A 57,671-nucleotide genomic window follows, 5' to 3' on the forward strand; every position below is an offset into this window, starting at 1 on the left:
TCTACGACCACCTCACGGGCACCGGCCGCGGCCCCGCGCGCGCCAGACGGCGGTTCCCCTGGTTCTCGTTCCTCCTGGTGCTCGGCGTCATCGGCGGCTCGGTCTCCGCCCTGATCGAGACCTACGGCTGGTTCCCCGTGGTCATCATCGGGCTCGGCGGCATCGGAGTCCTCGGCTATTTCGTGCAGATCGTGGTGACCCTGGCCAACGGCCTGAGCAGCGTACGGAGGAGGAAATGAGCATCCCCTCACGCCGGGACGGCCGGTCCCGCCGAGGCAGCCGGGTGCGCGCCGCGCTCGGCCAGTTGCGGCACCCGCCCGAGTTCCGCGTCCCGCCGCCGTTCCTCGACACCGGCCAGGCCGCCTGGGTCGCGGACGTACTCGCCGACGTCGAGCCGGCCACGGAAGGGCCCGCTACCGGAAGCCCGGACGCCGGCACGCTGCTCGCCGCCGCCACCGGCATCTGGCGCGCCCAGCGCAAGCTGAACCAGCGCGCCGGCGAACTGTCGGCCGCGGACCTCAGGCAGGTGCGCCGCTACGTCCAGGCCGGCCGGCAGGCACTCGCCGACGGCGGACTGGAGATCCAGGAGCACGACGGCGCGCCCTTCGACCCGGGCCAGTCCCTCGAAGTCCTCGCCTTCCAGGACGAACCCGGCCTGACCCACGAGGTGGTGCTGGAGACCCTCCGGCCCAGCGTCTACTACCGCGGCGAGCGGATCCAGATGGGGCAGGTCGTCGTCGGCCGGCCCGCGCCCGGCCCCACCCACGGCATGTGAACGACCAAGGAGACGACCGCAATGCGCGAGACCATCGACTTCGGCATCGACCTCGGCACCACCAACAGCGCCATCGCGGTGGCGGACGACGACGGCGTACGCGTCATCAAGAACAACGACGGCTGGGACTGCACCCCGTCCGCCGTGTGGATGCCCAAGCCGGACGTGATCCACGTGGGCCGCCGCGCCCGCGAGCGCACCGACACCCAGCCCGACGACGCCCACGCCGAGTTCAAGCTGGAGATGGGCGTGGCCGGATACCACCGGCGGTTCGGCCGCGCGGGGCTGTCCCTCACCCCCGAACAGCTCTCCGCCGAAGTCCTCAAGTCCCTGCGCCAGGACGCCGCGCACGACACCGGCAGTGCCCCGGAGGCGGCCGTGATCACCGTGCCCGCCTCCTTCGCGCTGCACCAGAACAGCGCCACGTCCGCCGCCGCGGCCCTCGCCGGGCTGGGCGAGCACTGCCCGCTGGTCCAGGAACCGACCGCCGCGGCCATCGCGTACGGCGTGCAGGACGCCTCCGAGTCCACCCACTGGATGGTGTTCGACCTGGGCGGCGGCACCTTCGACGCGGCCGTGATGAGCAAGCGCGACGGTGAACTGCAACTGCTCCAGCACGCCGGTGACCCGCGGCTGGGCGGCAAACTCATCGACTGGGCCATCGTGGAGGATCTGCTCGTCCCCGCCGTCCGGCGCGACCTCGGGCTGCCGGACTTCGCCCGGCGCAACCCGCGCTGGCGGGCAAATTTCGCCAAGCTCAAACTGGCCGCGGAGGACGCCAAGATCGAGCTGTCCCGGCGCGGCTCCTACGACATCGTCCTCGACCTCGCCGACGGCGAGGGCGGCACCGCCCCCTTCGAGTACACCCTCACCCGGGGCGCCCTCGACGACCTCGCCCAGCCCTTCTACGCCCGCGCGATCAAGCTCTGCCGGGACGCCCTCGCGGAGAGCTCCCTGCGGCCCGACCACATCGACCGGCTGCTGCTCGTCGGCGGGGCGACCCTCGCCCCCGGGCTGCGCGACCTGCTGGCCGACCCCGTGGAAGGCCTGGGCATCCAGCTCGACCACACCCAGGACCCGACCACCGTGGTGGCGCGCGGGGCCGCCGTCTTCGCCCGTACCGTGCGGATGCCGAGCAAGCCGCGCACGGCGGCGCCGGGGGAGTTCACGGTGGAACTCCACTACGAGCCCCAGTCGTTGGAGACCACCGGCATCCCCGTCTCCGGCCGGATCAGCGGCGGCACCGCCGTGCCCGACTGGACCCGGTACACCGTCACCCTCACCAACCCCGACGGCCACCCGCCCTTCCGGGGACCGCAGACCACCCTCACCCCCGACGGCGCCTTCTACACCGAGGTGACCATCGACTCCGGCACCCGGTCCCGGTTCACCGTGGAGCTCTCCGACGGCACCGGCACCCGGCAACGGCTCGCTCCCGACACCCTGTCCATCACCCACGCCCAGGTGCTGCCCGGCGACGCCGTGCTCACCAGCACGCTCGGCATCGGCAAGGCCGACGGCTCCTTCGCACCGATGCTGCGCAAGGGCACCGCCCTGCCGACCTCGATCACGAAGACCTTCGAGACCTCCATCCCGCTGCGCCGCTCCCAGCCGGACGCCGTCATCCGCATCCCGCTGCTGGAGGGCGAACGCCGGCGCGCCGACCGCAACACCCGTGTCGGACTGCTGGAGATCCGGCCCCGGGACGTCCGCTTCGACCTGCCCGGGCAGACGCCCGTCGAGGTGACCTTCGAGATCAGCGCCTCGAACCGGGAAGTCACCGTCACCGCCGACATCCCCGTCGCCGACGCCCAGTTCGAGGCGACCATCGACCGCTCCCAGCTGGTGGCGCCCACCCACGACGAACTCGTCGACCGGCTGCACGACCTGGAGCAGCGCACGCACGCCCTGCGGGAACGCGCCGAGGACGTGCACTCCGAGCAGGCCCTGTCCCGGCTCGACGACCTGTCCGACGAGAAGGCCTTCGCCCATCTGCGCAAGGAGGTCGACGCGGCGGCCGTCGACACCGGGGCGGCCGGTACGAGCGACCGGCGCATCCGCGACCTGGAGGCCCAGCTCGACGACGTCGAGGAGGCCATCGACATCCCCGCCCTCCAGCACGAGCTGTGGGACCTCCTCAACAACTGCGAGGACCTCATCGAACAGACCGGCGGCGGGCCGGCCGAACGCCGCGAACTGGAGAACCTCCGCACCCGCGCGACCAGCGCCGGGGAGGACGGCAGCCCGGCCGGACTGCGCCGGCTCGCCGACCGGGTGCGCGACTTCCAGGTGGACCTCCTGCGCCGCAGCGACCAGTGGGACTTCCTCGTCTTCCACTCCCTCGTCGAACTGCGCGACGAGATGACCTCCCGTGCCCAGGCGGACGCCGCGATCGCGGACGGCCGCCGTGCCGTCGCCGCGGGCGACCGCACGGCCCTGTCCGCCGTCAACCAGCGCCTGCGCCGCCTGCTGCCTCCGGGGGTCTCGGAGGAGCGCCGGATCGGCGGGGTGCAGGAGAGCCGATGAGCCTCATGAGCGACCGGACCGGCGCGGAAGGAGACGCCCCCCTCGACGTCGTACTGCTCGTGTCGCGGGCCCGGGGGCTCGCCCGGGCCGGGGAACTGGGCGGCGCCCTGCGGCTGTTGCGGGAGGCCGAGGCCACGGAACTCGGCGGGCACCGGGACGTGCTCGACCTGCGGGCACGGGTGCACGCGCAGCGCGGGGAGACGGCCGAGGCGGCGGAGTGCTGGCGACGGGTCCTGGCGCGGCACCCGGACGACCCGGCGGCCGGAGCAGGACTCGCCCGGCTCGGCCGCAGGGGGCCGATGGCGGTACTCGGCCGTCACCGCACCCGTACGGCCCTGGTCGCGGCGGCGTGCGTGATCACCGCGGTCGTGGCCGGCACGGTCACCACCCTGGACGGCCCCCACACGGCCCGAGCGGACACCGACCGGGCGGCGGGCGGCCGGCAGAGCCCCGGCACGAGCGCCACCGCCGGAGCCGGCCAGGAGGCGCCCGGCTCGGGTACCGGGCAGGAGAAGGACGCCGCGGCCGCCACCCGTAGAGCCGCCGCGCTCGCCGAGGACCTGCGCGCCCCCGGTCTGCGCGTCACCGTGCACGGCGATTCCGTCGAAGTCGCCTTCACCCAGGGGCTGTTCTCCGCAGGCGCTCAGCTCACCCCGGCGGGAGCCCGACAGCTGGCCCTGCTCGGTGAACGGCTGGGCGGGCGGCACCCGGACGTCACCGTGCACGGCCACGCCGCCACCGTCCCCGGCGCGCCACGCAGCGGCGGTTCCGTCGTGGCGCTGTGGCGCGCCCTGGTCGCCGCCCGCGAACTCAGCGCCGCGAGCGGCGAACCCCTCACGGCGTTCACCACGGACACCGCGGACCAGCGCGACGCCCCGTACCCGGACCCGGCCCGCAACCGCACGGTCACCCTCGTGATCTCACCCGAGTGACGGTCCTAGCCACCGGAGACCACCACGACCAGCCCGATGATCAGCAGCACCACGACCCACGTCCACACCTTGGCCGCGACGGGGGACGTCCCGTAGTAGATCTCCTCCAGGTGTGTCCGCAAGCTCTTGCGCGGCGGGCGCCGTACGCCGTACGACAGGGGCGTCCGGCGCCCGTCGTAGGAGACGTCGTAGGGCAGCCCCACGTCCCGCGCCCGGTCGAGCAGCAGCCGGTTGGCGGTGATGCGCACCCGGGTCTCCTGGGTCGTGCAGAACTCCTCGGCGAGCTCCAGCAGCCGCAGGCCGTGACCACCGCCGCCGGGCGCCAGGGCGATCGCACAGTTGTTGAACAGGATCGCGGCGGAGTCGCTGAGCCGGTCGACGGCCTCCGGGATGTCGGGGAGCCCGGCGAGCGCGCCCCGGCGCAGGCGGCGCAGCTCGTGCAGCAGCGGCGTGGCGGCCTCCAGGGTGCCGGCCGCACCACGCGCGTCGTTCCGGTCGAGTTGCCTCGCGGCCGTCTCCAGAGCCGTCACGACCGGATCGAAGGCCGGCTTGGCCTTGTCGAACCAGACACCGGCCTCGGCCAGCCGCGCGCGGTTCTGCTCGATCGTCCGCCGCGTCCCCTCGTTCGGCTTCAGCCGCAGCGCCAGGTCCAGCAGGTCGAAGCTCTCCCGGACGGGCGGGGCCGTGTCCGGGGCGGGAGACAGGGCGACGGCGCAGTTGTTGAGCAACAGGGCGGTGGTGTCGGAGAGTTGGCCCACGCCGAGCGACATCCCGAAACCGGCGAAGGCGCCGAGCCGCTCCACGGCCGGGACGACCCGGGCCCGCAGCGACCCGGCCGCGGCGGTCGCGGCCGTCCTCCGGTCACGCTCGGAGAAGGCGCCGGCGAGTTGCTCCCCCGTCTCGCGCAGCTCGCGCTCCACCGACTCGTACAAGGGTGTCAACTGCCCCTCCAGCACCTCCCCGAGGAGGCCCCGCCCGGTCCAGGTCCACTGCGTGCAGTACCGGGCCAGCCGGGCCGGGTCCGGCGTACGCGCGGCCAGACCGGCGACGGCCGAGACCAGGACGCGGCGCACCTCGGCCTCGAGTACCGTCACCGCGGTCTCGTCCAGCCGCTTGTCGTCGAGCGTGGCGACGCGGTGCCGCAGATGCGCCCAGACCGCGCGCTGCCCGAGCAGCCTGCGCCACAGCCACGCCGCGGTCTGCCAGTCCCCGTCCTCCGGGCGGCCGGTGTCGCGCCGCGGTCCGCCGCGGCCCTTCTTCTTTCCGGCGGGGCGTTTCGGCCCACCCGCGCCCCGGCGCCGTGGCGCCGCACGGTGCCCCGACTCCGCGTCGAGGGCCCGGGCATGGGCCCGGACCGCCTCGTCGTGCTGCCGGTGCAGCTCCGGCCCGCACGGGCAGGAGGCGTCCGGCGCGTCCCAGAACCAGAACAGCTCGTCGACGATCCGGCGCTGCGGATGGTCGAGCACGTCGAAGGCCGCACGGAGTTCCTCCGGCCCGGCTCCGTCGGGCAGCGGCAACTCACCGGCGGGACCGACGGCGACCCCGGCCTTCGCGGCCGTGGCGAGCTGCTGCCGGCGCCGGACGATCGTACGGCGGGCCGCGCAGGTGCTCGCCCCGGTCACGCGGAAGGCGTTGCGGCGGTAGAGTTCCGGGCCGCTCAGCTCCCGCAGCCGTTCCCGGACGACAGGCGCGTCACCGCCCATGGCTACGGCTGCCCCGCGGGCGACCCGTCCTGGAGTCCGGGCATGTTGGGGTCGCCGGGCGTGTCGTCCATCAGGTTGAGGTCCGGCGGGACCAGCGTCGTCGACTCGACCAGGCCCTTGAGCAGGTTGTGCAGCAGGGTGTTGTCGTAGGGCCGCCGCTCCTCCGTCTTGTCGTGCACCAGCGGGTACTTGAAGCCGGTGCCGTGCAGACGGTGGCGGACCACCTCGATGCGGTGCTCGATCCGGCGTTCCGTCCAGTTGCCGTCCGGACGCAGATGGACGAGCTGCCGGGCGGCCATGGAGTACGTCAGGGGCCGCGGGTCCTCCTCGTACAGCAGGTACCGCTGGCCGAGGACGACCAGCAGCAGCCGCTCGTCGTCGTCGAGCGCCCAGGTCTCCGGCCGCAGGGTCTCGGCCCGGCGGCGTGACACCGGCCCCTGGTCGTCGTGGTCGGCCACGTACAGCTCGATCAGGTGCTCGCGGTAGCCGGAGCCCCTCACGAACAGCGGGGTGTAGCCGGTGGTGAGGGGGACCGGCTCGGTGGTGGTGTGCATCATCCGGCCGCGCGGCAGCCGCACCAGCTGCTTCCCGGTGTTGCGCAGCCACCACTGCCCCTGCCGGTACGTCAGCTCCCCGTGCCGGCGGCTCACCCGCAGGTCGTCCACGCCGACCTCCAGGTCCACGTCCGGCCGCTCGCCCCGACCGAAGCGGACGGTCAGCCCCGTGCGCGGCGGGGCGCACAGGTCGCCGGTGACCGTGCGCGCGTGCAGGGTTCCGGGTGCGGTGGGCGCGACACCGCGCGCGAGGCTGGCGGAGAAGGACATCGCTGGTCTCCTCGGTGCGTGGGCTTGCGACTCGTACGGAATCGGCACGGTGCGGCCCCGGCGCGGGCGGGCCCCGCCGGACGTACACGTCAGCATGAGCCGACCGGCCCGGGACCCCTCCCCGCGGCCCCGGGAGTCCTCACATGTCCGGCTGCCTGCGGATGCGCCGGGTGTCAGCGGGCACGCAGTTCCGCGGCCGCCGAGGCGGCGAGCTCGGTGGCCAGATGGCACAGTTCGCCGCTGGACCGCCGCCCGCCGACGTGCAGCCGCAGCATCTCGACGGCCGTCTCGGCGTCCCGGCCGCCGTACTCCCGGTACGGGATGAACACCGTGCAGGTGCCGTCGCCGTTGCCCTCCGGCTCGACAACGGCGTCGTAACCGCTGAGCCGGACGGTGCGGCCGTCCCGCGCGGATTTGCGCTCGTCGCGGAAGAAGGCGATCTCCGCCTCCAGGTCGTCGACGTCGCTGAACCACTCGCAGTCCCAGTCCGCGACACCGGCCTCCGGCACGTCGGCCTTGATGCCGGGGACGACGGACAGCGCCTCGGCGTCGAGCAGCGCGCAGGCGCTCGTCCAGGCCAGCGAGGCGGCCGGGTAGGGCGGGGAACGGCGGGGGAGCGGGCCGCGGTTCAGGACCTCGGCCGCGCTGCGGGCGGCGGTGTCGGCGACCGCGCACAGCGCCGCGGCACCGCCCGCCACCGTGCCGTGCCCCACGTCGACACGGACCCCTACGAACATGTCGCCGTCGGCGCTGCCACTGCCGCGGCCGGTGCTGCCGGTGCTGTCGCTGCCGCCGGCCGCGTCGTCCCGGGACAGCAGCAGCCCGCACTCGCCCTTCTTCGGCGGCGCCTCCCGTACGGCGATGCCGCCGATGGTCCTGACGGGGTCCGACGCCTCGGGCGGCGAGCCCGGGCGCAGCTGGACCGACACGTCGATACGGGACCTGTCGTCCGGGTGGACGAGCACGTCGCAGCGGTCGAAGTTGCCGTAGTCGACGTCGACTTCGCTCTCCCCGAACCGGTCGAGCGCGTCGGGGTCGGCCAGGGCGCACACGTCGGCGGTGCGCGGATCACCGATCAGAGCCCGCGTCCCACCGTGCGAGGGGTCCTTCGGAAGCTGCCTCCCGGCGGACCCACGCGTGCTGTTCCCGCCGTCGCCCCGCCCGTCGCCGTCCCCGGGAAGGACGACGAGACTCAGGACGATCGCGGCGCCGACGCCGAGGGCCGCCGCGAGCAGGGTAGCGCGTCGCCGCCGCGGGCGCCCGCCGCCGGGCGCGGCGGGCCGGCCGGCCGGGTCCGGCGTGCCGTGTTCCGCCACGGCCGCCAGCAGCCGCCCGGCCTCGGCCGCGTCGGGGCGCTGCCGCGGGTCACGCCGGAGCATGGCGCCGAGCACGGGGTGGAGGGGGCCCACCGCTTCGGCGTCCAGTTCGACGACGCCCTGCTCGGCCTTCCAGTACGTCAGACGGTCCTGGTCCTCCCCGGCGGCCACGGCCTCGTCGCCGTCCGCCCCGGGCTCGCCGCCGCGTGGCGGGGAACCGGTGACCAGGGCGTGGAGGGTGGCGGCCAGGCAGAACACGTCGGAGGCGGGCCGCGGGACGTTTCCCCGGGCCAGCTCGGGGGCGGCGTAGTCCGGGGTGAAGCTGTAGGGCCCGTTGGCCGTGATGGTCTCACCGCCGCCGGCCCGGTAGGCGGCGCCGAAGTCCAGCAGCTTCGCGGCACCGCGCCGGCTGAGGCCGATGTTGGCGGGCTTGAGGTCGCAGTGGACGATACCCGCCTCGTGCAGCGCGGCGAGCGCGTCGGCGAGCTGGGCCCCGATCCGGGCCACGCGCTCGGGGCTCATGGGCGGCTGCCGGTCGAGGCCGCCGCCGGGCACGTACTCCATGACGAACCAGTACGTCTCGCCCCCGCCCCCGGCAGTGGCTCCGCCCCCGTCCCCGCCGGTGTCCCCGTCCGACGGCACCGTGACGACGTCGAACAGCGTCACGACATGGGGATGATCACGGAACTTGGCCAGCGCACGCGGCTCGCCCAGCAGCCGCCGCACCGCCGTCTCGCGGTCGCCCTCGACCCGCTCCGGCTTCAGCGCGACGTCCTGCCCCACCACCGTGTCGTGGGCCAGCCACACGTCGCCGCCCCGCCCTGTGCCGATGACCTCCTCGAGGACATATCGGCCGGCGAACTCGTCTCCGGGACGCACGTTGTTCTCCCCCTCGCATCAGCCCCGAACGCGCGCCGCCACCCACGCGCGCGTAAGGGGAACCTACTGCGTACAGGGGACGTTACTCACAGTCTCCCCAGAGCCTCCATCAGCCGCACGCATGCGCGCCTCCCCCCGGGGTACCCCGGCCGTGTCCCCCGACCGATCCCCACCCATCCGGCCCCGACGAGGAGGGACGTGGACTGGCACCCGCTGCGGCTCACCACCCCCGTCAAGCAGCACGTCTTCGGCGGGCGGGCCATCGCCGAGCGGCTGGGCCGCACCGGCCTGCCCGACGGCCCGGTGGCCGAGACGTGGGAGGTGAGCGACGTCGACGGCGACGCCTCGACCGTCCTGGAGGGGCCCCTGGCCGGACGCACCCTCCGGCAGATCATGGCGGACCACCCCGAGGAACTGCTGGGGCCGCACGTCCGCCCCGGCCCCCGCTTCCCCCTCCTCACCAAGTTCATCGACGGCAGCCGCCCGCTCCCGGTGCACCTGCACGCCGACGACACCACCGCCCGCCGCCTGGAGGGCGAACCCCACGGCAAGACCGAGGCCTGGCACATCCTCGACGCCGCCCCGGGAGCCACCGCCCTGGTCGGCACCCGGCCCGGCGTGGACCGCGACACCCTGCACCGGGCGCTGCTCGCCCAGGACTTCGACGCGGTCATGCGACGCCTGCCCGTCCGTGCCGGACAGACGGTCTACGTCCCCGGCGGCACCCTGCACAGCTTCGGCCCCGGCACGCTCGTCTACGAGATCGAGCAGACCTCCGACATCCAGCAGCACGCCATGCGCACCCGCATGGAGGACGGTTCGCCCGTCCCCGAGGCGGAGTGGCACGATAACCTCGCCCGCCTGCTCGACGAGTGGCGTCCCGGGCCGCGCCCCGAGCTCCACTCGGGCACGGACATCCGCAGGGACGGCGGCGTGGTGCGCACCGTGCTCTGCACGAGCCCGTACTTCGCCCTCGAACGCTGGACCGCCGGCACCACGGCCCCCCTGGTGCACGCCTTCTCCACCGCACAGATCCTCACCAACGCCGGAGCCCCGGTGACCGTCACCTCCGGCCCCTGGACCGGCCGCCTGGACCGCGCCCGCACCCTGCTCCTCCCCGCCGCCCTCGGCGAGGTCCGCGTCCAGGGCCCCGCCGACGTCCTGATCGGCTACGTGCCCGACGCCCTGTAGCGCGCATGCCTCAGTCGCCGCCGGGCTCCGTGCGGCCGTCGTAACCGTCGTAGACGAGAAGCCCGTCGTCGCGCAGTCGCGCGCCGGGCGTCGGCGCGTGGGCGCCGAGGCGCCCGTCGTGCATGAGGTGGTGAACCGGTACGCCGCGGGCGAGTACGGCGAAGTCGGCGATCAGCCGGCGGTGGCAGCGCCACCAGACCGCCTCGCTGCACATCACGGCGGTGCGGCCGTGCGCGGCCTCGCGCAGCACCCGGTCCATCGCGGTGACGAACTCGGGGGAGCGGGTGTGGGCGGCGTAGCCGCGGAAGGAGGCGTTGCGCCAGACGATGTCCGGGCTGTCCACGGGAGGTGTGCGGAATCCGCCGAGGGCGGGTTCCCACCGGTAGGCGATGCCGCCGTCCGGCATCCACTCGGCGAGCCGCCGCCGCGACAGATCGGGGTCGCGGCGGCTGCCGGGAGCGGTCCGCACGTCCACGACGGCCGTGATGCCGGCGTGGCGCAGCAGCTCGGTGATCCGGTCCCGATCGGCGGTGCTGTGCCCGAAGGTCAGCAGATGCACGTCCACAGCGCCGGACTTTCCCGTTCTCGCGGTCCCACACCCGAACCCCGCCGAGGCCGCGCCGCCGGTGTCTCGTCGGAGATCACGTGCCTTGGTCGAGCCGGGTCCCGGGCGTGGAGAGGAAGGCGCGGAAAGAGCGCGCCGGCCGGCCCGTGAGGCGCTGGACGGTATCGGTGACGCGGTCCTCCGCCCCCTCCGCGATGGCACGCTCCATGTCCGCCAGCATGGCGGCGAACTCCACCGGCATCAGCGCCGAGAGGCGATCGCGCATCTGTTCGTAGGAGACCGGCCGGTGGACCACGGGCCGGCCGGTGACCTCGGTGATGAGCGTGGCGATGTCGTCGTAGCTGAGCGCTTCCGGTCCGGTGAGGACGACATCGCTGTTGAGGGCGGGGTCGTCGGTCAGGGCGTGGAACGCGACGGCGGCGATGTCGTCGGCGTCGACGAAGCCGACCCGGCCGTTCCCGGTCGCGGTGGAGATGGTGCCGTCCTCGCGGATGCCGCGGGCGTGCGCGTGCGCGCCGGTGAAGTTCTGCATGAACCAGGAGGGCCGCAGCACCGCCCACTGTTCGAACAGTTCAGGCAGAGCCTGGTGCACCGCGCCCACCGCCGGGCCGCCCCGGGGGATGGCCGAGGAACCGAGGAGCACCGCGCGGCGTGTGCCGGCGGCCCGGGCCCGGCGCAGGAAAGGCAGCATGACCGCTGCCGGGTCGGGGTCGCCCAGGGGCGGTATGAGATAGACGCGGTCGACCCCCTCGAGGGCGGCGGCGTGGCCGGCGGGATCGTACCAGTCGAAGGGGACCGCCTCCGCGCCGGGGACCGGGGTGGCGTGCCGGCTCGCGGCTCTGACGCGGTGGCCGGCGGCGGTCAGGCGTGCGGTGGTGCGGCTGCCGGTGGTGCCGGTGGCGCCGATGACCAGAGTGGTGCCGGTGCCGGTCATCGGGCGCTCCCGGCGAAGCCGGTGCCGGGTTCGAGGACGGCGAGGGGGTTCCAGTAGTCCCGGTAGGAGGCGATGAGCCCGTCCCGGACCGTGACGACGGCGATGTAGGTCATCTCGTAGGGACTGTCGGTCTTGACCAGGCGTCCGACGCCGCGCATCTCGGCCACGATGGTCTCCGGGTCGGTGGTCCGGTGGATCCGCAGGTCGGGGAAGGCGTGCAGGTCGATGTGGTCGGGGTAGGGGCGCATGTAGGCGGCGATGGCCTCCTTGCCCTCCAGGCGCCGGGGCCAACCCGGGGGCGCGAAGGGGAACTCCATGACGCCGTCCTCGGCCCACAGGCCGACCCACGCGGAAATGTCCTTTTCCAGGAGCAGTCGCAGGCTGTGGCGGTAGAGATCCGCCGGTGCGATCGGTGCCGTCGGTGCGGACATGGGTGTCCTCCATCTCGTAGAATCCGGACCTGGGGTCCGTTTTTACGATACGGACCCAGGGTCCGGATTGCAAAGAGGAGAACCGCGTGCCCGAGCGCAAGCCCCGCCAGGACGCCGTCCGCAACCGCAAGGCCGTCCTCGCGGCCGCCGACGACCTCTTCGCCCGCTCCGACAGTCCCGAGGAACTCACCATGGCCGACATCGCGGCAGCGGCCGGCGTCGGCAAGGGAACGCTCTTCCGTGCCTTCGGTGACCGCGCCGGGCTGCTCCGCGCGCTGTACGAGGCGCGGCTCGAACCGGTCAGGGAGGCAGTCGAAGCCGGTCCGCCGCCGTTGGGCCCCGCCACCCCACCGCACCAGCGCGTACCCGCCCTGCTGGACGCCGTCCTGTGCTTCAAACTCGACAACCGCCGCCTCGCGCTGGCCCTGGAAGAGGGCGGCAGCGGCAGTCCCTACCAGGCGGAGCACTACACCCTGTGGCACGGCCTGCTCCGGTCCGTGCTGGAGCAGATCCCCGGTCTGACCGACAGCGACTTCCTCGCCCATGCCCTGCTCGCCGCCACCCGGGCCGACCTCGTCGAGCACCTGGCCGGGCGAGAGCGGCTGCCACGCGACACCATGCGGGCGCACCTGGCGAACCTCACCGCCAGAGTCCTGGGCTCCGGCCCACTACCGGAATCGGCCACCGGGAACTGATCGAGGATCAGGCAGTCCCTTGGTGAGCGGGGCGCACTCCCGTGCCCGCCGTGTCCGGTTCCGGGTCGGCGCAGCCCTCGATGGCCTGGCCCAAGACGTAGGCGCGCGTTCGTCGTAGCGCGGGGCGGGGCCGGGATGCCCCGGCCCCGCCCCGTACGTACAGCGCGCATCCGTCGTTCAGATGTCCCGGAACGTCTCGATCTGCGCCCCGATCGAGTTCAGTCGCTCGGCCAGGTCCTCGTAACCCCGGTTGATGACGTACACGTTGCGCAGCACCGACGTGCCCTCGGCCGCCATCATCGCCAGCAGGACGACCACCGCGGGGCGCAGGGCCGGCGGGCACATCATCTCGGCGGCGCGCCAGCGGGTCGGGCCCTCGACCAGCACGCGGTGCGGGTCGAGGAGCTGCAGGCGGCCACCCAGCCGGTTGAGGTCGGTCAGGTAGATCGCGCGGTTGTCGTAGACCCAGTCGTGGATGAGGGTCTTGCCCTGGGCGACCGCCGCGATGGCCGCGAAGAACGGGACGTTGTCGATGTTCAGGCCGGGGAACGGCATGGGGTGGATCTTGTCGATCGGCGCCTCCAGCTTGGAGGGCCGGACGGTGAGGTCCACCAGCCGGGTGCGGCCGTTGTCGGCGAAGTACTCGGGCGTGCGGTCGTGGTCGAGGCCCATCTCCTCCAGCACGGCCAGCTCGATCTCCAGGAACTCGATCGGCACCCGGCGCACCGTCAGCTGCGACTCGGTGACCACGGCTGCCGCGACCAGGCTCATCGCCTCGACCGGGTCCTCGGAGGGGGAGTAGTCCACGTCGACGTCGATGGTCGGCACGCCGTGCACGGTGAGCGTGGTGGTGCCGATGCCGTCGACCTTCACACCGAGGGCCTCCAGGAAGAAGCACAGGTCCTGGACCATGTAGTTGGAGGACGCGTTGCGGATGACGGTGATGCCGTCGTGCCGGGCGGCCGCGAGCAGCGCGTTCTCGGTCACCGTGTCACCGCGCTCGGTCAGCACGATCGGACGGTCGGGGCGGACCGAGCGGTCCACCATCGCGTGGTACTGGCCCTCGGTGGCGGCGATGTCGAGACCGAACCGGCGCAGCGCGATCATGTGCGGCTCGACCGTGCGCGTACCGAGGTCGCAGCCGCCGGCGTAGGGCAGCTTGAAGTGGTCCATGCGGTGCAGCAGCGGACCGAGGAACATGATGATCGAGCGGGTGCGGCGGGCCGCGTCCGCGTCGATGGCCGCCAGGTCCAGCTCGGCCGACGGCACGATCTCCAGGTCGACACCGTCGTTGATCCACCGGGTGCGGACGCCGATCGAGCCCAGCACCTCCAGGAGGCGGTACACCTCCTCGATGCGAGCCACGCGGCGCAGCACCGTGCGCCCCTGGTTGAGCAGTGAGGCGCACAGCAGCGCGACACACGCGTTCTTGCTCGTCTTCACGTCGATGGCGCCGGACAGCCGGCGGCCGCCGACCACCCGCAGGTGCATCGGACCGGCGTAGCCGAGCGACACGATCTCGCTGTCGAGGGCCTCCCCGATACGCGCGATCATCTCAAGGCTGATGTTCTGGTTGCCGCGCTCGATCCGGTTCACGGCGCTCTGGCTGGTTCCGAGCGCCTCCGCCAGCTGCGACTGGGTCCAGCCCCGGTGCTGCCGGGCGTCACGGATGAGCTTGCCGATGCGTACGAGGTAGTCGTCTGCCATGTGGTTGAGGTTATCTCAGATATGAGATGTCACCCGACGGGGGGCTCCGTTCGGGTGACGGGAAGTCAATCCGCCCTGGTGGCTCAGTGTCGACGGGCGGTGCGCGTGCGCCGCCACCCGAAAGGTCCGGGCAGGTCCATCGATGTCGTACGACGTCCCGTACTGCTGCGGGTGTGACGCGGGCCGTTCTTTCCACCGCCGGTCGTGATGGACCAGGAGCGCTTGTTGATGTTCAGACGCACCCCCGGAAGGATCCGGAAACTCTTGCGGAACGTGAGCGGCATGCCTGTCTCCTCTCCGTTTGCGGCGTGGACACCTGGTTCGGATACCCCGGAGAGGGGGGTGCATGACCGCATGGCGGACGCCGGGGCATGACCTACCGCCCCCGGTGTACTAGAGTTATCTCGACATCGAGATATCTGCCGGGGAGCACCGCAGCCGCCAGCCCCGGTAAGGCCTGCCTAACTTAGCCTTACCTTAGCGGATCGGCCGAGATGCCGTGGCGGCAGGATCGTGGTGGTACGCGCACATCAATGAAGGAGACTGTCGTGTCGGCGAACAGCTTCGACGCCCGCAGCACGCTGCAGGTGGGCGACGAGTCGTACGAGATCTTCCGGCTGGACAAGGTGGAGGGCTCGGCCCGCCTTCCGTACAGCCTCAAGGTCCTGCTGGAGAACCTGCTCCGCACCGAGGACGGCGCGAACATCACCGCCGACCACATCCGCGCCCTCGGCGGCTGGGACTCGCAGGCCCAGCCGTCGCAGGAGATCCAGTTCACGCCGGCCCGCGTGATCATGCAGGACTTCACCGGCGTGCCCTGTGTCGTGGACCTCGCGACCATGCGTGAGGCCGTCAAGGAGCTGGGCGGCGACCCGGCGAAGATCAACCCGCTGGCGCCGGCCGAGCTGGTCATCGACCACTCCGTCATCGCCGACAAGTTCGGCACGAACGACGCCTTCGCGCAGAACGTCGAGCTGGAGTACGGCCGCAACAGGGAGCGCTACCAGTTCCTGCGCTGGGGCCAGACCGCCTTCGACGAGTTCAAGGTCGTCCCGCCCGGCACCGGCATCGTCCACCAGGTGAACATCGAGCACCTCGCGCGTACGGTCATGGTCCGTAACGGCCAGGCCTACCCCGACACCCTCGTCGGCACCGACTCGCACACCACGATGGTCAACGGCCTGGGCGTCCTCGGCTGGGGCGTCGGCGGCATCGAGGCCGAGGCCGCGATGCTCGGCCAGCCGGTCTCCATGCTCATCCCGCGCGTCGTCGGCTTCAAGCTCACCGGTGAGCTCAAGCCCGGCACCACCGCCACCGACCTCGTGCTGACCATCACCGAGATGCTGCGCAAGCACGGTGTCGTCGGCAAGTTCGTCGAGTTCTACGGCGAGGGTGTGGCGGCCACGAGCCTCGCCAACCGCGCCACCATCGGCAACATGTCGCCGGAGTTCGGCTCGACCGCCGCGATCTTCCCGATCGACGACGAGACGATCAAGTACCTCAAGCTCACCGGCCGCTCCGAGCAGCAGCTCGCCCTCGTCGAGGCGTACGCCAAGGAGCAGGGCCTCTGGCTGGACCCGGCCGCCGAGCCCGACTTCTCCGAGAAGCTGGAGCTCGACCTGGCGACGGTCGTGCCGTCCATCGCCGGCCCGAAGCGCCCGCAGGACCGTATCGTCCTCGCCAACGCCGCCGAGCAGTTCAAGCAGGACGTCCGCGCCTACGTCAACGACGAGTACGAGGCCAGCAAGGAGTCCTTCCCGAGCTCCGACGCCCCCTCGTCGATCCCGAACGGCGCCCCGTCGAACCCGGTCACCGTGACCGCCCCCGACGGCACCTCGTACGAGATCGACCACGGCGCGGTGACGGTCGCGGCCATCACCTCCTGCACCAACACCTCAAACCCGTACGTCATGGTCGCCGCCGCCCTGGTGGCCAAGAAGGCGGTGGAGAAGGGCCTGACCCGCAAGCCGTGGGTCAAGACCACCCTCGCCCCGGGTTCCAAGGTCGTCACCGACTACTTCGAGAAGGCGGGCCTGACCCCGTACCTCGACAAGGTCGGCTTCAACCTCGTCGGCTACGGCTGCACCACCTGCATCGGCAACTCCGGCCCGCTGCCGGAGGAGGTCTCCAAGGCCGTCAACGACCACGACCTCGCGGTCACCTCGGTCCTCTCCGGCAACCGGAACTTCGAGGGCCGTATCAACCCCGACGTCAAGATGAACTACCTGGCGTCCCCGCCGCTGGTCGTGGCCTACGCGATCGCCGGCTCCATGAAGGTCGACATCACCCGTGACGCCCTGGGCACCGACCAGGACGGCAACCCGGTCTTCCTGAAGGACATCTGGCCCTCCGAGGCCGAGGTGAACGACGTCGTCGCCAACGCCATCGGCGAGGACATGTTCTCCAAGTCCTACTCGGACGTCTTCGCGGGCGACGCCCAGTGGCAGGCGCTGCCGATCCCGACCGGCAACACCTTCGAGTGGGACCCGCAGTCGACGTACGTCCGCAAGCCCCCGTACTTCGAGGGCATGACGATGGAGACCACCCCGGTCTCCGACATCTCCGGCGCCCGCGTGCTCGCCAAGCTGGGCGACTCGGTCACCACCGACCACATCTCCCCGGCGGGTGCCATCAAGGCCGACACCCCGGCCGGCAAGTACCTCACGGAGCACGGCGTCGAGCGCCGCGACTTCAACAGCTACGGCTCGCGCCGCGGCAACCACGAGGTCATGATCCGCGGTACGTTCGCCAACATCCGCCTGCGCAACCAGATCGCGCCGGGCACCGAGGGCGGCTACACGCGTGACTTCACGCAGGACGGCGGCCCGGTCTCCTTCATCTACGACGCCTCGCAGAACTACCAGGCCGCCGGCATCCCGCTGGTCGTCCTGGCCGGCAAGGAGTACGGCTCCGGCTCGTCCCGCGACTGGGCCGCCAAGGGCACCGCGCTCCTGGGCGTCAAGGCCGTCATCGCCGAGTCCTACGAGCGCATCCACCGCTCGAACCTCATCGGCATGGGCGTCCTTCCGCTCCAGTTCCCGGAGGGCCAGTCGGCCGCGTCCCTCGGCCTGACGGGTGAGGAGACCTTCTCCATCTCCGGCGTCACCGCGCTCAACGAGGGCACCACCCCGCGCACGGTGAAGGTCACCACCGACACCGGCGTCGAGTTCGACGCGGTCGTCCGCATCGACACCCCCGGTGAGGCGGACTACTACCGCAACGGCGGCATCATGCAGTACGTGCTGCGCAGCCTGATCCGCAAGTAAGCGGAGCCGCGGGGCAGTTCAGGGCAGTTCGAGGGCCGCGTTCCCGGGTGACCGGGGGCGCGGCCCGCGCCACGCGCACGGCGCGGTCACGGCCGGGGCGGTGACCGGCCAGGTAGCCGCCGGGTCACTCGCCCCGGTACTTCGCCGCCGCTGCCTGTGCGAGGTCCTGCGACTTCTCCAGGGCCGCGTCCACCGACTGCTGCCCGGCGATGGCCGCGGCGATCTGCTGGGAGACCGCCGTACCGAGCACGGCGAACTCGGGAATGCCGAGGAAGCCGATACCGGTGTAGGGGCGCGGGTCGACGCCGGGATTCCTCGGGTCGGCGGAATCGGTCGCCGCTGTGTACTCCTGCCGGTACCAGGCGTCTGCCGCCTGCTGGTACCGGGGGTTGGAGTAGAGCGACTTGCGGTTCCCGGCGGGCGCCGCCGTCCAGCCCACCTCCCGCCCGACCAGTTCCTGGTACTCCTTGGAGGAGGCCCAGGAGATGAACTCCCAGGCGGCGTCCTTGTTCTCGGCCGCCTGCTGGATGCCCCACGCCCAGGTCCACAGCCAGCCGGCCTTCTCCGTCCGGTCGTGCGGGGCCGGGACGTAGCCGACCCTGCCCTTGACCGCGGAGCCGTCGGCCTCGATCGACGAGGCCAGCGACGTGGCGTCGTACATCATGGCGCACTTGCCCTCGACGAACCTGTCGAGGATCTCCAGTACGCCCATCCGGTCGGCGGCGGGCTGGCCGTGGGTGCGGAGCAGGTCGACGTAGAACCCGACGGCCTTCTTGAACTCGGGCGAGGTCAGGCGCGCGTTCCAGTCCATGTCGTACCAGGTGCCGCCGAAGGTGTTGACGACCGTGTTGAGGGGGGCGAGGTTCTGGCCCCAGCCGGGCAGGCCGCGCAGGCAGATGCCGCTCGCGCCGTCGGTGCCGTCGATCCGGGCGGCGAGCCCGGCGACCTGCTCCCAGGTCGGGTTCGGCGGCATGGTCAGCCCGTCCTTGCGGAAGAGGTCCTTGCGGTACATCAGGAAGGAACCCTCGCCGTAGAACGGCTCGGCGTAGAGCTTGCCGTCCTCGCCGGTCAACGAGGACACCAGGTTGGGGAAGACGTCGCCCTGGTCGAAGTCCTCGTCCGCCCTCACATAGGAGTCCAGCGGGGCGAGCCAGCCGTTGTCCGCGTAGATCGGCACCTCGTACGCGCTCACGCTCGCCACGTCGTAGGTGCCGGCCTGGGTCGCGAACTCGCGGTTCATCCGCTCCCGCGCCTCGTTCTCCGGCAGCAGGGTGTAGTCGACGGTGATGCCCGTCTCCGCGGTGAAGTGCCTCTTGGTGAGCTTCTGGAGGGTCTGCATCTGGGACGCGTCCATCGCGAGCACGCTGACGTCGGCCTGCTCACCGCCGGGCGCGTCCGTGTCACCGCATCCGGCCAGGACCAAGCCAGCGACGGCCGCGGCGGCCACGGCCGCCCGGGCGAGACGGCTGCGCTTCATATGTTTGCCCTTTATTAGGCATTTCAAAAGAAACATCATAATTCCGGGACGTTTCGGACGGACTGTGGCTCATGGCCGGCCCCGCCGGGCCGCCGCGCGTCTGGAGAGCGCGTCGGCCGCGACCGCGGTCAGCAGCACCCCACCCGTGATCATGAACTGCACGGCGTCCTCCACCCCGAGCAGCCCCATGCCCGAGGCGATCGACTGGATGACCAGCACACCGAGCAGCACGGACCAGGGCGAGCCACGCCCGCCGAACAGGCTGGTACCGCCGATGACCGCCGCGGCGATCGCGTTGATCAGCAACATTCCGGATCCGGCCGCGCGGGCCGTCGTGGGGCTCGCCGAGGTCAGGCCCGAGGCCACGAACAGCCCGCCGACCGCGGCCAGCGTCCCCGACACCATGAACATCGCGACCCGCACCCGCTCCACGGCGATGCCGGCCCGGCGCGCCGCCTCCACCCCGCCGCCGAGCGCGTACACCCGCCGGCCGTGCCGCGTGCGGCGCAGCACGTAGTCCGAGACGACGAGAACCACCAGGAAGATCAGCAGTGCCAGCGGCAGGCCCTGGAACCGGTTGAGCGTGTAGGCGGCGGTGAAGGCCAGCACCGCGAGGACACCCGTGCGCACCCAGATCTCGACCGGCGGCCGGTACGGCATCCCGGCGGCCCGGTGCCGGGCGCGCTTGTGGTGGGCGGCCAGGCAGTACCCGGCCGTGCCGAGCGCCGCCACCGCGTAGGCCGCTATGGCGTCACTGAAGTGGCGGCTGGTCAGGGAGGCGACCAGGCCCTCCTCGTCGATGTTGATCGTGCCGCTCGCGCCCAGCAGGTAGAGCGTCAGGCCGTTCCAGATCAGCAGCCCCGCGAGGGTCACGACGAACGCGGGCACGCCGAGCCAGGCGAAGAAGAACCCGTGGAAGGCACCCACCGCCATGCCCGCGGCGATCGCCACGATCACCGCGAGCCACTCCGGCACCCCGTGGTTCACGTTCAGCACCGCGAACACTGCGCCCGCCAGGCCGCTGACCGAGCCGACCGACAGATCGATCTCCCGGATCAGCAGCACGAACACGATGCCGACGGCGACCAGGCCCGTCCCGACGATGTCCACGCTGAGGTTGGACAGGTTCCGCGGCGAGAGGAACTTGTCGTCCAGCGCCTGGAAGACGGACCAGATCACGATCAGCCCGGCGACCACCAGGAGCGGCCCGCGTTCGCCGTCCCGCACACTGCCGCGCAACTCCAGGGCGTGCTCGCGCAGCGTGCCGGACCAGCCGCGGGTGCGCGGCGCGCGGCCGGGTGCGACCGGCCCGGCGTCACCGCCCGGCGCGGCCGGTCCGCCGTCCCGGTGCGGCCCGCCGCCGGTCACGGCCATGCCTCCTTCCCGCCCTTCGTACGATGCGCCACGGCGTTGTCCGCCGCCCCGGTGACGGAGGAGATGATCTGCTCCTGCGTCACCGTGCTCACGTCGAACAGACCGTTGTTGCGGCCGAGGCGCAGCACGGCGACCCGGTCCGCCACGGCCTTGATGTCGCCCATGTTGTGGCTGATCAGAATGATCGCCATACCCCGGTCGCGCACCTCCTCGATGAGGTCGAGCAGATGGCTGGTCTGCTCGACGCCCAGGGCGGCGGTGGGCTCGTCGAGCAGCAGGACCTTGGGCGCGCCCATGAGCGAGCGGGAGATCGCGACGGCCTGCCGCTGCCCGGCGGACAGCGCAGCGACCGGCATGCGCACGTCGGGGATACGGATCGACAGGGTCCGCATCAGTTCGCGGGCCCGGCGCTCCATCTCCACCTCGTCCAGGATGCCCACCCGGTCGATCTCCCGGCCGAGGAAGAGATTGCCCACGACGTCGAGGTTGTCGCACATGGCCAGGTCCTGGTAGACGGTCGCGATGCCCAGGGCGTGGGCGTCGTGCGGGCGTTTGATCTGCACGAGGTGCCCCTCCCACTCGATGACGCCCCGGTCGGCGGGACTGACCCCCGAGATCACCTTGATCAGCGTGGACTTGCCGGCGCCGTTGTCGCCCGCCAGGGCCACGACCTCACCGGCCCGGACCTGGAGGTCGACGTCCACGAGCGCCTGCACGCCGCCGAACCGCTTGGAGATGCCGCGCAACGCCAGTACGGGTGGATGGGCCACGGGGGAAGACCTCCCTCACCGGGTGAGCCCGACCCGGTCGCAGGCCGGCCGGAGCTTCGGGGTGCAGATCTGGTCGAGCGTGTAGACGCCGTCCCGGACGAGTGTCTGCCCGATGGTCTCGGCCGTCACGGCGACCGGGTCGAGCAGTACCGCCGGGACGTCCTTGCTGGTGGGGCTGTCCACGCTCGTCGTGACGAGGGCGTCGATGTCGTTGCCGCGCGCCAGGGCGACGGCCATGGCGGAGGCCGCGTCGGTCTCCTGCCGGAAGGGCTTGTAGACGGTCATGTACTGCTCGCCCTCGACGATGCGCCGCACGGCGTCGAGGTCGGCGTCCTGGCCGGTGACCGGGGGCAGCGGCGAGACCCGGGCGCTCTTGAGCGCCGCGATGACGCCGGCGGCGATCGAGTCGTTCGCCGCGAGCACCCCGTCGATCTGGTTCGTGCCGAGGGTGCTGATCGCGGCGGACATGTGGTCGTGCGCGTTCTCCGTGCGCCAGCCCAGGGTGTTGTACGACTTGAGGATCCGCACCTTGTGCTGGAGGACGGACCGGGCGCCGCCCTCGTACCAGGCGGCGTTGGGGCTGGACGGGTCGCCGTTCACCATGACCACGCCGCCGTCGTCGGCCCGGGCTCCCATGCCCTTCAGCAGCGCCTCGCCCTGGAGTCTGCCGACCCGGCCGCCGTCGAAACTGACGAAACCGGAGATCGGGCCCTCGGCGAGCCGGTCGTAGGCGATGACCGGGATGTCCGCGCGGTCCGCCGCGCGGACCGAGGAGCGCAGCGCCTTGGGGTCGACGACGTCCAGGATCAGGGCGGACACACCGTTGGTGATCATCGAGTTCATCTGCTGCCGCTGGCTCCCCGCGTCGTTCTCCGCGTTGGCGTAGATGAGCGTGCAGTCCGGGCACAGCTCCTTCACCCGCTTCTCGATCAAGGGCTTGTCGGACTGCTCCCAGCGGGGCACCGCGCGGCTCGGCAGCAGCAGCCCGATGGTGAGCCCGCCCGTGCTCTCTCCGCCGTCCTCGCTGCAGCCGGCCAGGGCCACCGCCATGACAGCCGCGGCGAGCCCGGCCCCCACCCGCCACCTACGGCCCCTCATCCCGCTCCTCCCTCCTGGGCGCGGCCTCGTCCCCGGACGTGTCCCGGTCCTGGTCCGGGGCCGGGCCCTGGCTCGCGTGGGGGTTCGGGTCGGGGTTGCCGTCCCGGCCGCGGCTTCGGACCGAGCCTCTGCCGGCTCCGCTCCGGTCGCGGGTCCGTCCCACGCCCCAGACCCGGTTGCGGCCGATGCCCCAGCTCCGGTCCCGGGCCGGCTGCCGTTCCTCCGCCGCCGGCTCGACCGTCGGCTGCGCCTCCGGCGCCGGTTCCGCTTCCGGTTCCTGGTCCGCGTCCGGGCGGGACACGACGATCTCGCTCCACACCTGTTTGCCGCCGCCGACCGGCACCGAGCCCCAGGCCGCCGACAGCGCCTCGACCAGGAAGAGCCCCCGGCCCCCGGTCGACTCCCAGTCCACGACCACCGGCTTGGCCGGCGCCCGCGGCGAGGAGTCGCTGACGGTCACCCGCAGCCGGTCCGCGGCCAGGGTCAGGTCCAGCCGGAGCGCGCCCTGTGTGTGCACCAGCGCGTTGGTGACCAGTTCCGACACCACCAGCAGAACGGTGTCGGCCTCGGCCACCACGTCCCACGAACGCAGCGTGCGCGCACTGAACCGACGGGCGTGCATGACCGCGTCCGGCAACCGCCACACGACCCAGCCCGCCCGCACCGGCCGCACGCGCATCCCGTCGTAGCGCAGCAGCAGCAACGCCACGTCGTCCTCCCGCCGGCCGGCCTCGCCGAGCAGGTCGTCCGCCATCCGCCCCGGGTCGGAGGGATCCGCCGCGGCGAGCACCTCGCCCACGATCCGCATGCCCTCGTCCACGTCCAGTTCGGCCGACTCGACCAGGCCGTCCGTCAGCAGCGCGAGCACCGAGCCGGGCGCCAGCGCCACCGCCGTCAGCGGGAACTCCGCGTCCTCCAGCACGCCCAGCGGAAGCCCGCCCTCGACCGCGATCTCCTCCGTGCCGCCGTCGGGATGACGCACCAGCGGGGACAGGTGCCCGGCCCGCACGAACAGCGCGTTGCCCTCCTCCATGTCCAGCTCGACATAGCAGCACGTGGCGAACAGGTCGGTCTCCATGCCGACGAGCAGCCGGTTGGCGTGTGCGACGACCACGTCCGGCGGATGACCCTCCACGGCGTAGGCCCGGACCGCCGTGCGCATCTGGCCCATGATCGTCGCGGCCCCGGCACTGTGCCCCTGCACATCACCGATGACCAGGGCCACCTTCCCCTCCGACAGCGCGATCACGTCGTACCAGTCGCCGCCCACCTGGAGCCCGCGCCGGGCGGGCAGATAGCGGGCCACGGCGGTGCCCCCGGGCAACCGGGGGAGACGGCGCGGCAGCAGACTGCGCTGGAGCATCGTCGCGAGTTCCTGCTCGGCGTCGTAGGCGTGCGCGCGGATCAGGGCCTGCCCCACCAGCCCCGCGGTCGCCGTCAGCAGGGCCCGCTCCTCGGGCGCGAACTCGTGCGGCGTGTCCCAGCCGACCAGGCACACCCCGGCCACCCTGCTCTTGGCCGGCAGCGGCAGGACCGCGAGCCCTCCGGGCCCGATCCCCGCGAGCCCGGGTTCCAGCACGGCACCCGCCGGCCACAGGCTCATCCGCCCGTCCCGGAGCGCCGCGTGCAGCGTGGGCAGGGCGGTGACCGGCGCGTCGGGCCACTCCGAGCGCCACTCGGAACGCCACAGCTCCGGCCAGGCGCCGGCACCCGGCGGATCGAGCACGGTGACCGCCAGCCGGTCCTCCAGCAGCTCGGCGAGCGCCACCCGGTCGGCACCCAGCGGCTCGCGCAACGCGGCGACCACCACACGGCTGACGTCCCGGACCGTGGTGGCGTCGTCGAGCGCGGCTGTCAGCCACTGGATCCGGGCGACGTCACTGGCGCTCCGCCGCAGCACCGGGGCCGCGGTCACCACGCCCAGCACCCGCTCCGGGGCGCCGTCGGGCCCCTTCAGCACCCGGCAGCTCAGGCGCAGCCAGCACAGTTCACCGGTGGCCCGGCGGGTACGGAACTCCAGTTCCCGGCGCCCGGGGGTCTGCGCGGACGGTTCGATGACGGACAGCAGGGCCGGGACGTCCTCCGGGAGGCTGTACGAGAGCAGCGTGTCGGTCTTGCCGTCGAAGCCGCCCTCGGGGATGCCGACCAGTTCGAGCAGGGCCGGGTCCGTCTCGACCAGCCCGGCGCCGGGTGTCAGGGCGAAGGAACCCACCCCCAGGGCGCGCAGGGCGGAATCCAGCAGGGGCGTGGGGGCGGACCGGTCGGCCTCCCCCCGGAGCCGCCCGGCGACCGCCTCTGCGTACCGCTCCAGAAAATCGCGCTGCTCGGCCCCGAACCCCTCCCCGGGCTCTCCCACCACGGCCAGGCATCCCAGCCACCCGCCGGCGGCGCCCAGCGGTACCGCCCCGAGCGGCGCGCCGGTGGTTCCGCCCTCCTGCCGGCCCGCGAGCCACAGCGGCCGCCCGCGCCGGAAGGCCTCGACCACGACGGACCCACTGTCCCCGGACACCCCCGCATAGCCCGGCGCAGGAGCGGGCGAGGTGCCCCCGCCGTGCCGCACACAACCCGGCAACCCGTACCGCTCCGGCTCGGCACCGGCCGACTCCACCAGCCGGAGCTCGGCACCGTCCTCACTCCGCACGTACACCGCCGCCAGTGCCACCCCGGCGAACGCCAGGACCCGCTCGCGCGCGGCGGACTCCGGCGTGGGACGAGGCGAACCGGTGCCCTCGCTCCCCGGCGCCCGAAGACCGGGGACCGCGGCCCGGGCATCGCCGTAATGGGGCATGTCCGCATCCACCTCCCGTCCATGCCGCAGCCACCGGCAGGTGGGAGTCCCCGGAACTCAGGCGACGGCGACGCGGCGGATCCACGCCCACGTGAGCGGCAGGGCACCCACACAACAGAATCGCATACCTGGATAACCGCGACATACGGGATGGAGCGTCGGATCGGCGAGTGGATGGAAGGGCCGGCCCGGGGCGGTCGTCCGGCGAGTGCCGGCCACACGCGACGGGCCCGGCAGCCGGGACTCACCGGCCACCGGGCCCGCCCGGAGCATCGGCTCAGCCCACCCGGCAGGGCAGGCTCGTCGTACTGTCACCGCCCGCGCCCGAGACGGTGTATCCGAACGTCGTGCTCCTGCCCGGATCGAGGGAGCCGTTCCAGCCGGCGTTGTGGACCATCACCGACTGGCCGTTGTAGGTGGCGTTGCCGCTCCACAGGCTCTCGATCCGCTGGCCGGACGGCAGTGTCCAGTCGACCATCCAGCCGAGCATCGGGACGGTGCCGGTGTTGGTGACGGTCACCTCGGACTGGTAGCCGCCGTTCCAGCTGCCGGTCGTCTTCCGGGTGGCCGTGCAGGTGCCCGGCACCGGCTCGGACGGGGTGCCCGGCTCCTTGATGCCGGTAACCTCCCCCTTGCCGCCGTCGAAGACGACGTCGGAGCAGGAGTAGAAGGTCTCCTGGCTGTCGGAGCGCTGCCAGACCATGTAGATGATGTGGCGGCCCGACTTGCCCTCGGGGAGCTTGCCGGTCCAGGAGTAATCGGCCTCGACCGTGCCCGGCGAGCCGTTCAGCGGCGGGTGGTCGACGCTCAGGAACGGCCGCTCCTCCATGTCGTTCCAGGTGAGCGTCTTCGTCGGGTCGAAGCCGTCCTTCGTGATGTAGACGTAGAACCAACCCGGGTGCGCCGCCCAGGCGTTGTACGAGAAGTCGACCGTCGCGCCCGAGGTGAGGTGGGTGAGCGGCCAGTCCTTGCTGGGCGTGTTGAACCCGGTGAAGTTGGTGTTGCCGCCGCTGCACAGCTGGCCGTCCGGTACGAAGCCCCGGGTGCGGCCGGCGCCGTCCGAGCGGAGCACCGAGAACCAGTTGTAGAACGGCGTGGTGCCGCTGACCTGCTGAGCGGCCCGGCACGCCGGGTTGACCGGCTTGATCTCACCGGTGTCGGTCAGACCGTCCTGCCAGCACAGGAAGGTACGGCTGCCGGGCTTCATGGGGGTGCCGTGCGCCTCCGCCTCAACACCGGCCGTCATGACCAGACCGAGGGCCGGAACGGTGACGAGGAGGGAGAGCAGGACGAGGAAGAGGGCTCTGGCCCGGGCAGGGGGTGCTGATCGGGGCATCGTGGCACCCGGATTTTTTGTCAGGATCATGACAGCATCGTCCGTTCCTTGAGGTACGGGCCTGTGGATGCGTGTGCGCGGATGCGCGGGGTGGGGGCGACTCGAGGGCGGGTTCCGGTCCACCGTCATGGGAGCGCTCCCACCCCGCTGTTGCGGAAGTTAGCGCCGGGCGGCGCAGTTGTCTACGGCTCCGGCGGCGGGGGCCGGTCGGGATGTCAGCGGAAGGAGCCGGCGTTCTCGGCGGCCCACTGCCCGAATGTCCTGGCCGGCGCGCCGGTGACCCGCGTGACGGTGTCGCGCACGCCGAGCAGTTCCTCGTTGAGGTCGCCGCCCGTGATGTCGAGGACCGCCGTCGCGGCCTCGTCGCCCAGGAAGGCCGCCATGTCGCGGTGGGCTTCCGCGCGGCTGATCTCGGTGCACGGCACGTCCCGTCCGACCGCCCGGGCGATGGCCGCGAGCTGTTGCCGTGGAGTGATGCGCTCCGGGCCGGTCAGCGCGTAGGTCTGTCCCCGATGGCCGGTCCCCGTCAGTGCGGCGCACGCCACCGACGCGATGTCCGCGGGGTGGATGGTGGGCAGACCGATGTCCGCGTAGGGGACACGGACCGGCCGGCCCGCGCGAATCGCGTCCGCCCACCACAGGGCGTTCGAGGCGAACTGCGTCGGCCGCAGGACCGTCCATGCCATGCCGCTGCCCTGGAGCAGCCGCTCGACGGCCAGGTTCTCGGCGGCGGGGCCCAGGTGCGGGTGGCTCTCGACGGTGATGGACGACACCAGCACCACATGCTCGACGCCGGCCTCCCCGGCGGCCTCCAGGATCCGTGCGTCCGGGCCCATCCGTGACACCAGGAAGAGCGAACGGGCCCCGGCGAGAGCGGACTTGAGCGAGTCCGGTCGCGTCAGGTCACCCTCGGCAGCCTCGACATCCGGCGGAAACGCGGCCCCTGCGGCGTCACGCGTCAGCCCCCTGAGCGGACCGGCGCCCTGCGCCCGGAGTTCCTTCACCAGGTTGCTTCCGATGTTTCCGGTGGCACCGGTCACGAGGATCATGAGGTCTGCTCCTGTCGCAGGTCGTTGATCGATGTGAGCCGACGCTAGGACCTCGACCGGACTTCAGGTCAACGTGCCCCGGACGGTGCGCGGGAATCCGTGCGGTCACCGGACCGGCCGTCCAACACCTCTCGCAACCAGGCCAGTTGACGACGCACCTGCACCGCGTCGCCGCCCTCGTGTCCGTTGAACGGATAGGCGTGGATCTCCTTGCGCGCCTCGGTGCCGGTCAGTTCGGCGTAGCGGTTGAACGCGGCGTACGCCCCGCTCGGCGGACACACCGTGTCCCGCAGCCCCACGCCGAAGTGAGCCGGAGCCTGTGCGCGACGGGCGAAGGAGACGCCCTCGACGTAGGAGAGGGTGCGGTAGGCGTCGTGTTCGGCGCCCCGGTGGACGGAGAGATAGCCGGCGATCTCCCCGTAGGGCCCCGCGTCCGTGAGGTCGAGCGCGCGGCGGATGCCGCACAGCAGCGGGGCGGTGACGAGCAGGGCCGCCAGGCCGGGGACGAGCCCCGCGACGGCCAGAGCCAGCCCGCCGCCCTGGCTGTTGCCCACGGCCACGGTCCGTGCGGGGTCGACGCCGGGCAGCTCCCGTACCGCCGTGACGGCGCGGACCGCGTCCGTGATCAGACGGCGGTAGTGGTAGTCCTCGGGTGAGAGCAGGCCCCGTACCGCCGGGCCGGGCCCGCCCGGAGCGGTGGCGTGCGGATCGGGTGTGTCACCGCCGCATCCGTACGCGTCGCCCTGGCCGCGGTTGTCCATGAGCAGGTGCGCGTACCCGGCGTTGACCCAGGTGAGGCGTTCGTGGGGGAGGCCCCGGCCGCGTCCGTACCCGGCGAACTCCACGACGGCGGGCAGGGGTTCGTCCACCCCGGCGGGCCTGCTGAACCAGGCGCGCACCGGGTCGCCGGCGAAACCCCGGAACGTCACGTCCCAGGTCCGGATCAGCCGGAGCCCCGTCTCCACCGGCCGCACCGACACCAGCGGGTCCGCCTGGCCGGACTCCTTCAGGGTGCGCCGCCAGAACGCGTCGAAGTCGGCGGGCTCCCCGACGTCCGGGCGATGGCGCTCCAGTTCCGTCAGCGGCAGGTCGAACGCGGGCACGGCGGCACCTCGCAGGAGTCGGTGGTCATCCAGAAACTTGCGATGGACGACGGGGCAGGTCCCTGGGGTCTACCCAGGCTCGACGCGATTCCAACGCGGCACAGACGCCCCAGCCGACTGCCGCTGCACCCATTGACAGCGCTTTCTGCTGCCCTTAAGTTGCCGCGAAGTTACCGGTAAGAGCTCGAAAGTTTCGGTTCCGCGTCCCATGCCCACGGGAGGCCCGAGCAATGAGCACGTCCACCACATCGGCCCCGCCGGGCACCGAGGACCCGCCTCCGGCCGGAGCCGCACCCCGGCGCGGCAAGCGGGACCCCGCCCGGACCGGCTGGCGGCGGGCGCTGCGCCGCGACTGGCAGTTGTACTCGCTGGCGGTCCTGCCGCTGCTGTTCTTCCTGGTCTTCCGCTATCTGCCGATGATCGGCAACGTCATCGCCTTCCGGCGTTTCGAGCCGGGCGGGTCGCTCTTCGGCGAGGAGTGGGTGGGGCTGCGCTATGTGCAGATGTTCCTCGACGACCCCACCTTCTGGCAGGTGTTCCGCAACACCCTGTGGATCGGCGGGCTCACGCTGCTGTTCTGCTTCCCGGTCCCGATCGTGCTGGCGCTGCTGCTCAACGAGGTCCGCCGGCGCTCCCTGAAGCGGTTCGTGCAGTCGGTGTCCTACCTTCCGCACTTCCTGTCGATCGTGATCGTCGCGGGCATCACCATGCAGATGCTGGCCGGCGACGGTCCGGTCAACCACCTTCTCGGCTGGTTCGGCCACGAACCGATCCGCTTCATCCAGGAGCCGGGGTGGTTCCGCACGATCTACGTCGGCTCGGAGATCTGGCAGACCGCCGGCTGGGGCACGATCCTCTACCTCGCCGCGCTCACCACGATCGACGAGGACCTGTACGAGGCGGCCCGGATCGACGGCGCCAACCGCTGGCAGCAGATCTGGCACGTCACCCTGCCCGGCATCCGGCCCACCATGGTGACGCTGCTGATCCTCAACATCGGCACGTTCATGGCGGTCGGCTTCGAGAAGGTCCTGCTGCTGTACAACCCGCTGACGTATCCGACCGCCGACGTGATCTCGACGTACGTCTACCGGTCCGGCGTGGAGTCCAACAGCTTCAGCTACGCCGCCGCCATCGGACTGTTCGAGGCGATCATCGGCCTGGTCCTCATCACGTCCGCCAACCAGCTCTCGCGCCGCACAGTGGGGACGAGCCTGTGGTGAAGCCGAGTCGTTCCTACCGGGTCTTCCAGGGCGTCAACGGCGTCATCCTCACCCTGGTCGTGATCGTCACCCTGTACCCGTTCGCCAACATCATCGCCCGCTCGTTCAGTTCGGAGCGGCAGATCCGGGCCGGTGAAGTGACGCTGTGGCCCGAGGGGTTCAACCTCACCACGTACAGGATCGTGTTCCAGGACTCCATGTTCTGGCGGAACTACGGCAACACCGTGCTGTACACCGTGGTCGCGACCGCCGTCGCCATGGTCCTGACCACGTGTTACGCCTACGTCCTGTCGAAGAAGCACCTCAAGGGACGCGGCGTACTGGTCGGTGTCGCCGTGTTCACCATGTTCTTCACCGGCGGCCTGATCCCCAACTACGTCCTGGTCACCAGCCTCGGCCTGAAGAACAGCGTCTGGGCCATCGCGCTCCCCAACGCGATCAGTGTGTTCAACCTGCTGGTGATGAAGGCCTTCTTCGAGAGCCTGCCGACCGAACTGGAGGAGGCCGCGCAGATCGACGGCCTGAGTACGTACGGCATCCTGCTGCGGATCGTGCTGCCCCTGTCGAAGGCGGTCGTCGCGACGATGGTGCTGTTCTACTCGGTGTCCTTCTGGAACTCCTGGTTCAGCGCCTTCCTGTACATGGACAAGTCCGAGCTGATGCCGGTCACCGTCTATCTGCGCAACCTCATCTCCGGCGCCACCACGGGCGGCAACGCCGGTGCCGCCGACGCACAGCTCAGCCAGGTGGGCGCGAACATCCAGGCGGTCACGATCGTGCTGACCTCGCTGCCCATCCTCTGTGTCTATCCGTTCGTCCAGCGCTACTTCGTCTCGGGCGTGATGCTCGGCGCGGTCAAGGGCTAACCGAAGGAGCAACCGTGAAGAACGCAGGACAGCTGTCGCGGCGTCAGGTCCTCGCCGCCGCCGGTTTCATCGGCCTGGCCACCCTCACCGGCTGCGGCAGCGGCGACGACGGCGGGGACTCCAAGGACCTGTCGAAGAAGAGGGACGGCGCGATGAAGGAGTACCGCGTCGGCCAGCAGTTCAAGGCGACCAAGCCGCTGTCCTTCTCGGTCCTGCACAACGACAACCCGGTCTACCCGATGAAGAACGGCTGGCTGTTCTGGAAGGAGCTCACCAAGCGCACCGGCGTCACCTTCGAGCCCGTCGCCGTTCCCCTGGTCGACTACGAGAAGAAGCGCAGCGTCCTCATCGGCTCGGGCGACGCCCCGTTCCTGATCCCCAAGACGTACCACCCCTCGGAGGTCGCCTTCGTGTCGTCGGGCGCGATCCTCCCGGTCAGCGACTACGTGCACCTGATGCCCAACTTCCAGGACAAGGTCAGGCGCTGGAAGCTGGAGCCGGAGATCGACTCCATCCGCCAGTCCGACGGCAAGTTCTACCTGCTGCCCGGCCTGCACGAGAAGGTCAGATCGGGCTACTCGCTGGCGCTGCGCACGGACGTCCTCGACCGGCTCGGTCTGAGCCGTCCCGGCACCTGGGACGAGGTGTACGAGGTCTTCAAGGCGATCAAGGAGGAGTACCCGGACCGCTACCCGTTCTCCGACCGCTGGAGCAAGAACACGCCCTATCCTGCCGCCGCCCTCTTCAGCTACCTCGGCCAGGCGTACGGCGTGCGGGCCGGATGGACGTACGACAACATCAGCTGGGACCCGAACGCGCGGAAGTTCGTCTTCACCGGAGCGACGGACACCTTCCGGCAGATGATCGAGTACGTGCGGAAGCTGGTCGCCGAGAAGCTGGTGGACCCGGAGAGCTTCACCCAGACCGACGACGAGGCCGCGCAGAAGCTGCTGGGCGAGAAGTCGTTCGCGATCAGCGCCAACCCGCAGGCGCTGGTGCAGGAATACCGGTACAACCTGCGAAAGCAGGTCAAGGGCGCGGAGATCGAGATGATCCCGGTGCCGCTGGGGCCCGCCGGTCCCGTGGTGCTGGGCGGCGCCCGGCTGGAGAACGGCGTCATGATCTCCAGCAAGGCCCTCAAGAGCGACAGCTTCGTCGCGATGCTGCAGTTCGTGGACTGGCTCTGGTACTCCGACGAGGGCCAGCGGTTCGCGCGGTGGGGCGTCGAGGGTGTCACCTACACCCGCTCCGCGGGCCGGTACAAGCCGAAGCCCGGCATCAGCCTCATGGGTTCCGACCCGGACGCCCCCAAGGACATGCAGAAGGACTACGGCTTCTACAACGGCGTCTTCGCCTACGGCGGCAGCTGGGAACTCGTCTCCTCCATGTTCAGCCCGGACGAGAAGAAGTTCCAGGACGCCATGGCCCAGCGCGCACAGACGCCCATCGCCCCGGCCCACCCGCTGCAGTCCTTCGAGCAGGAACAGGCCTCCCTGTGGGAGACACCGCTGAGGGACCACGTCACCCAGAACACCCTCAAGTTCGTCCTCGGCAAGCGTCCGCTGTCCGAATGGGACGCCTACCTCGCCGAGTTGAAGGCGAAGAACATGCAGCGGTTCGTCGACCTCCACAACAAGGCGTACGAGCGGTACAAGAAGGAGAACGGGTGAGCGGCGGCGTACGCGCGGCCGACTTCGGCACCGGAGTCCTCTCCCGTGCCGCGGGCCTGATCCACACCCTGGTCGCGGTGGAGGCGCTGCTGCTCCTCGCCGCCGCACCGGGCCTCGCCGGCCTGCTCCTCCTCGCCCCCGACCCCGCCAACCTGCCGCTGGCCGCCGTATGCCTCCTCCCGCTCGGCCCGGCGCTGTCCGCCGCGCTGTACGCCCTGCACCACCGCAGCCGCGACCTCACGGACCTGCGCCCGGCCCGCACTTATGCGCGCGGCTGGCGGCTCAACGCCGTACCGTCGCTGAAACTGTGGGCACCCCTGCTGGCCTGGCTGACGGTCATCGCCTTCACCCTCACGCACTTCTCCGCCACCGGCCTGCCCGGCTGGTGGGCGCTGCTGCTCGCGGCGATCGGCGCCGGTTCCCTCCTCTGGGGCGCCCACGCCCTCGTCCTCACCTCGCTGTTCGCGTTCCGCGCCCGGGACACCGCCCGCCTCGCCGGGTACTTCCTGTTCCGGCACGGCCGCGCCACCCTCGCCGCGGCCTCCCTGCTCGTCCTGGCGGCCGCGCTGACCGCCCTGCTGACCGAGGCCCTGCCCGCCCTGCTGGCCGCCCCGCTGCTGCTGTCCCTGCTGCACGGCAGCCGCACGGTGATCACCGAGACCCAGAAGGACTTCACGGCATGACCGCGCCCCGCACGCCGAAGATCCCGTACGGCGGTGACTACAACCCCGAGCAGTGGCCCGAGACCGTCCGGGACGACGATCACCGCCTGTTCACCCGGGCCGGCATCGACACCCTCACCGTCGGCGTCTTCACCTGGTCCCTCACCCAACCCGCCCCGGACACCTACGACTTCACGGTCCTGGACGGTGTCCTGGACCGGGCCGCCACCGAGGGGCGCCAGGTCTGCCTGGCCACCGGCACCGCAGCCCTCCCGCCCTGGCTCGCCAAGCGGCACCCCGAGGTCAACCGCACCGAGAAGTACCACGGGGCCGTCATCGGCCACGCCGGCCGCGACGACACCCGGGTCTTCCGCGAAGTGGCCGAACTGGGGCAGGAGCTGGCGGCCCTGGGGGACCGGACGCTCGGCGCCCGCACCCCGGCCCGCACCGCCCTCCTCTTCGACTGGGACAGCTGGTGGGCCCTGGAGATCTCCGACGGCCCCTCCCGGCTGGTCAAGTACCCGGACGTGGTGCACGCCTACTACCGGGCCGCCCGCGAGGCCGGCGCCGACGTGGACGTGATCGGGCAGACCGCCGACCTCTCGCCGTACGACGTGGTGCTCGCCCCCGCCCTCCACATGGTCAAGGGCGACCTCGCCACCCGCCTCGAAGACGTGGCCGCACGCGGCGGCACGGTCCTGACCACCTTCCTCTCCGGCCGCGTCGACGAGCACGACCGGGCCTTCCTCACCGATGTCCCCGGCCCGCTCGCCCCCCTCATGGGCATCCGCGTGGACGAATGGGACGCCCGCCCGCCGGATTTCATCCAGCCCGTCCCCGAACTGCCGGCGGAGGCACGGCTCGTCTTCGAGATCGTGCTGCCGCGCGGCGCCGAACCGGTCGCCACCTACGGCACCGACTTCTACGCGGGCACCCCCGCCGTCACCCGCCACCCGTTCGGCGACGGCGAGGGCTGGTACGTCGCCACCGCCCTCGACCAGCCCGGTGTCGACCAGGTCGTCCGCCGCATCCTGACCCGCCACGACCTGCTCGGCCCCTACGCCGACCACCCCGTCGTGGAGACCGCCACCCGGGTGGCCCCCGACGGCACCCGCCTGCTCTTCCTCCTCAACCACGCCCCCGAACCGGCCCTCCTGACCGCCCACACCACCGCCACCGACCTGCTCGCCGGCAAACGGGTCGAGCAGGGCGAACCCCTGGTCCTCGATCCCCTGGGCGTGGCGATTCTTCAGTAGAGCCGCCATCTCTCAGTAGATCCGGCGCCCCCGCTCGTCCGGCACCCCCGACTTGCGGAAGAAGTAGCTGTTGATCTGGTCGCGCCACTCGCGGGCGCTGCGGAGCTGCTCCTCGTAGCGCTCCGCCACCCGGGCGTGGCGCCCCGGCTCGACCAGGTCCGCGAGACCCGCCCACACACGGCGGGCCTCCTCGACCTCCGCCACGCCCTCGAAGTGCGTGTCGTAGATGTGCTGGATCACCGCCTTGCCGCTGTGCAGTGTGTGTCCGTACGACACGTGATGGAAGAACAGCAGCAGTTCGTCGGGGCAAGTGTCCGGCGACTCGTACAGCTCGGCCCACGGCTTGGCGTACTGCCCGGCGTACCCGGTCCCGCTCGCCACACTGCGGTCGACGCCGATGCCGTCCCGGTCGGCGAAGTGGTAGGTGCCCCAGGGGCTGTACTCGTAGCCGTCGACGCTCGGCCCGTAGTGGTGGCCCGGCTGCACCATCCATCCCACGCCGAGCGGAGCGGTGTACTTCTCGTACGTCCGCCACGAGCCGTCGAGGGCCGCGTGCAACCCGTCGGACAAGCGTTCCGGGGCTTCCGGGAAGGTCAGCCCGATCCACTCGTCGAGCACCTCGCACGGGTCGGCGTCCGGCCGCCAGGCCAGCCGCCCGAAGGTGTACAGGTTGGCCTGGGCGAGGGGGTGCCCGGTCCAGAACGGATCGTCACCGGCGTTGGACACGGCGACCAGCCCGCCGCGCGCCCGTTCTCCCACGGACGCCTCCGGTTCGTGCCGGAACCGCAGCACCTCGCTCCACATCGGCCCCAGCCAGCACACATGCCGCTGCTGCCCGGTGTACTCCTGCGTGGCCTGCACCTCCACCGCGAGCCGAGTGCGCGGCATGGCACCGATCAGCGGCGAGACCGGCTCCCGCACCTGGAAGTCCATCGGTCCGTGCTTCACCTGGAGCACGGCATTGGCCGCGAACTCCCCGTCCAGCGGCACGAAATGGTCGTACGCGGCCCGCGCCCGGTCCGTCGTCCGGTCCCGCCAGTCCTGACGGTGGTTGTAGACGAACGCCCGCCAGTGCACCGTGCCGCCGAACGGCTCCAGCGCCGCCGCCAGCATGTTCGCCCCCTCCGCATGACTGCGGCCGTAGGCGAACGGGCCCGGCTGCCCCTCCGAGTCGGCCTTCACGACGTACCCGCCGAAGTCGGGGATCGCCTCGTACACCCGTCGTGTCGCCTCACCCCACCAGTCGCGCACCGCCTCGTCCAGCGGATCGGCCGTGGGCAGCCCGCCTAGCACCACCGGCGCGGCGAAGGACACGGAAAGATGAGTGGCGACCCCGTAGGGCCGCAACACATCCGCGATCGCGGCCACTTCGTGGATCCGGTCGGTCAGCAGGTGCGCCTCGGTCTCGTGCACGTTGACGTTGTTGACGGCGACCGCGTTGATCCCGCACGCCGCGAGCAGCCTGCCGTACGCCCGCACCCGCTCCAGGTCGCCGCGCGCCCGCCCGTCCGCCCAGAACAGCGAGCCGCCCGCGTACCCGCGCTCCACCTGGCCCATGACCGGGTGCACGGCGACGTTGTCCCAGTGGTCGAGCATCCGCAGGTCGAGCGCGGGGCGGTGCGTCTGCCGCGCCCACCCACCGGTGAACGCCGCCTCACCGAGGCGCACGACGTGGAACAGGCCGTACAGCAGCCCCCGCCCGCCGGAGGCGGTGACGGTCGTCGTGCCGTCCGCACGCGCGCAGCTGAAGCCCTCGTCGCCCAGGTCGTCGGCACCGAGGCCGAGGACCAGGTCGTACGTGGCACCGTCCGGCCGGGCCTCGCGCACGACCCGGCCCCCGAACCGCCGGCAGGCCTCCGCCACCTCCCCGTGCACCGTCTCCACCAGCGGACCGGATCCACGGATCAGCGTCCGCCGGCCGCCGACCGCCCGGAAGGCGGCGGGCGGCAGCCAGGCCGGGTCGACACCCTCCGGCAGGGCGGGCACGGGAAGCGGCATGAAACCCCCAACTCGGCTGCTCAGGCGAGCAGTTCGACCTCCGCCAGCGAGCCCTCGCCGTCGAGGACCAGGCGGTACTTCTCGTACGTACCCGGTGACCTCACGCTGAACGCGCGTGTCTGTCTGTCCCAGGCGAAGGACTCCCCGGAGCGCCGGTCCAGCGTCCGCCAGGCCGTGCCGTCGGAGGAGCCCTGGAGCGTCCAGCCGGCCGGTGCCCTCGCCCGGTCCGCCGGCGACGTCAGCGTGTACTGGACCGCCTCGGCGCGCTCGGGGACCGGCAGGTCCACGGACGTCACCGCCGCGTCCGTCGCCGACGTGTCGTCGAACAGGGCACCCGCACCGTCGAGCACGTCCGCGCGGGGCGCCGGAACCTCGTCGTCCCGCGTGATCGACACCGGCGCCGCGTGCCTGCCCGTGCCCCACGACGACGGCCGTGGGCCCATGTCGAACTCCAGCACACCGCCCCGGGCGAGAAGCGAGTGGGGCAGCGAGGTCTTCGTCCACGTCCGGCCGTTGACCTTCAGCCCCTGCACGTACACGTTCCGCGCGCTGTTCTCCGGCGCCTTCACCACCAGCTCGCGCCCGTTCTCCAGATGGACGGTCGCCTTCCTGAACAGCGGGGAGCCGATCGCGTACTCGCCGCTGCCCATCACCAGCGGGTAGAAGCCGAGCGCGGAGAACAGGTACCAGGCCGACTGCTCGCCGTTGTCCTCGTCGCCGTGGTACCCCTGGCCGATCTCGCTGCCGGTGTACAGCCGGGACAGCACCTCGCGGACCTTCTCCTGTGCCTTCCAGGGCTGCCCGGCCGCGTCGTACATGTAGACGGCGTGGTGGGCGACCTGGTTGGAGTGCCCGTACATGCCCATCCGCACGTCCCGCGCCTCGGTCATCTCGTGGATGACACCGCCGTACGAGCCGACGAACTCGGGGGAGGCCGTCTCAGGCGTGGAGAAGTACGCGTCGAGCTTGCCGGCGAGGCCCTTGCGGCCGCCGTACAGGTTGGCCAGACCCCGGCTGTCCTGCGGGGCGGTGAAGGCGTACCCCCACCCATTGGTCTCGGTGTAGTCGTGGCCCCACACGCGCGGGTCGTACGCCGAGGACTCGACCCGCCAGTCGCCCTCGGCGTCGCGGCCCTGGAAGAAGCCGGCCTTCGGGTCGAAGAGGTGCACATAGTCGCGGGCGCGGTTCAGGAAGTACTCGGACTCGTCCATGTAGCGCCGCTCGCCGGTCTCCTCGTAGAGCTTGTGGCCCATGCGGGAGATGCCGTAGTCGTTGAGGTAGCCCTCCAGCGCCCAGGACAGGCCCTCGTGGGTCTCGGTGCTCGTGTAGCCGAGGAAGGGGGAGGTGGCCATGCCCTTGCGGCCGACGCCCGAGTTCGGGGGCACGACCGTCGCGTTCTTCACGGCCGCTTCGTACGCCGCCTTCGCGTCGAAGTCGACGCCCTTGACGTACGCGTCCGCGAAGGCCACGTCCGAGGACGTGCCCGTCATGAGGTCGGCGTAGCCGGGGGAGGACCAGCGGGAGGTCCAGCCGCCGTCCTTGTACTGCTGCACGAACCCGTCGACCAGCTCACCCGCCCTGCTGGGCGTGAGGAACGAGTACGCCGGCCACGTCGTCCGGTAGGTGTCCCAGAAGCCGTTGTTGACGTACACCTTGCCGTCGACGATCTTCGCGCCGGTGTGCGTCGGGGTGTCCGGGTTCGGCATGGGGGAGAAGGGCGAGGCGTACCGGTACGTACCGCCGACCTTCTCGAAACCGGAGTTCGGGTACAGGTACAGCCGGTACAGGCTGGAGTACAGCGTCGTCAGCTGGTCCGGGGTCGCGCCCTCGACCTCCACCTTGCCGAGCAGCCGGTCCCACTGCCGCCGGGCGCCGCGCTTCACCGCCTCGAAGGAGGTGCCGTCCGGGATCTCCTGGCGGAGGTTGTCCTTGGCCTGGTCGATGCTGATGAGCGAGGTCGCCAGGCGCAGGGTGACGGTCCGGTCGTCGGCCTCGAAGCGGAGGTAGCCCTTCACACCGGACGAGGAGCCCTCGGTGACCGGCTTGTCGAACTCGCCGTAGACGAACAGCCGGGTCGCGCCCGTCGACAGCCCGGACTTCACGTCCGAGTAGCCGGTGACGATCCCGTTCTCCCGGTCGAGGGTCAGGCCCGCCTGGTCGGTGACGTTGTCGAAGAGGACGCTCGCGTCGTCGCCGGGGTAGGTGAAGCGCAGCGCCGCCGCGTGGTCGGTCGGCGCCATCTCGGCCGTCAGCCCGTTCTCGAACCGCACCCCGTAGTAGTACGGCCGTGCGGTCTCGTTCTCGTGCCGGAAGGCCAGCTCCCGCGCCTCACGGCCGGTGTCCGGGATGCCCGGGGCGGCTGACGGCATCACCTGGAAGGTCTGCCGGTCACCCATCCAGGGACTCGGCTCGTGGCTCGCGCTGAACGCCTGGATCGTCGGCAGGTTGTCCGCGTTGTTCGCGCGTGCGTAGTCGTACAGCCAGCTCAGCGAGCCCGAGTTGGTCACCGGCGTCCAGAAGTTGAAGCCGTGCGGCACCGCCGTCGCCGGGAAGTTGTTGCCCCGCGAGAAGCCGCCGCTGGAGTTGGTGCCGCGCGTCGTCACCGCGTAGTCGGACAGATGCGCCTTCGGCCGCTCGGGAACGACGGACTCGATGGTCACGTCGTCCAGCCAGCCCCGGAACCTCGCCGGACCCTTCGGCGAGTCGTACGCCACCAGGATCCGGTCCACGGTCTTGCCGGCCGCCACCGACCCGATGCGCGCGGCCACGTCGTTCCACTGGTTGACGTAGAGGACCTTCGCCGCGCCCTGCCCCCGCGGGGTCAGCGGGAAGCCGTGCTGGTCCGTCGCCCCCAGGTCGCTCAGATGGGTGCCGTCGGTGAAGGCGAGGTCGACGGAGACGTGCGTCGCGTCGTAGTCGAGGTCGCCGTCCGCCATCGACGGGAAGACGCGATAGGCCAGCCGCGTGTTCCGGCCGACGGCCACGTTCACGTCGAAGACCTTGTTGTACGAGTACGCCCGCCCGTCGGCGGTGTGCCGACCGGCGTAACGCAGGGCGCGCTTTCCGGTGAATCCGGCGCCCGCCTTGGCGGTGGGGGAGCCGCTCGGGCCTCGGTCGACGAGGGAGAGCATGTCCTTCGGGACGGGCCCGTCGCTGCCGCCCGTGGAGAACTGCACGTCGGCGAGCTGGAGGAGGTCGCCGCCGTTGTTGCCGGTGACGTCGAGCCGGAAGTGCTGGTACTCGGCCGGTTCCGCCACGTCGTACGTCTTGGTCCGGAACCGTTCGGAGAAGGACTCCCCGGAGCGGGTGTCGAGCGTCTTCCAGTCCTTGCCGTCGGCGGAGCCCTTCAGAGTCCAGTCCTTCGGGTCGCGCTCGTCGTGGTCGTTGGCCGACGTCAGTGCGTATCGCGCCAGTTTGACCGGCTCGTCCAGGTCGAACTCCACCCAGCCGGTGGGCTCGAAAGTGAGCCACTTGGTGCTCGGCTCGCCGTCGGCGAGGTTCTCCTTCACCTCGCCGCCGCCCGTGTTCTCGGCGCTCGCCCGGACATCGGTGACGTGGTCGGTCACACTGCCCGGTATGCCGCTGCTGTAGCCGCCGTCGACCCCCGAGGCGCGTTTGCCGCCGTCCGGGTCCGTGTCGACGCTGTTCAGCCAGTCCGGAACCGGGTCGTCCGCCTCGAAGGAGGACGCGAACCTCCGGTCGGCCTTCTCGGGGGCTTCGGGCAGTGCGACCGCAACGCCCTGGGACCCCAGGGTCACAGCGAAGGCGGTCGCCGACACGACCGCCGCACCCCATCTGTGCCGAGCTTTCCGTTGCATCAACGGGTACCCTCCCTGCGCAGTGGACAACGTTGTCAACTTCGGTGCGCAAGGACCAGTAGGTGCCCAAGTGTCAAGGAGTGTCAAGGGTGTTGGTTGCGGCATCCGGGGGTGATGACCGGGATATTTCCGCCGAGGAACAGACAGAGCGCTCGGCTTTCCGTGAGGTCTCAACTCGGATAAACCCACGGCCAACCTTGTGTTCGATCTTGATCCGCCGACGGGAAGTGGACTATACCTGTCGGACGCTTCACGCGATCCGCACGTCAGGACCCGCACGTCACCACCCGCACGTCACCACCCGCACTTTCCTGCACGACCCAGCTTGACCCGATCGCGGTGCCGGGGAGGATCCGGTTCACCGCCTGAGTCCTGGAGAAGGCGAGGACTTGAGCATGGGATCCACTTCCGCCGAGAACCACGGCACCGAGGGTGTCGGCCGCCGTGATCTGATCAAAAGGTCCGCCGCGCTCGGGCTGATCTCCGTTCCCACGATGAGCTTCCTGTCGGCCTGCGCCAGCAGCGGCGGCGACGACAGCGGGGACAAGGCCAAGGCCGGCAAGAAGACCGCGAAGAACCCGCTCGGCGTCAACGACACCGCGGGCATGGAATTCGTCCTGTTCGACGGCGGTTTCGGCAAGGAGTACGCCGAGGACGCCGTGAAGATCTACGAGAAGAACTTCCCCAAGGTGAAGGTGAAGTTCTCCGCCACCCAGAAGATCCAGTCCACCCTCCAGCCCCGCTTCAACCAGGGCACCCCGCCGGACCTCATCGACAACTCCGGCGCCGAGCAGATGGACATGGGCGTCCTGGTCGGCAAGAACCAGCTCACCGACCTCACCCCGCTGCTGGACGCGCCCTCCTACGACGACCCGGGCAAGAAGGTCCGCGACACGCTGCGCCCCGGCATCGTCGAGATGGGCCAGTTCGACGGCGAGAAGGTCTGGATCCTCTACTACGCCTACACCGTCTACGGCGTCTGGTACTCGCAGAAGGCCCTGGACTCGCTCGACGAGCAGTACCCCGAGACCTGGGACCAGATGCTCGCGGTCTGCGAGAAGGCCAAGAAGAAGGGCATGGCGGGCTGGACGTACGCGGGCAAGTACCCGTACTACCTCCCCTTCTCGCTCTACCCGATGATCGGCAAGGTCGGCGGCCGCGAGGTCCTCGACGCCATCGACAACCTGGAGCCGAACGCCTGGAAGCACCCGGCCGTCAAAGCCTGCTTCGACGCGTACTACGAGCTCTACAAGAAGGGCTACATCCTCAAGGGCACCCCGGGCCTGGACCACATCCAGTCGCAGACCGCCTGGGCCGAGGGCAAGGCGCTGTTCATCCCCAACGGCTCCTGGGTGGAGAACGAGTCTGCCAAGGTCATCCCGAAGGACTTCGACCTGGCCGTCTCCGCGCCCACCGGCCTCGACTCCTCCGACAAGATGCCGTTCGGCACCATCTGGGCCTCCGGCGGCGAGCCCTTCATCGTCCCGTCCAAGGCGAAGAACGCCGAAGGCGGCATGGAGCAACTGCGCATCATGCTCAGCGAGGCGTCCTCGAAGAACTTCACCAGCAAGGTGAAGTCATTGACCGCGTACAACGGCGGAACCGACGGCATCGCCCTCACCCCGGGTCTGAAGTCGGGCGTCGCGGCCCTGGACAAGGCCGGGGATAACGTGGTGAATCCCCGTATGCAGGACTGGTACGTGCAGTTGCAGAAGGAGAAGATCGGCGTGTCCGGCCTGGGGGAGATGATGGCCGGCCGTCTCACTCCGGCCGAGGCCGTCAAGAAGATCCAGGGCTACGCCGACGAGGCCGCCAAGGACAGCTCGATCAAGCACTACAAGCACCAGTAACGGCACCGGAACTCTTTTTTCCGCAACGGCACCGGAGTGGCGATGCAGCACGGCAAGTACCGGTTCATCGTGGGCTTCCTCGCGCTGCCCCTGGGACTGTACGCGCTCTTCGTGATCTGGCCGTTCATCCAGTCCATCTACTACTCGTTCACGGACTGGACCGGCCTGAGTCCCGAATTCAAGATGGTCGGTTTCGACAACTACAGGCGGATGCTCGACGACGAGATCTTCTGGAAGTCGTTGCAGCACAGCCTGCTGTTCGCGCTCCTGCTGCCGGTCGTGACGATCAGCCTGGCGCTGTTCTTCGCCTTCATGATCAATGTCGGTGGCAGAAAGAGGAAGAACGGCCCGGCCATCTCCGGCGTCCGGGGCTCCTCCTTCTACAAGATCGTCTACTTCTTCCCACAGGTGCTGTCCATCGCCATCGTCGCGCTGCTGTTCGCGTTCGCGTACAACCCGGACAGCGGCGCGATCAACTCGGTCCTGCGCGGTATCGGGCTGGACGGCGTCCAGCCGCTCTGGCTCGGCGACCCCGACCTCGCGCTGTGGGCCGTGATGGCGGTGCTCGTGTGGTCCACGGTCGGCTTCTTCGTGGTCCTCTTCTCCGCCGGCATGGCCTCCATCCCGGCGGAGATGTACGAGGCCGCGCTGCTGGACGGGGCGGGCCGGGCCACGACGTTCTTCCGCATCACCCTGCCCCTGCTCTGGGACACCGTGCAGTCGGGCTGGGTGTACATGGGCATCCTCGCCCTGGGCGCCGAGTCGTTCGCGGTCGTCCAGATCATGACGACCGGGCCGGGCGGTCCCGACTACTCGACCACCGTCATGGTCCTGTACGTGTACCAGAAGGCGTTCCGCGACGGGCAGGCCGCCTACGCCACCACCATCGGTGTCGCCCTGCTCGTCGTCACGCTGGCCTTCGCCGCCGTGGTGATGCGGCTGGGCCGTCGCGAGCGGCTGGAGTACTGATGAAGACGACACAGACCCCCGCGCCCGTGCCGGCCGAGTCCGGTGCACCCGTCACCAAGACGGACATCCCGCCGGGACCGCCCCCGAAGGAGAAGAAGGAAGGCACGGTCCTCAACGCCTTCTCCCACGGCATCCTCGTCATCTGGGCGGTCATGGTGGTCATGCCGCTGCTGTGGGCGGTGATGACGTCCTTCAAGGACGACCGGTCCATCTTCAGCTCCCCCTGGTCGCTGCCGGACACGCTGCACTTCGACAACTGGTCGCGGGCGTGGACCGAGGCCAACATGAGCGACTACTTCCTCAACACCGTCCTGGTGGTGGGTGGTTCGCTCATCGGCACGCTGGTCCTCGGCTCGATGGCGGCGTACGTCCTGGCCCGCTTCGACTTCCCGGGCAACCGCTTCATCTACTACCTGTTCATCGGCGGCATGAGCTTCCCGATCATGCTGGCGCTGGTCCCGCTGTTCTACGTCGTGAACAACATGGGCCTGCTGAACACCATCCACGGGCTGATCCTGGTCTACATCGCCTACTCGCTGCCGTTCACGGTGTTCTTCCTGACGGCGTTCTTCCGGACCCTGCCGACGTCGGTGGCGGAGGCGGCCTTCGTCGACGGCGCCTCGCACAGCCGTACGTTCTTCCAGATCATGCTGCCCATGGCCAAGCCGGGCCTGGTCAGCGTCGGGATCTTCAACTTCCTGGGCCAGTGGAACCAGTACATGCTCCCCACGGTCCTGAACACCGACCCCGACAAGCGCGTCCTCACCCAGGGCCTCGTGCAGTTGGCGGTCAGCCAGGGCTACAAGGGCGACTGGTCGGGTCTCTTCGCCGGCCTGGTGATGGCGATGCTGCCGGTGCTCGCCGCGTACATCGTCTTCCAGCGGCAGGTGGTCCAGGGCCTGACGGCGGGGGCGCTGAAATAACCCTGCGCGTTCGCACGTGTACACGCCGCTCCCGAACAGGGGGCGGCGTGCACGCGTGTGTCCATGGACCCGGAAACGGTTCAACCTCTTGACGGGAGGCAACCCGAACGGCTCAGCTTAGAGTTCACTAGTTGGACATGGACGGGGTCTCATCGAAGCGACCCCGCGCGCAGGAGGTCGTCGTGGAGACTCCGGGGTCGCAGTCGTCGCTGCACCGAGCCAACCTGGAGCGGGTCGTACGAGCCGTACGCCTGGCGGGCTCCCTCACCCAGGCCGAGATCGCGCGGACGACGGGCCTGTCCGCGGCGACGGTGTCCAACATCGTCCGGGAGTTGAAGGAAGGCGGCACCGTCGAGGTCACGCCGACGTCGGCAGGGGGGCGGCGGGCCCGCAGCGTGTCGCTGAGCGGGGACGCCGGGATCGTCATAGGGGTCGACTTCGGCCACACCCACCTGCGGGTCGCGATCGGGAACCTCGCCCACCAGGTGCTCGCCGAGGAGTCCGAGCCGCTGGACGTGGACGCCTCCTCGACGCAGGGCTTCGACCGGGCGGAACAGCTGGTCAGCCGGCTGATCGAGGCCACCGGAGTCGACCGGTCCAAGATCGCCGGGGTGGGCCTCGGCGTGCCCGGCCCGATCGACGTCGAGTCCGGCACCCTCGGCTCGACCGCCATCCTGCCCGGCTGGACCGGCACCAAGCCCGCCGAGGAGCTGCGGGGGCGGCTCGGCGTACCCGTGCACGTGGACAACGACGCCAACCTCGGCGCCCTCGGCGAGATGGTCTGGGGCAGCGGCCGCGGCGTGCGCGACCTGGCGTACATCAAGGTCGCCAGCGGTGTCGGCGCGGGCCTGGTGATCAACGGAAAGATCTACCGCGGTCCGGGCGGTACCGCAGGAGAAATCGGACATATTACACTCGATGAGTCCGGCCCCGTCTGCCGCTGCGGAAACCGCGGCTGCCTGGAGACCTTCGCGGCCGCGCGCTACGTGCTCCCGCTCCTCCAGTCCAGCCACGGCACCGACCTGACGATGGAAGGCGTCGTACGGCTCGCGCGGGACGGAGACCCGGGCTGCCGTCGGGTGATCGCCGACGTCGGCCGCCACATCGGCAGTGGAGTCGCCAATCTCTGCAACCTGCTGAACCCGAGCCGTGTGGTCCTCGGCGGTGATCTCGCCGAGGCCGGTGAGCTGGTACTCGGGCCGATCCGGGAGTCCGTGGGCCGCTACGCCATTCCCAGCGCGGCACGCCAGCTGTCCGTTCTCCCCGGGGCGCTCGGCGGCCGTGCGGAGGTGCTCGGAGCGCTCGCGCTGGCCCTCAGCGAGATGGGCGATTCAACACTTTTGGACGGGACCGCCGTCGGGGCACTGCAAGCGGCGACCCCTGCCTTCACTTAGAGAACGGATGGCACCGTTGCCATCTCGTTAAGGATTTACTTCTTGACGTCGCACGTGTGGCCGAGTTGACTTCCAGCCACCTCGGCCGCAATGTCGCGGCCTCGTCAGGGAGGTTTCTGAAGTGAACACGCGTATGCGTCGCGCCGCTGTTGCGATTGCCGCCGGTGCGATGGCCGTTTCGCTTGCTGCCTGTGGCAGCGCCAAGGAGTCCGGCGACAACGCCGACTCCACGGGGTCCGCCAAGAAGGGCGACGACATCAAGGTCGGTCTGCTCCTTCCGGAGAACGCGACCGCCCGTTACGAGAAGTTCGACCGGCCGCTCATCGAGAAGAAGGTCAAGGAGCTCACCGGCGGCAAGGGCGAGGTCGTCTACGCCAACGCCAAGCAGGACGCCAGCACGCAGAACCAGCAGGTCGACACGATGGTGACCAACAAGGTCGACGTGCTGATCGTGGACGCGGTGGACTCCAAGGCCATCGCCGGCTCGGTGAAGAAGGCCAAGGACGCGAACATCCCCGTCGTCGCCTACGACCGCCTGGCCGAGGGCCCGATCGACGCCTACACCTCGTTCGACAACGAGACCGTCGGCAAGACCCAGGGCGAGGCCCTGCTGAAGGCCCTGGGTTCCAAGGCCAAGGACGGTCAGATCGTCATGATGAACGGGTCGTCCACCGACCCCAACGCCGCCCAGTTCAAGAAGGGCGCGCACTCCGTCCTCGACGGCAAGGTGAACATCGGCCGCGAGTACGACACCAAGGAGTGGAAGCCGGAGAACGCCAACGCCAACATGGAGGGCGCCATCTCCGCCCTCGGCAAGGACAAGATCATCGGCGTCTACTCCGCCAACGACGGCATGGCGGGCGGCATCATCACCGCCCTGAAGGCCGCCGGCATCGCCGACATCCCGGTCACCGGCCAGGACGCCGAACTCTCCGGCGTGCAGCGCATCGTCACCGGCGAGCAGTACATGAGCGTCTACAAGCCCTACCCGCAGGAGGCGGACGTCGCGGCCGAGATGGCCGTCGCCCTCGCCCAGGGCAAGTCGCTCGACTCCATCGCCAAGGACAAGGTCGACAGCCCGACCACCAAGGCCATCCCCTCCGTCCTGGTCCCGGTCGTCTCGCTGACCAAGGACAACATCAACGACACCGTCATCAAGGACGGCATCTACACCGTGAGCGAGATCTGCACCGGCAAGTACAAGGCCGCCTGCGACAAGATCGGTCTCAAGTAAGCAGCCGTCAGGTCCCCTGAGGGAGTACGGGAGTCCGCGTCCGGACTCCCGTGACTCCCGTGAGGGACCGGCTGCCCGAGTTCCTCCGGCGCCCCGCCACACCAGCCCCGCAAGCTCTGCGGGGCGTCGGAGTGATCACTCCTCCCACACTTCTGCACAACCTCCCGCCGGGTCAGGCGGCGAAGGAGATGGTTCACGTGTCCGCTACGCCCGTGCTGGCGTTGCGCGGGGTCTCCAAGCGGTTCGGTGCCGTACAGGCGCTCACCGACGTAGAGCTTGAGGTCCACGCCGGTGAGGTGGTCGCCCTGGTCGGCGACAACGGAGCCGGAAAGTCCACGCTGGTCAAGACGATCGCCGGCGTGCACCCCATCGATGAGGGCGTCATCGAATGGGACGGCAGGTCCGTCCAGATCAACAAACCGCACGACGCCCAGAACCTGGGCATCGCGACCGTCTACCAGGACCTCGCGCTGTGCGACAACATCGACGTCGTCGGCAACCTCTACCTGGGCCGGGAGATCCGCAAGCGCGGCGTCCTGGACGAGGTGGAGATGGAGCGCCGCTCCCGCGAGCTCCTCGACACGCTGTCGATCCGCATCCCCAGCGTGCGCATCCCGATCGCCTCGCTCTCCGGCGGCCAGCGCCAGACCGTGGCCATCGCCCGGTCCATGCTCGGTGAGCCCAAGCTGGTCATCCTCGACGAGCCCACCGCCGCCCTCGGTGTCGAGCAGACCGCGCAGGTCCTCGACCTCGTCGAGCGGCTGCGCGAGCGCGGCCACGCCGTGATCCTCATCAGCCACAACATGGCCGATGTGAAGGCCGTCGCGGACAAGGTCGCCGTGCTGCGCCTCGGGCGCAACAACGGCGTCTTCGAGGTCAAGTCGACCTCGCAGGAAGAGATCATCTCCGCCATCACCGGCGCCACCGACAACGCCGTGACCCGCCGTGCGGCGCGCACGAACGGGGAGGTTTCCAAGTGAGCATCGACAAGACCTCCGCGGCTCCGGACGACCACGTCGTGGAGAACCCCGAGGCGGCCAAGGCCGCCGTCACGGTCGTCGACCCCCGGCTGCTGGTGCGCGAGCAGGGTCTCGCCGGCTACGTCACCGAGTTCAAGCGGAAGATGAAGTCCGGTGACCTGGGCTCCATCCCGGTCGTCATCGGCCTGGCCATCATCTGGATCATCTTCCAGAGCCTGAACTCCAACTTCCTCACCGCGGGCAACCTGTCCGACATGTCCGTCGCCATGGTCGGCACGGGCATGATCGCCGTCGGCATCGTCTTCGTGCTGCTGCTGGGTGAGATCGACCTGTCGGTCGGCTCGGTCAGCGGTGTCGCGGGTGCGACCTTCGCCGTGCTGAACGTCACCAACGGCATGAACGAGTGGCTCGCCTTCGTGCTGGCCATCGTCACCGGCACGGTCGCCGGCACGCTGCACGGCTTCTTCTTCGCGAAGATCGGCGTCCCGGCGTTCGCCGTCACCCTGGCCGGACTGCTGTTCTGGAACGGCTTCATGCTCCAGATCCTGGGCGACAACGGCACGATCAACCTCGACCCGGACGGGGTCGTGGCCCAGCTGACCAGCTACTACTTCTCGGACGTGGCCGCCGCGTACGGCCTGGCCGCCGTGGTGACCGCCGGGTTCTTCCTCAGCTCCTTCCTCGGCAACCGGCGCCGGGAGGCCGCCGGGGTGCCGTCGCGGCCGCTGAGCGAGACCATCGTGCGGACGGTGCTGCTGGCGATCGTCGCGTTCGCCGTCGCCATCGTCTTCAACCAGTACAAGGGCCTGCCGCTGGCCGTGGTGATCTTCATCGTGGTGCTGCTGGTCACGGACTTCGTGCTGCGGCGGACGGCGTACGGGCGGAAGGTGTTCGCGCTCGGCGGCAGCGTCGAGGCGTCCCGCCGGGCCGGTATCAACGTGGAGATGGTCCGGATCTCGGTGTTCGCGATCTCCGGGACGTTCGCGGCGGTCGGCGGTCTGTTCATCGCGTCGAAGATCGCCGCGGCGAACCAGGGTGCCGGTGGGGGTGACCTGCTGATGAACGCGATCGCGGCCGCGGTGATCGGCGGCACGTCGCTGTTCGGTGGTCGTGGACGGACGTGGAACGCGCTGCTCGGTGTGCTGGTGATCGTGTCGATCCAGTACGGGCTCGCCCTGGAGGGCATCGCTTCTCCGGTGCAGTACATGATCACGGGTGGTGTGCTGTTGGCCACGGTCGTGATCGACGCGGTGACGCGCAAGACGCAGAAGACCGCGGGGCGCGCGTAGCGCCGAAGACCACCACTGTGCCCGGCACCGCGAGGTGCCGGGCACAGTCGTGTCGTAGGTGAGGCACAAGTTGGGTACAGCCGAATGCGTGACGTATGACGCACGGCCTCGGCGCAGTCCTCAGGGGCGGAACATTAGACTCGACACGCCCGGCAACAGCTCGAACAGCTCTACTGCAAGGAGGCACGGGTGCCGCTGCTGACCCGAATCAGGGGACCGCGCGATCTGGACCGGCTCAGCCTGGAGGAGCTGAACCAGCTGGCGGAGGAGATCCGGACCTTCCTTGTCGAAGCAGTCTCCAAGACCGGCGGGCACCTCGGCCCCAACCTCGGCGTGGTGGAGCTCACCATCGCCCTGCACCGGGTCTTCGAATCGCCCAAGGACAAGGTGCTCTGGGACACCGGTCACCAGTCCTACGTGCACAAGCTGCTCACCGGCCGTCAGGACTTCTCGAAGCTGAAGATGAAGGGCGGCCTGTCCGGCTACCCCTCGCAGGCCGAGTCCGAGCACGACATCATCGAGAACTCGCACGCCTCGACCGTCCTCGGCTGGGCCGACGGCATCGCCAAGGCCAACGAGCTCCTCGAGCGCGACAGCCACGTCGTCGCCGTGATCGGTGACGGGGCGCTGACCGGCGGCATGGCCTGGGAGGCGCTGAACAACATCGCCGACGCCAAGGACCGGCCCCTCGTCATCGTCGTCAACGACAACGAGCGGTCCTACGCGCCGACCATCGGCGGTCTCGCCAACCACCTCGCGACACTGCGGACGACGGACGGCTACGAACGGTTCCTCGCCCGCACCAAGGAGGTGCTGGAGCGCACCCCCGTCGTCGGGCGGCCGCTCTACGACACCCTGCACGGCGCGAAGAAGGGCCTCAAGGACTTCATCGCCCCGCAGGGCATGTTCGAGGACCTCGGCCTGAAGTACGTCGGCCCGATCGACGGACACGACCTGGAGGCCCTGGAGTCCGCCCTCGCGCGGGCCAAGCGGTTCGGCGGGCCCGTCATCGTGCACTGCCTCACCGAGAAGGGCCGCGGCTACCAGCCCGCCCTCCAGGACGAGGCCGACCGCTTCCACGCCGTCGGCAAGATCCACCCCGACACAGGCCTGCCCATCGCCTCCTCCGGCGCCGACTGGACGTCCGTGTTCGGCGAGGAGATGGTCAAGCTGGGTGAGGAGCGCGAGGACATCGTCGCCATCACCGCCGCCATGCTCCAGCCGGTGGGCCTGGAGAAGTTCGCCAAGCGGTTCCCCGAGCGGGTCTACGACGTCGGCATCGCCGAGCAGCACGGTGCCGTGTCCGCGGCGGGCCTGGCGACGGGCGGAGTGCACCCGGTGTTCGCGGTGTACGCCACCTTCCTCAACCGGGCCTTCGACCAGGTGCTGATGGACGTGGCCCTGCACAAGTGCGGGGTGACCTTCGTCCTGGACCGGGCCGGCGTCACCGGCACCGACGGGGCGTCACACAACGGCATGTGGGACATGTCGATCCTCCAGGTCGTGCCGGGGCTGCGGCTGGCCGCGCCGCGTGACGCCGACCAGGTCCGCGCGCAGTTGCGGGAGGCCGTCGCCGTCGACGACGCGCCGACCGTGGTCCGCTTCTCCAAGGGCGCCGTCGGTCCCGCCGTTCCCGCCGTGGGCCGGGTCGGCGGCATGGACGTGCTGCGTGAGCCCGGCACCGACCGGCCCGATGTGCTGCTGGTCTCCGTCGGCGCGCTCGCACCGATGTGCCTGGAGATCGCCGGACTGCTGGACAGGCAGGGCATCTCCACCACGGTCGTCGACCCGCGCTGGGTCAAACCCGTCGACGAGGCCATGGCCCCGCTCGCCGAGCGGCACCGCGTGGTCGTCACCGTCGAGGACAACAGCCGGGTCGGGGGTGTGGGATCGACGATCGCGCAGGCGCTGCGTGACGCGGGCGTCGACGTGCCGCTGCGCGACTTCGGCATCCCGCCGCGCTTCCTCGACCACGCCTCGCGCGCCGAGGTCATGGCCGAGATCGGCCTCACCGCGCCGGACATCGCCCGCCAGGTGACCGGGCTGGTCGCCAGGCTGGACGGCCGGTACGAGCGCAGCACCGCGGACGCGGTGGACTCCGTGGAGCCCGCGCGCGACTGACACCGCTGAATGGGCCGGTTCCACCACCGCCAAGGGTGGTGGAACCGGCCCATTGGCGTGAACCCTTCCCCGCCGGGGCATACGGATGGTGCCCCCTCTCGATCATGTCGAGGACGACAAGCGTGGGAGGTACCCCGTGAGCAGCACCCTCTTCCGGACGAAGAAGGTCGAGCAGTCCATCCTCGACACCGAGGAGCCAGAGCACGCGCTCAAGAAGTCCTTGTCCGCGCTGGATCTGACCGTCTTCGGCGTCGGCGTGATCATCGGCACCGGCATCTTCGTCCTCACCGGAACAGTCGCGAAGAACAACGCGGGGCCGGCGGTGGCCCTGGCGTTCGTCGCGGCCGGCGTCGCCTGCGCCCTGGCCGCGCTCTGTTACGCCGAGTTCGCGTCGACGGTCCCGGTCGCCGGGTCCGCCTACACGTTCTCGTACGCCTCCCTCGGTGAGCTGCCCGCCTGGATCATCGGCTGGGACCTGGTCCTGGAGTTCGCGCTCGGTACGGCGGTGGTGGCCGTCGGCTGGTCCGGCTACATCCAGTCGCTCATGGACAACGCGGGCTGGGAGATGCCCGCGGCCCTCGGCAGCAGAGAGGGTGCCGACGTCTTCGGCTTCGACATCCTCGCCGCCGCGCTCGTCCTCGTCCTCACCGGCATCCTGGTGCTCGGCATGAAGCTGTCCGCGCGGATCACGTCGCTGGTCGTCGCCATCAAGGTGACGGTCGTCCTCGTCGTGATCGTCGCGGGGGCGTTCCTCATCAAGGGTGCCAACTACGACCCGTTCATCCCGAAGGAGAAGCCGGTGGAGGCCGGGTCGAGTCTCGACTCCCCACTGATCCAGCTCATGTTCGGCTGGGCGCCCTCCAACTTCGGCGTGATGGGCATCTTCACCGCCGCCTCCGTCGTGTTCTTCGCCTTCATCGGCTTCGACGTCGTGGCCACGGCGGCGGAGGAGACCCGGAACCCGCAGCGCGACATGCCGCGCGGCATCCTCGGTTCCCTGCTGATCTGCACCACGCTGTACGTCCTCGTGTCGATCGTCGTCACCGGCATGCAGCACTACACCAGGCTGTCCATCGACGCCCCGCTGGCCGACGCGTTCAAGGCGACCGGGCATCCGTGGTTCGCGGGCTTCATCAGCTTCGGCGCCGCGGTCGGTCTGACGACGGTGTGCATGATCCTTTTGCTCGGGCAGACCCGGGTGTTCTTCGCGATGAGCCGTGACGGGCTGCTTCCGCGGTTCTTCTCGCACGTCCACCCGCGGTTCAGGACCCCGCACCGGCCGACCATCCTGCTCGGCGTGATCATCGCGATCCTGGCCGGCTTCACTCCGCTGACGGAGCTCGCCGCGCTGGTGAACATCGGCACGCTGTTCGCCTTCGTGGTGGTCGCCATCGGTGTCCTCGTCCTCCGCAGGACCCGCCCCGACCTGCACCGGGCGTTCCGCACGCCGTGGGTGCCGGTCATCCCGATCGTGTCGGTGTGCGCCTCCCTGTGGCTGATGATCAACCTGCCGGCCGAGACGTGGGTGCGGTTCGGCATCTGGATGGCCGCCGGGTTCTTGGTGTACTTCCTCTACGGCCGCACACACAGCCGCCTCGCGAGGGGAGAGGCAACGAAGCCGGAGGAAACGCTCTAGCCCGCGCGCGACCCGCTTACGCGGTGGCTCCCGCCCAGCTGCCCTGGCTGCGGGCAATCGTGCCGCCAAGGGCGGCACGGGTGGGCGCGGCGGCACCCCGCTCCGCCGGGTTGCGGACCCACCCGACCCGGGCAGCCACCAGCAGCGCCCCTGCAGCGCCGGGTTGCGCAGCGTCCCCCAGCACCCCTAGGGCCGTACCGACCGCGGCCCCGTCACCTCCGCCCCCAGTTCCCCGACCCGCCTCCGCAGCTCCCGGTCCGCCGTGACCACCAGCACCGCACGCGCACCCGCCCCCGCGACCACGTCCACGATGTGATCGTCCCCGCTGCCCACCGCCGACTCCACCCGCACCCCGGACACGGACTCCACCCCGCGCGCCGCCCCCTCCACCACGAGCACGATCTCCACCGGCCCGGCGGCCGCCACCCCCGGCACCCCGTCCGACGCCAACCGGTCCCGCAACCGCTCCGCCGCCCCCTTGCGGTCCCGCCACCAACCGTCCGGCACCGACCCGACGACATTCGCGGCGTCGACGACGACAAGCAGGGGAGCGTTGTTGTCCATGTGGTCAGGGTCGCACGGCGGACCCCGGCCAGGCACGGGGCGGGCGGGGTGCCGACCTGTACCGCCCGCGTAAGGTGAACAGGTGAACGGCGACTGGCTCATCCGCGGCCGCGACGGCTGCCTCACCGTCTACCTGCCCTCCGGCGACGCCGTCCTGTGCCGTGCGGAACGCGGCCCCGCCGGCTCCTGGGACGCCCCCCGAACCGTCGGCGGCACCCAGAAGCTGCACCCGGGCGTCGCGGTCGGCCAGGGCGCCGACGGCTACGCCCATCTGGCCGCCTGGCGGCCCACCGTGCCGGGCGAGTCGGGACTCGTGCACTCCACCCACTTCCGGCCCCGCCTCGCGCCCCTGGACTGGGTCCCGATCGGGCACCCGGACAAGAAGGGCGAGCGGACGGGCGAGCCGGCCGTCGCCGTCGACGCGCAAGGGCGTGGCTACGTCTTCGTCCGCAACAAGGGCGGCGGAGTGAGCCTGCGCAACCAGAAGGAGAAGGGCGGCTGGGGGCCCTGGCAGGACCTCGAAGGGCATGACGTGGCGGGGGAGTTGGCCGCCGTCACGGGAGAGTCGGGGCTGGTCGAGGTGTACGCCTGCACCGCCGGCGGGATTCTGCACTGGCGGCAGGAGGAGCCGGGCCGGACCCCGGTGCGGGGGGAGGGGGCCGACGTGCCCGTGCGCCCGGGGACCCTGCGGGCGATCGCCACGTCCGCCGAACACACCACCCTCTTCTTCACGGAGGCCTCCGGCGACCTGTGCGCCTGGCGCCCGGGGGAGAAGCCGGTGACGCTCATCGCCTCCGCCGGGCCGGGTCCCGTGTCCGCCGTGCGCTGTGAGATCGAGGGGCACGACTGCACCGTGCTCGCCCAGCGGTCGTCGAGCGGCCGGGTCGCGTTCGCCGCCTATCCGACCGAACAGGAGTCCGCCGGGGCCTGGTGGACCGAGTCGGGTCCCCAGCTGCCCGCCGACGCCACGGTGTCGCTTGCGCTCGACGAACACGACGAGGTCGTCGCGGCCTCCGTCTCCCCGTCGGCCGGGAAGCTGCTGCTCACCCGCCGCAAGGACGAGCCGGGGCTCGCGCTGGAGGCCTGGCGGGAGATCTGACTCACCCGTTCCTTCTGAGGCTCCCGTCGCTCCAGACACCCGAAGTGTGTCAAGGGTTGTACGAATGTGTGCGTGACGAGACGCACCTCGGGTGAACATGGTCAAAAAGTGAAGGTCTTGTTAACCTCCTCGCACTTGTTCGATTTTGCTGGGGGGCCGGTTGCTGCTGCGTCTGGCCGGGGCCGCGGCAACGGGGTTGGGAATGATGTCGTGAGCAGATCCTCCACGGTGGATCTTGTGGTTGTCGGACTCGGTTACGTGGGGCTGCCGTTGGCCAGGTCCGCGGCTGCCGCGGGCCTGAGGGTGGTGGGTCTCGACCGCAGCCGACGGGTGGTCGACGGGCTGAACGCCGGCCGCTCGCATGTGGACGACATCACCGACGCCGATGTGCGCGGCATGCTGGATCGGGGCTTCGAGGCCACCGACCGGGCCGCGGTCATCGCGGATGCCGCCGCGGTCGTGGTGTGCGTGCCGACGCCGCTCACCGACCACGGAGCCCCGGACCTCGGCGCGGTGCACGCGGCCGTGGACGACATCGCCGCCCACCTCCGGGCCGGCACGCTCGTCGTGCTGGAGTCGACGACGTACCCGGGGACCACCGACGAGGTCGTCAGGCCCCGGCTGGAGGCCGGTGGGCTGCGCGTCGGCGCCGACTTCCACCTCGCCTTCTCCCCGGAGCGCATCGACCCGGGCAACGCCGCCTTCGGGCTGGAGAACACGCCCAAGGTCGTCGGCGGCATCACGGCCGACTGCACCAAGGCCGCCCGCGCCCTCTACGAGCGCTTCGTGAACCGGGTCGTCGAGGCCAAGGGCACCCGCGAGGCCGAGATGGCAAAGCTGCTGGAGAACACCTACCGGCACGTCAACATCGCCCTCGTCAACGAGATGTCGATGTTCTGCCGTGAGATCGGTGTCGACCTGTGGGACGCCATCCGGTGCGCGTCCACGAAGCCGTTCGGGTTCGCGCCCTTCTACCCCGGCCCCGGCGTCGGCGGGCACTGCATCCCGATCGACCCCAACTACCTGTCGTACAAGGTCCGTTCGCTGGGCATCCCGTTCCGGTTCGTGGAGCTGGCGCAGGAGATCAACCAGCGGATGCCCGTGCATGTCGTCAACCGGGCGGCCGATCTGCTCAACGACCAGGGCAAGGCCGTGCGCGGCTCCCGCGTCCTGCTGCTCGGCGTGACCTACAAGCCGGACATCTCCGACCAGCGCGAGAGCCCGGCGATGGCCGTCGCGGAGAACCTCCTCGCGCGCGGTGCCGAACTCGCCTACTTCGACCCGCGGGTCGAGGACTGGCGCGTCGGTGGTGCGTCCGTCGAGCGTGCCGACGACTATCTCGCCGCCGCCGAGGCCGCCGACCTCACCATCCTGCTCCAGCCGCACCGCGAGATCGACCTGGACGTGCTCGCCGACCGGGCCCGGGCGCTCTTCGACACCCGGGGCAAGTCCGCCGATCACCCGCGGGTGGTCAAGCTGTGACAACCGAAGACACGTACATACCCGGGGCTGTCGACTCCGGTGGCCGTCGCGCGCACCGCAAGCGGCGGCACCTGAAGGTCTCGTACTTCGTCTTCCTGGGGCTGGCCGCGCTCATCGCCACCCGGCTCGACGCGGGTTCCCTGCACCTGTACTCGATGGGTGCCATGGGCCTGCTGGCCCTGAAGATGTTCGGCGCCCTCTTCTACCGTCCGGCCAAGGCCGGGCGGGAGGAGCTGGAGTACCTGGAGAACGCCTGGGTCACCGCGGTCATCCCGATCTACAACGAGGACCCGGTGATGTTCGAGCAGGGCATGCGCAGCCTCCTCGCGCAGAGCCGCCTGCCGAACGAGATCCACATCATCGACGACGCCAGCGCCAACGACTCCGGCATCCGGGCGGCCAAGAAGCTGCGCCGCGAGTTCGAGGCCAAGGGCGTCAAGTACACCGTCAGCGTCCAGCCCGAGAACAAGGGCAAGCGCGAGGCGCTGGCGCTGGGCTTCGAGGCCGCGCCGTACTCGGACATCTTCCTCTGCGTCGACTCGGACACCGTGCTGTCCCGGGACACCGTGCGCGAGCTGCTGCTGCCGCTGGCCGACGAGAAGATCATGGCTTCCACCGGCATGGTGCTGGCGCTCAACCACGACAGCAACATCTTCACCCGCCTCCAGGACCTGCGCTACGGCAACTCGTTCCTCTTCGAGCGGGCCGCCTACTCGCGGCTGAAGTCGGTCCTGTGCTGCTGCGGCGCGCTCTCCGCGTACCGCGGCACGCTGGTGCGCAAGTACCTGCCGGACTTCCTCAACCAGCAGTTCCTGGGCAAGCCGGCCGTCTTCGGTGACGACCGCCGGATGACCAACTACTGCCTGATGGAGGGCCAGGTCGTCTTCCAGGAGACGGCCGTCGGCTACACGGCCGTCCCCGAGAAGCTGCCGCACTTCCTGCGCCAGCAGGTCCGCTGGAACAAGTCCTTCTTCCGCGAGTCCCTGTGGGCCTTCCGGCACCAGAAGAAGTACCGGCCCGCCTTCTGGCTGACCTGCATGGAACTCGCGCTGTGGCTGGTCTTCGGCTCGGCGATGTTCTACTCGATGGTCATCCTGCCCATCCTGAAGCCCCAGCAGTTCGTCAACCACATCGGCGACTACCTGGTCTTCATGGTGCTGATGGGCTACCTGCGCAATGTGCGCTACCTCGACTTCCCGCGCCGCGGCATGGGCTTCGTCAAGCGCTTCGGCATGTTCCTGCTCGCGCCGATCTACGGCGTGATCCAGCTGACGCTGCTGACCCCGCTGCGGTTCTACGCCCTGTTCACCCTGCACAAGGGCAGCTGGGGCACCCGCCAGGGCGGTGTCGAGGTGTCCGTGGCCGGTGACCACGAGTCCGATGTGACGGAGATCTTCGAGGAAGAGGACCCGTACTCCGACAAGAAGGTCACCGAGACACTCCAGCTGATGCGTCTGGAGGGCGTGGCCCTGCGCACCCGGCCCCGTCCGTCCGGCGGCATCCCGGCCCAGCCGCAGCCGATCCCCGGCTACGACGAGGAGCAGCACGCGGCCGTCCCGCAGCAGCGCGTGAGCTGGGGAGCACCGCAACCGGCCGGCCAGCAGCAGTGGCAGGGCGGGTACGAGGGCCATCCCGACCAGTACCAGCAGCAGTACCCCCAGCAGTACCCGCAGCAGGGCGCCTACCCCTACCAGGAAAACCCCTCCTGGCAGCAGGGGAACGGTCAGGGCGGCTGGTAGAGCCGTAGCAGAGCGAAGAGAGGGGCGGCCGCCGGGCCGCCCCTCTCTGGTGTGTCCTCACGTGTACGGGCCTCAGGTGTAGGAAGCCATCGCCTCCTCGACCGTCAGCACCGGGATGTCCCGGTCGTCGATCGCCTTCATCAGCGTCTCCAGGCCCGC

44 protein-coding genes (2 of these 44 running past the window's edge) are annotated in these 57,671 nt (G+C 70.6%); 24 read left to right on the forward strand and 20 right to left on the reverse strand.

What is annotated here, in order from left to right; translation table 11 throughout:
* The 4 genes in view from GTY47_RS13080 to GTY47_RS13095 are tightly spaced (at most 21 nt apart) and all read left to right on the forward strand, a layout consistent with a single transcriptional unit that may run on beyond the window.
* A protein-coding gene (locus GTY47_RS13080) for a hypothetical protein (protein ID WP_010033891.1) crosses the window boundary here: on the forward strand, positions 1 to 239 show its 3' portion. Its footprint begins 1,033 nt before the window's first position; 239 of the gene's 1,272 nt are visible here — the last part of the coding sequence; the start codon falls outside the window, past its left edge; it ends in the stop codon at positions 237 to 239.
* A complete protein-coding gene (locus GTY47_RS13085) occupies positions 236 to 775 on the forward strand; it encodes a hypothetical protein (RefSeq protein ID WP_010033894.1) in 540 nt (179 codons plus the stop codon). Before GTY47_RS13080 ends, GTY47_RS13085 begins: the two co-directional genes overlap by 4 nt.
* 21 nt (positions 776 to 796) lie before the next feature.
* A complete protein-coding gene (locus tag GTY47_RS13090; protein ID WP_010033896.1) occupies positions 797 to 3,301 on the forward strand; it encodes an Hsp70 family protein in 2,505 nt (834 codons plus the stop codon).
* The gene (locus tag GTY47_RS13095) at positions 3,298 to 4,233 is read left to right on the forward strand and encodes a tetratricopeptide repeat protein (protein ID WP_010033898.1); all 936 of its coding nucleotides are present in this window, start codon (positions 3,298 to 3,300) and stop codon (positions 4,231 to 4,233) included. The genes GTY47_RS13090 and GTY47_RS13095 overlap by 4 nt, the downstream gene beginning before the upstream one ends.
* Positions 4,234 to 4,238: 5 nt before the next feature.
* On the opposite strand, the gene GTY47_RS13100 is transcribed toward GTY47_RS13095, so the two are convergent.
* The 3 genes from GTY47_RS13100 to GTY47_RS13110 all read right to left on the reverse strand — a co-directional run bounded on the left by GTY47_RS13100 (position 4,239) and on the right by GTY47_RS13110 (position 8,955).
* Positions 4,239 to 5,936, reverse strand: coding sequence for a hypothetical protein (locus tag GTY47_RS13100; protein ID WP_010033906.1), 1,698 nt, complete (start codon positions 5,934 to 5,936; stop codon positions 4,239 to 4,241).
* Positions 5,937 to 5,938: 2 nt separating this feature from the next.
* A complete protein-coding gene (locus tag GTY47_RS13105) occupies positions 5,939 to 6,760 on the reverse strand; it encodes an FHA domain-containing protein (RefSeq protein WP_010033907.1) in 822 nt (273 codons plus the stop codon).
* A gap of 173 nt (positions 6,761 to 6,933) precedes the next feature.
* A complete protein-coding gene (locus tag GTY47_RS13110) occupies positions 6,934 to 8,955 on the reverse strand; it encodes a serine/threonine-protein kinase (RefSeq protein ID WP_010033908.1) in 2,022 nt (673 codons plus the stop codon).
* A 198-nt stretch (positions 8,956 to 9,153) separates the two neighbouring features.
* Between GTY47_RS13110 and GTY47_RS13115 the strand changes: the two genes are divergently transcribed.
* A complete protein-coding gene (locus GTY47_RS13115; RefSeq protein ID WP_010033909.1) occupies positions 9,154 to 10,146 on the forward strand; it encodes a type I phosphomannose isomerase catalytic subunit in 993 nt (330 codons plus the stop codon).
* A gap of 10 nt (positions 10,147 to 10,156) precedes the next feature.
* On the opposite strand, the gene GTY47_RS13120 is transcribed toward GTY47_RS13115, so the two are convergent.
* The 3 genes from GTY47_RS13120 to GTY47_RS13130 all read right to left on the reverse strand — a co-directional run bounded on the left by GTY47_RS13120 (position 10,157) and on the right by GTY47_RS13130 (position 12,076).
* The gene (locus GTY47_RS13120; protein WP_010033912.1) at positions 10,157 to 10,711 is read right to left on the reverse strand and encodes a DUF488 domain-containing protein; all 555 of its coding nucleotides are present in this window, start codon (positions 10,709 to 10,711) and stop codon (positions 10,157 to 10,159) included.
* Between the two features lie 76 nt (positions 10,712 to 10,787).
* A complete protein-coding gene (locus GTY47_RS13125) occupies positions 10,788 to 11,645 on the reverse strand; it encodes an NmrA family NAD(P)-binding protein (protein WP_010033914.1) in 858 nt (285 codons plus the stop codon).
* Complete coding sequence (locus GTY47_RS13130) at positions 11,642 to 12,076, reverse strand: nuclear transport factor 2 family protein (protein WP_010033917.1); 435 nt, start codon at positions 12,074 to 12,076, stop codon at positions 11,642 to 11,644. The genes GTY47_RS13125 and GTY47_RS13130 overlap by 4 nt, the downstream gene beginning before the upstream one ends.
* Before the next feature lie 86 nt (positions 12,077 to 12,162).
* Here GTY47_RS13130 and GTY47_RS13135 point away from each other — a divergent pair, with 86 nt between their 5' ends.
* Complete coding sequence (locus GTY47_RS13135; protein ID WP_010033919.1) at positions 12,163 to 12,771, forward strand: TetR/AcrR family transcriptional regulator; 609 nt, start codon at positions 12,163 to 12,165, stop codon at positions 12,769 to 12,771.
* Between the two features lie 177 nt (positions 12,772 to 12,948).
* Here the strand turns inward: GTY47_RS13135 and GTY47_RS13140 are convergent, their stop codons facing one another.
* The gene (locus GTY47_RS13140) at positions 12,949 to 14,478 is read right to left on the reverse strand and encodes a UDP-N-acetylglucosamine 1-carboxyvinyltransferase (RefSeq protein WP_010033920.1); all 1,530 of its coding nucleotides are present in this window, start codon (positions 14,476 to 14,478) and stop codon (positions 12,949 to 12,951) included.
* Between the two features lie 83 nt (positions 14,479 to 14,561).
* The gene (locus GTY47_RS13145) at positions 14,562 to 14,762 is read right to left on the reverse strand and encodes a DUF4236 domain-containing protein (RefSeq protein WP_010033921.1); all 201 of its coding nucleotides are present in this window, start codon (positions 14,760 to 14,762) and stop codon (positions 14,562 to 14,564) included.
* Positions 14,763 to 15,026: 264 nt separating this feature from the next.
* Here GTY47_RS13145 and acnA point away from each other — a divergent pair, with 264 nt between their 5' ends.
* Positions 15,027 to 17,744 (forward strand): aconitate hydratase AcnA, encoded by a 2,718-nt coding sequence (gene acnA, locus GTY47_RS13150; protein WP_010033922.1) that lies wholly within the window; start codon positions 15,027 to 15,029, stop codon positions 17,742 to 17,744.
* A 124-nt stretch (positions 17,745 to 17,868) separates the two neighbouring features.
* On the opposite strand, the gene GTY47_RS13155 is transcribed toward acnA, so the two are convergent.
* From GTY47_RS13155 to GTY47_RS13190, 8 genes are all read right to left on the reverse strand, one after another.
* The gene (locus tag GTY47_RS13155) at positions 17,869 to 19,221 is read right to left on the reverse strand and encodes a sugar ABC transporter substrate-binding protein (RefSeq protein WP_010033923.1); all 1,353 of its coding nucleotides are present in this window, start codon (positions 19,219 to 19,221) and stop codon (positions 17,869 to 17,871) included.
* Positions 19,222 to 19,290: 69 nt separating this feature from the next.
* Positions 19,291 to 20,595: an ABC transporter permease gene (locus GTY47_RS13160; RefSeq protein ID WP_010033926.1), complete on the reverse strand. Its 1,305-nt coding sequence runs from the start codon at positions 20,593 to 20,595 to the stop codon at positions 19,291 to 19,293.
* Positions 20,586 to 21,365, reverse strand: coding sequence for an ATP-binding cassette domain-containing protein (locus GTY47_RS13165; protein ID WP_010033929.1), 780 nt, complete (start codon positions 21,363 to 21,365; stop codon positions 20,586 to 20,588). Before GTY47_RS13165 ends, GTY47_RS13160 begins: the two co-directional genes overlap by 10 nt.
* A 15-nt stretch (positions 21,366 to 21,380) precedes the next feature.
* Positions 21,381 to 22,463: a substrate-binding domain-containing protein gene (locus tag GTY47_RS13170; protein WP_029180750.1), complete on the reverse strand. Its 1,083-nt coding sequence runs from the start codon at positions 22,461 to 22,463 to the stop codon at positions 21,381 to 21,383.
* Positions 22,450 to 25,251: a SpoIIE family protein phosphatase gene (locus GTY47_RS13175; RefSeq protein ID WP_010033934.1), complete on the reverse strand. Its 2,802-nt coding sequence runs from the start codon at positions 25,249 to 25,251 to the stop codon at positions 22,450 to 22,452. The genes GTY47_RS13170 and GTY47_RS13175 overlap by 14 nt, the downstream gene beginning before the upstream one ends.
* A 277-nt stretch (positions 25,252 to 25,528) precedes the next feature.
* Positions 25,529 to 26,617, reverse strand: coding sequence for a lytic polysaccharide monooxygenase (locus GTY47_RS13180; protein WP_234025764.1), 1,089 nt, complete (start codon positions 26,615 to 26,617; stop codon positions 25,529 to 25,531).
* A 185-nt stretch (positions 26,618 to 26,802) separates the two neighbouring features.
* Positions 26,803 to 27,636 carry an NAD(P)H-binding protein gene (locus tag GTY47_RS13185; protein WP_010033942.1) on the reverse strand — a complete coding sequence of 278 codons (834 nt, stop codon included), beginning with the start codon at positions 27,634 to 27,636 and terminating at the stop codon, positions 26,803 to 26,805.
* A gap of 68 nt (positions 27,637 to 27,704) precedes the next feature.
* Positions 27,705 to 28,739: an acetylxylan esterase gene (locus tag GTY47_RS13190; protein WP_010033945.1), complete on the reverse strand. Its 1,035-nt coding sequence runs from the start codon at positions 28,737 to 28,739 to the stop codon at positions 27,705 to 27,707.
* A gap of 230 nt (positions 28,740 to 28,969) precedes the next feature.
* On the opposite strand from GTY47_RS13190, the gene GTY47_RS13195 reads away from it, so the two are divergent.
* From GTY47_RS13195 to GTY47_RS13215, 5 genes are read left to right on the forward strand one after another with little or no spacing between them, the layout of a single operon-like run.
* A complete protein-coding gene (locus GTY47_RS13195) occupies positions 28,970 to 29,962 on the forward strand; it encodes an ABC transporter permease subunit (RefSeq protein ID WP_010033946.1) in 993 nt (330 codons plus the stop codon).
* Entirely contained in the window at positions 29,956 to 30,828 is an 873-nt protein-coding gene (locus GTY47_RS13200) for a carbohydrate ABC transporter permease (RefSeq protein ID WP_029180751.1), read from the forward strand. Before GTY47_RS13195 ends, GTY47_RS13200 begins: the two co-directional genes overlap by 7 nt.
* A 14-nt stretch (positions 30,829 to 30,842) precedes the next feature.
* Positions 30,843 to 32,498: an extracellular solute-binding protein gene (locus GTY47_RS13205; RefSeq protein ID WP_010033952.1), complete on the forward strand. Its 1,656-nt coding sequence runs from the start codon at positions 30,843 to 30,845 to the stop codon at positions 32,496 to 32,498.
* Positions 32,495 to 33,181: a hypothetical protein gene (locus GTY47_RS13210; protein WP_010033955.1), complete on the forward strand. Its 687-nt coding sequence runs from the start codon at positions 32,495 to 32,497 to the stop codon at positions 33,179 to 33,181. Before GTY47_RS13205 ends, GTY47_RS13210 begins: the two co-directional genes overlap by 4 nt.
* Positions 33,178 to 34,416: a beta-galactosidase trimerization domain-containing protein gene (locus GTY47_RS13215; RefSeq protein WP_010033956.1), complete on the forward strand. Its 1,239-nt coding sequence runs from the start codon at positions 33,178 to 33,180 to the stop codon at positions 34,414 to 34,416. The genes GTY47_RS13210 and GTY47_RS13215 overlap by 4 nt, the downstream gene beginning before the upstream one ends.
* Before the next feature lie 12 nt (positions 34,417 to 34,428).
* Here GTY47_RS13215 and GTY47_RS13220 read toward each other — a convergent pair whose 3' ends face one another.
* Both GTY47_RS13220 and GTY47_RS13225 read right to left on the reverse strand, forming a co-directional pair.
* Positions 34,429 to 36,414, reverse strand: coding sequence for an alpha-glucuronidase (locus tag GTY47_RS13220; protein WP_010033958.1), 1,986 nt, complete (start codon positions 36,412 to 36,414; stop codon positions 34,429 to 34,431).
* 20 nt (positions 36,415 to 36,434) lie between these two features.
* Positions 36,435 to 40,232 carry a GH92 family glycosyl hydrolase gene (locus GTY47_RS13225; protein ID WP_173937231.1) on the reverse strand — a complete coding sequence of 1,266 codons (3,798 nt, stop codon included), beginning with the start codon at positions 40,230 to 40,232 and terminating at the stop codon, positions 36,435 to 36,437.
* A 395-nt stretch (positions 40,233 to 40,627) separates the two neighbouring features.
* Here GTY47_RS13225 and ngcE point away from each other — a divergent pair, with 395 nt between their 5' ends.
* The 9 genes from ngcE to GTY47_RS13270 all read left to right on the forward strand — a co-directional run bounded on the left by ngcE (position 40,628) and on the right by GTY47_RS13270 (position 52,628).
* A complete protein-coding gene (gene ngcE / locus GTY47_RS13230) occupies positions 40,628 to 42,082 on the forward strand; it encodes an N-acetylglucosamine/diacetylchitobiose ABC transporter substrate-binding protein (protein WP_010033961.1) in 1,455 nt (484 codons plus the stop codon).
* 42 nt (positions 42,083 to 42,124) lie between these two features.
* Positions 42,125 to 43,051 (forward strand): sugar ABC transporter permease, encoded by a 927-nt coding sequence (locus GTY47_RS13235; protein WP_010033963.1) that lies wholly within the window; start codon positions 42,125 to 42,127, stop codon positions 43,049 to 43,051.
* Positions 43,051 to 43,974, forward strand: a complete 924-nt coding sequence (locus tag GTY47_RS13240) for a carbohydrate ABC transporter permease (RefSeq protein WP_010033965.1) — start codon at positions 43,051 to 43,053, stop codon at positions 43,972 to 43,974. Before GTY47_RS13235 ends, GTY47_RS13240 begins: the two co-directional genes overlap by 1 nt.
* 182 nt (positions 43,975 to 44,156) lie before the next feature.
* On the forward strand, positions 44,157 to 45,368 hold the full coding sequence (locus tag GTY47_RS13245; protein ID WP_010033968.1) for an ROK family transcriptional regulator: 1,212 nt from the start codon (positions 44,157 to 44,159) through the stop codon (positions 45,366 to 45,368).
* Between the two features lie 133 nt (positions 45,369 to 45,501).
* Positions 45,502 to 46,602: a sugar ABC transporter substrate-binding protein gene (locus GTY47_RS13250; protein WP_040902513.1), complete on the forward strand. Its 1,101-nt coding sequence runs from the start codon at positions 45,502 to 45,504 to the stop codon at positions 46,600 to 46,602.
* Between the two features lie 188 nt (positions 46,603 to 46,790).
* Positions 46,791 to 47,582 (forward strand): ATP-binding cassette domain-containing protein, encoded by a 792-nt coding sequence (locus tag GTY47_RS13255; protein ID WP_010033972.1) that lies wholly within the window; start codon positions 46,791 to 46,793, stop codon positions 47,580 to 47,582.
* Complete coding sequence (locus tag GTY47_RS13260) at positions 47,579 to 48,871, forward strand: ABC transporter permease (protein ID WP_010033974.1); 1,293 nt, start codon at positions 47,579 to 47,581, stop codon at positions 48,869 to 48,871. The genes GTY47_RS13255 and GTY47_RS13260 overlap by 4 nt, the downstream gene beginning before the upstream one ends.
* A gap of 189 nt (positions 48,872 to 49,060) precedes the next feature.
* Positions 49,061 to 50,992 (forward strand): 1-deoxy-D-xylulose-5-phosphate synthase, encoded by a 1,932-nt coding sequence (gene dxs / locus GTY47_RS13265; RefSeq protein ID WP_010033976.1) that lies wholly within the window; start codon positions 49,061 to 49,063, stop codon positions 50,990 to 50,992.
* Positions 50,993 to 51,128: 136 nt separating this feature from the next.
* Positions 51,129 to 52,628 carry an amino acid permease gene (locus GTY47_RS13270; protein ID WP_010033977.1) on the forward strand — a complete coding sequence of 500 codons (1,500 nt, stop codon included), beginning with the start codon at positions 51,129 to 51,131 and terminating at the stop codon, positions 52,626 to 52,628.
* Positions 52,629 to 52,814: 186 nt separating this feature from the next.
* On the opposite strand, the gene GTY47_RS13275 is transcribed toward GTY47_RS13270, so the two are convergent.
* Positions 52,815 to 53,192 carry a hypothetical protein gene (locus GTY47_RS13275; RefSeq protein WP_029180755.1) on the reverse strand — a complete coding sequence of 126 codons (378 nt, stop codon included), beginning with the start codon at positions 53,190 to 53,192 and terminating at the stop codon, positions 52,815 to 52,817.
* Between the two features lie 82 nt (positions 53,193 to 53,274).
* Here GTY47_RS13275 and GTY47_RS13280 point away from each other — a divergent pair, with 82 nt between their 5' ends.
* The 3 genes from GTY47_RS13280 to GTY47_RS13290 all read left to right on the forward strand — a co-directional run bounded on the left by GTY47_RS13280 (position 53,275) and on the right by GTY47_RS13290 (position 57,512).
* Positions 53,275 to 54,291, forward strand: coding sequence for a hypothetical protein (locus tag GTY47_RS13280; protein WP_010033981.1), 1,017 nt, complete (start codon positions 53,275 to 53,277; stop codon positions 54,289 to 54,291).
* Positions 54,292 to 54,501: 210 nt separating this feature from the next.
* Positions 54,502 to 55,773 (forward strand): nucleotide sugar dehydrogenase, encoded by a 1,272-nt coding sequence (locus GTY47_RS13285; protein ID WP_040902514.1) that lies wholly within the window; start codon positions 54,502 to 54,504, stop codon positions 55,771 to 55,773.
* A complete protein-coding gene (locus GTY47_RS13290; protein WP_010033985.1) occupies positions 55,770 to 57,512 on the forward strand; it encodes a glycosyltransferase in 1,743 nt (580 codons plus the stop codon). The genes GTY47_RS13285 and GTY47_RS13290 overlap by 4 nt, the downstream gene beginning before the upstream one ends.
* Positions 57,513 to 57,584: 72 nt before the next feature.
* Here GTY47_RS13290 and GTY47_RS13295 read toward each other — a convergent pair whose 3' ends face one another.
* Positions 57,585 to 57,671, reverse strand: partial view of a polysaccharide deacetylase family protein gene (locus GTY47_RS13295; protein ID WP_231911110.1) — the end only. The gene runs 1,398 nt beyond the window's last position; the window shows 87 of its 1,485 coding nt (coding positions 1,399–1,485); the start codon falls outside the window, past its right edge; the stop codon is at positions 57,585 to 57,587.

The organism is Streptomyces sp. SID5464, from assembly GCF_009862985.1.
GTDB lineage: Bacteria > Actinomycetota > Actinomycetes > Streptomycetales > Streptomycetaceae > Streptomyces > Streptomyces chartreusis_D.

Excerpts from the sequence above, each read along its gene's own strand:
- GTY47_RS13085 (WP_010033894.1), top strand. The coding sequence starts at position 236 with ATGAGCATCCCCTCACGCCGGGACGGCCGGTCCCGCCGAGGCAGCCGG.
- GTY47_RS13090 (WP_010033896.1), top strand. The coding sequence starts at position 797 with ATGCGCGAGACCATCGACTTCGGCATCGACCTCGGCACCACCAACAGC.
- GTY47_RS13095 (WP_010033898.1), top strand. The coding sequence starts at position 3,298 with ATGAGCCTCATGAGCGACCGGACCGGCGCGGAAGGAGACGCCCCCCTC.
- GTY47_RS13100 (WP_010033906.1), bottom strand. The coding sequence starts at position 5,936 with ATGGGCGGTGACGCGCCTGTCGTCCGGGAACGGCTGCGGGAGCTGAGC.
- GTY47_RS13105 (WP_010033907.1), bottom strand. The coding sequence starts at position 6,760 with ATGTCCTTCTCCGCCAGCCTCGCGCGCGGTGTCGCGCCCACCGCACCC.
- GTY47_RS13125 (WP_010033914.1), bottom strand. The coding sequence starts at position 11,645 with ATGACCGGCACCGGCACCACTCTGGTCATCGGCGCCACCGGCACCACC.
- GTY47_RS13130 (WP_010033917.1), bottom strand. The coding sequence starts at position 12,076 with ATGTCCGCACCGACGGCACCGATCGCACCGGCGGATCTCTACCGCCAC.
- GTY47_RS13140 (WP_010033920.1), bottom strand. The coding sequence starts at position 14,478 with ATGGCAGACGACTACCTCGTACGCATCGGCAAGCTCATCCGTGACGCC.
- GTY47_RS13145 (WP_010033921.1), bottom strand. The coding sequence starts at position 14,762 with ATGCCGCTCACGTTCCGCAAGAGTTTCCGGATCCTTCCGGGGGTGCGT.
- GTY47_RS13155 (WP_010033923.1), bottom strand. The coding sequence starts at position 19,221 with ATGAAGCGCAGCCGTCTCGCCCGGGCGGCCGTGGCCGCCGCGGCCGTC.
- GTY47_RS13160 (WP_010033926.1), bottom strand. The coding sequence starts at position 20,595 with ATGGCCGTGACCGGCGGCGGGCCGCACCGGGACGGCGGACCGGCCGCG.
- GTY47_RS13170 (WP_029180750.1), bottom strand. The coding sequence starts at position 22,463 with ATGAGGGGCCGTAGGTGGCGGGTGGGGGCCGGGCTCGCCGCGGCTGTC.
- GTY47_RS13175 (WP_010033934.1), bottom strand. The coding sequence starts at position 25,251 with ATGCCCCATTACGGCGATGCCCGGGCCGCGGTCCCCGGTCTTCGGGCG.
- GTY47_RS13180 (WP_234025764.1), bottom strand. The coding sequence starts at position 26,617 with ATGATCCTGACAAAAAATCCGGGTGCCACGATGCCCCGATCAGCACCC.
- GTY47_RS13185 (WP_010033942.1), bottom strand. The coding sequence starts at position 27,636 with ATGATCCTCGTGACCGGTGCCACCGGAAACATCGGAAGCAACCTGGTG.
- GTY47_RS13195 (WP_010033946.1), top strand. The coding sequence starts at position 28,970 with ATGAGCACGTCCACCACATCGGCCCCGCCGGGCACCGAGGACCCGCCT.
- GTY47_RS13215 (WP_010033956.1), top strand. The coding sequence starts at position 33,178 with ATGACCGCGCCCCGCACGCCGAAGATCCCGTACGGCGGTGACTACAAC.
- GTY47_RS13220 (WP_010033958.1), bottom strand. The coding sequence starts at position 36,414 with ATGCCGCTTCCCGTGCCCGCCCTGCCGGAGGGTGTCGACCCGGCCTGG.
- GTY47_RS13225 (WP_173937231.1), bottom strand. The coding sequence starts at position 40,232 with ATGCAACGGAAAGCTCGGCACAGATGGGGTGCGGCGGTCGTGTCGGCG.
- ngcE (WP_010033961.1), top strand. The coding sequence starts at position 40,628 with ATGGGATCCACTTCCGCCGAGAACCACGGCACCGAGGGTGTCGGCCGC.
- GTY47_RS13235 (WP_010033963.1), top strand. The coding sequence starts at position 42,125 with ATGCAGCACGGCAAGTACCGGTTCATCGTGGGCTTCCTCGCGCTGCCC.
- GTY47_RS13240 (WP_010033965.1), top strand. The coding sequence starts at position 43,051 with ATGAAGACGACACAGACCCCCGCGCCCGTGCCGGCCGAGTCCGGTGCA.
- GTY47_RS13250 (WP_040902513.1), top strand. The coding sequence starts at position 45,502 with ATGCGTCGCGCCGCTGTTGCGATTGCCGCCGGTGCGATGGCCGTTTCG.
- GTY47_RS13255 (WP_010033972.1), top strand. The coding sequence starts at position 46,791 with ATGGTTCACGTGTCCGCTACGCCCGTGCTGGCGTTGCGCGGGGTCTCC.
- GTY47_RS13275 (WP_029180755.1), bottom strand. The coding sequence starts at position 53,192 with ATGGACAACAACGCTCCCCTGCTTGTCGTCGTCGACGCCGCGAATGTC.